Source organism: Bacillus sp. TH25, assembly GCF_016650935.1.
Lineage (GTDB): Bacteria > Bacillota > Bacilli > Bacillales > Bacillaceae_G > Bacillus_A > Bacillus_A mycoides.
In genome coordinates this window covers 921,749-979,419 of sequence record NZ_JAEKEU010000039.1, presented here as the reverse complement: position 1 = coordinate 979,419, position 57,671 = coordinate 921,749, and the positions used below count along the sequence as shown (strand labels likewise).

Sequence of the window (57,671 nt, the reverse complement as noted above, 5' to 3'; positions counted from 1 at the left end):
ACTTGTTGTCCAGGTGTCAAACTTTTCATTACATCTTGTCCGACAGCACGCTCAGACACACGCTTTATAAAATCTTTTACTACTTTAAAGTTAACATCCGCTTCTAAAAGAGCTAGACGAACTTCTCTCATCATTTCTTTTACATCGGCTTCAGAAACTTTTCCTTTGCCGCGGATTTTTTGCATTGTCTGTTGAAGTCGGTCGGCTAATCCTTCAAATGCCATATTGCCGCCCTCCTAATCTAATTTTTCGATAGCTTCAACAACTTGTTTCATTTCTTCATTCACATGCTCTTCTTCGCTGAGTAGCTGTTTTAGCTTTGCAACAAGTCGCTGTCGCTCTTGAAACTTTTGAAGTAATACTAATTTATCTTCATATTCTTCAAGCATCGCTTCAGTCCGTTTAATGTTATCATACACGGCTTGGCGACTTACATCAAATTCTTCCGCAATTTCACCAAGAGATAAATCATCTAGATAATAAAGCGACATATAACTTCTTTGTTTTTGCGTTAACAACGATTGATAAAAATCAAATAAATAGTTCATTCTCGTTGTTTTCTCGAGCATGTTGGATCATCCTTTGTTAAGTGATTTCCCTTTACATGACTTAGTTTACATGGAGTATAAAAGAGTGTCAAGTTTTTTTCTTAACATCACATATTTTTATAAAAAAGAAGTGGAAATACCGCTTCTTTCACTTACACTTCTTCCGTTTCTACTACGTTCGCAAACAAACCATAAACATATTGTTCTGGATCAAACTGTTGCAGATCATCCATTTGCTCTCCTAGCCCAACAAATTTCACCGGAACATCCATTTCGTTACGAATCGCTAAGACGATACCACCTTTAGCAGTTCCATCTAACTTCGTTAAAACAATACCAGTAACATTCGTTGCTTCACGGAATGTTTTCGCTTGGCTTAAACCATTTTGCCCTGTTGTTGCATCAATAACAAGTAATACTTCATGAGGAGCCCCTGGTACTTCACGCTCAATTACACGCTTCACTTTCTCTAACTCATTCATTAAGTTTACTTTATTTTGTAAGCGTCCCGCTGTATCACATAGCAATACATCCACTTTACGGGCCTTTGCCGCTTGTACAGCATCATACATAACAGCCGCTGGATCAGATCCTGACCCTTGCTTAATTACTTCTACACCAACACGATCGCCCCATACTTCTAATTGCTCAATCGCCCCAGCACGGAATGTATCTCCTGCCGCCAATAGGACAGACTTACCTTCTGATTTAAATTTATGTGCAAGCTTACCAATCGTCGTCGTTTTCCCCACACCATTCACACCAACAAATAAAACTACTGTTAATTGATCCTCTTGTATATTAACTTCATTACTAAAATCGCTGTCACCTTTGTAAATGCCCACTAGCTTTTCAGAAATAACAGCCTGTACTTCTTTCGGATCTTGAATGTTACGACGTTGCACTTCTTCTTTCAACTGATCAATTAATTCCATCACTGTCGAAACTCCGACATCCGCACTAATTAAAATTTCTTCTAATTCTTCAAAGAAATCTTCGTCTATTTTGCGGTAACGGTACACTAAATCATTTACTTTATCAGCAAATGAATTTCTCGTTTTTTCTAATCCTTGTTTAAACTTCTCTGTTACCGTATCCGTTTGTTTTGAAATTTTTTCTTTTAATTTTTTTAAAAAGCTCATACTTCCCATCCTTCCTATCTACTTGCAACAAGTTCTTCGCCATCATCTAAACGAACAGAAACAAGCTTCGACACCCCTGATTCTTGCATTGTTACACCGTACAATACATCAGACTCTTCCATTGTACCTTTTCGGTGTGTAATTACAATAAACTGCGTTTCATCACTAAATTTCTTTAAATACTGCGCAAAACGAGCAACGTTTGCCTCATCAAGAGCTGCTTCCACTTCATCTAGAACACAGAATGGAACTGGGCGTACTTTTAAAATACCAAATAAGAGCGCAATTGCCGTTAAAGCACGCTCTCCCCCTGAAAGTAAACCTAAATTTTGTAGTTTCTTCCCTGGTGGTTGCGCTACAATATCAATACCCGTATTTAGTAAATCTTCTGGGTTTGTCATTACTAAATCCGCTCTTCCACCTCCGAATAATTCAGAGAATACAGATTGAAACTCTGTTCGAATCCCTTCGAACGTAGTAGAAAAGCGTTTTTTCATCTCTTCATCCATTTCCGTAATAAGTTGATGCAATGTCGATTTCGCTTCTTCTAGGTCATCTCTTTGCTCTAATAAGAATGTATGGCGCTCTGCTACACGTTCATACTCATCAATTGCCCCTAAATTTACTGCACCTAACTCTTCAATGGATAGTTTAATTAGTTTCACCTTTTTACGTGCATCTTCTGCAGGCATCATCATTGTATACTTAAGTTTTGCTGCTTCAAATGAAATAGTATATGTTTCACGTAAATGTTGCAATCTATTTTCCAGCTCTACATCAAGTCGGTTAATTTTCACTTCTTGATCTTTCAGCATCTCAAGAATATATTTATGTTTACCTATCGTTTCTTTCACACCGCGCTCTAAATGCTCGACTCTTTCTTGCAATGATACGCGTTGTTCACGACGAGAACGAATTAACTCCGAAGTTTGATTACGATCATACGCTTTCTTCTCAATCATATTCGTAATTTGTTCTTCGCCACTTGAATTAGATGTCATCTCTTGCTTTAAGAACGCTAAATCTTCTTTCGTTTTTACAAGCGTCGCATCAGTCTCTTCTTTTTCCTTCGTCAATCGTTCGACTTTTTCTTTTTGATTAGACAATCGTTGTTGTTGTTCAGCAGCTTGTACTTTTAGCTCCGTCATTTCCTTCTGAACTTTTTCTTTTGAAGAATATTGTTCACTTTTTTGTTTCGTTAAAATGACGATTTTACTATCTAATTCCCCAATCTCAGCTTGAAGAGTCGCTAAAATCTTTTCTAACTCTTCTTTGCGCCCTTGCATTTTTACTTGATCTTGTAAAAATCCTTCAATCTCTAAATCGTAAATCGATAAACGATCATTAATACGATGTTCATCTAATTCTAAACGATTAATTTCTTCTCTTAGCTTCTGTTCATCTACACGTTCGGTCTCTACACCTTGGCGTAGCTCTCGTATTTGTACTTCTTTTTCTTGAATCTCTTGCTTTACTGCTTTAACAAAGTTTTCTAGCTTTGTTGTTTTTTCTTCCATGTCAGTTAGTTTTTTAGTCCACTCTTCAAGTTCACGTTGACGTCCCAATAAAGAGGATTTCGCCTGTTTTACAGCTCCACCCGTCATAGAACCACCCGGGTTCACTACGTCACCTTCGAGTGTTACAATACGATAGCGGTATTGCAGTTGTTTCGCTAACTCATTTGCTCCGCGTAAATCTTTCGCAACAACAACTGTACCTAATAAACTTGAAACTACATTCTCATATTTATTATTGTACTGCACAAGTTCTGCCGCTACACCGACAAACGCTGGATGCTGATTCACAATGCGTAATTGATCAAATGATAGCGATCGACTTTTAATAACAGCTTGAGGTAAAAACGTTGCACGGCCATGTTTATTTTGCTTTAAAAATGCAATTGCATTACGAGCATGCTCTTCTGTTTGTACTACGATATGTTGCATCGCTGCCCCAAGGGCGATTTCCATTGCGATTTCATATTCTTTCGGCACAGTCAGAAGTTCTGCAACAGCTCCCTCAATACCTTGTAGTCTATTTTCTCTAGCCTTTAATACTTCACGTACCCCTTGATAGAAGCCAGAGTAGTCCTCTTGCATCTCTTCTAACATTTCTTTCCGAGAGCGCGCCTGCTGCACAAATTGATACGCTTGATACAGTTTCGTTTCATTTTCACTATACTGTGACTTACATTTCCCAAGTGCCGTTTCTGTCTTCTGTATGTTAGAAATAATGCCAGCTATTTTCTCTCTCGCTTGCTCATAACTGTCTACAAGTTTCGTCTTTTTCGCTGTAATTTCCACACGCATCTGTACATACTTTTCATTTTCTTCATCAAGTCGTTCGTTTTTAGAGTTTTGCTGTTTTGATTGTTCTTCAATCATAGATAATTCATTACGAAGACTCGCTTGTTGATTTAAAAGTTCAATATAGTCACCTTTTAAATTCTCAATTTGTTCCTCTAAATTCTCAGCAAAAGTCGCAAGTAATTGCTCGTTATCATGCAATTTCTTCTCCAATTCTTTTACTTGATTCACAAATTGCATTAAAGCTTCTGTACTTGTTTCAATTTCGCCATCATAACTTGTAGTTTTCTCTGTTAACTCAACAATTAGCTTTTCAAGCTGCGCACAATGTGTCGTTGCATTTTGCTTTCTTTCCTTTAACAGCTCGCGTTGCCCTTCTAGTTTTTCTAGTTCTTTACTAGACAGAAGTAGAACTTCTTGTAAGGAATTTACAGATTCATCAACGGCTTGTAATTGCCCGCGTAATTCCTCAAGCTCTTCTTCACTTTTTTGTAAGTTCGCCGACATTTTAGCTTCTTCATCTTTATTATGCCCAAATTGATTTCGAAGCGCTTCCCACTTTTCATGTAATTCTTCAATTTCATGTACAATAAGCGCAGCTTCTACTTTCTCTAATTCTTCTTTTTTCTCAAGATAATCTTTCGCAATAGAAGCTTGTCTTTCTAGTGGTTCTACTTGACTACTTAATTCGTGAATAATATCTTGTACACGATTTAAGTTTTCTTGTGTTTCCGCCAATTTCCCTTCAGCTTTCTTTTTACGAAGTTTGTATTTCAGCACTCCCGCAGCTTCTTCAAATACACCACGACGTTCTTCTGATTTACTACTCAAAATCTCTTCGACTTTCCCCTGGCTAATAATCGAAAAAGCTTCCCTTCCCATACCAGAGTCCATAAATAAATCAATAATATCTTTTAATCTACAAGATTGTTTATTAATATAAAAATCACTATCGCCCGAACGAGATACACGACGCGTTACACACACCTCGTTATACTCAATCGGTAAGCGTTGGTCTTCATTATTTAAAGTTAATGTAACTTCAGCAACATTAACCGCTCTTCTCGTATCACTGCCGGCAAAAATAATATCCTCCATCTTTGCACCGCGTAATGACTTTGCAGATTGTTCACCAAGTACCCAGCGAATTGCATCAGTAATATTACTTTTCCCGCTCCCGTTAGGTCCTACTACAGAAGTTACACCTGGAACAAAATCGACAGATACACGCTCAGCAAAAGACTTAAATCCTGCTATTTCTAATCTTTTTAAAAACACGAAAGGCCTTCCTCCTATTCTCCGTTGTTGTAAACGTTGTCTGTACGAAAACAAACTACTATACGGATTTCCCACTCCTTTTATTTATAAATAAAAGGAAAGTTTCATTCTATGCATAAGGAATCCCCCTCATTCAAAGGGGGATTCCTCATGATTGTTCTTTTAATTTTTTCAATGCTTCTGCAGCAGCTTGTTGCTCTGCCTCTTTTTTTGACTTACCACTTCCAAGACCTAATGCCTCATTATTTAAAGTTACACGGGACACAAATTCTCGGTTGTGGGCCGGTCCTTTTTCTTGCAAAATTTGATACTCAATATTGCCACTACCATCACGCTGAATCAATTCTTGTAATTGACTCTTATAATCCATCACATGAGAAAAAGCACCTTCATTAATTTTTGGATATACAACTTCTTTTAAGTATCCCCAAACTGTTTCTAGCCCTTGATCAAGATAAAGGGCACCAATAAACGCTTCAAAGACATCCGCTAATAAAGCTGGTCGTTCACGTCCACCCGTCATTTCCTCACCTTTCCCTAATAAAACAAGGCTACCAAATGACATTTCGTTTGCAAAACGAACAAGAGATGGCTCACATACAATAGCTGCACGTAGTTTTGTTAACTCTCCTTCGCTCATTGTCGGATATTTTTGAAACAGATACTGTGATACAGTGAGTTCCAATACAGCATCGCCAAGAAACTCAAGACGCTCATTGTCCTCATGCGGTTTTTTTCGATGCTCATTCACATACGATGAATGCGTAAACGCTTGAATCAATAATTTTTCATCTGTAAACGTAATACCTATCTCTTCTTGAAATACTTTAAAAGCTTCACGATATTTTGCTTCGTATTTTTTTTCTCTATGTTTTCGGTACGGCATAGGTCCCTCCAGATATAAGCCGAGAAGCCCCGTTAAAAAACGGGACTTCACTTAAGCATTATAGATGACTCTCTATGTAAGTCACAGCATCGCCAACAGTAGCAATCTTTTCAGCATCTTCATCAGAAATTTCCATTTCGAATTCATCTTCTAATTGCATTACAAGTTCTACTACATCTAGGGAGTCTGCGCCTAAATCTTCTTTGAAGCTTGCAGCTGGTACTACTTCAGTTTCTTCTACTCCTAAACGATCAACGACAATTTTGGTTACACGCTCTAAAACATCTGCCATTCTATTCACCTCCCCTCAAATATTATATAAAATATTGTCCAAAAAAACTAGGTGAAATCGATTCTTTTATTACATTACCATACCGCCATCAACATTTAACGTTTGACCTGTAACATATTTACTTTGATCAGAAGCAAAAAACGTTACAGTATTTGCGATATCTTGTGCTTCTCCAAACTGAGCTGCAGGAATTAATTTTAACATTTCGGCTTTTATATTTTCATCTAATACATCCGTCATATCAGTCGCAATAAACCCTGGAGCAATTGCATTTACAGTAATATTTCGGCTCGCTAATTCTTTTGCTGATGTTTTTGTTAATCCAATTACACCAGCTTTAGCAGCAACATAATTTGCTTGTCCTGGGTTTCCTGTTACACCAACAACAGAAGCGATATTAATAATACGTCCATGACGTTGACGCATCATATAGCGCGATACTGCTTTCGTACATAAGAAAACACCTTTTAAGTTTGTATTAATAACTGTATCCCATTCTTCTTCTTTCATACGCATTAATAAATTATCTTTTGTTACACCAGCGTTATTTACAAGAATATCAACTTGTCCAAACGTATCTACAGTTTGTTTCACCATTGCAGTAACATCATCAGCATTTGCAACATCTGCTCTTACTGCAATGGCATCTGAACCTAATTTCTTTATTTCATCAACTACTTCATTCGCCTTTTGCTCATTACCAGCATAATTTACTACAACATTTGCCCCTTGTTTCGCTAAATCAATAGCAATCGCACGACCAATCCCACGTGAAGCACCAGTTACTAATGCTACTTTCCCTTTTAACATCAGCTTTCTCCTCTCAAATTTGAAATGGTATCTTTTAATGTCTCTTCATCATATACCGCATATGCTTTCACTGAAGAATCAATCGACTTCATAAGACCAGCAAGTACTTTTCCAGGTCCGATTTCAATAAATGTATCTACCCCTTGATTCACCATATACTCAATAGATGGGTACCATAATACAGGCGAATAGAGCTGTTCAATTAGCTTTGCTTGAATATCTGTACCACGCGTAATAACATCTGCCGTAACATTTGCAATAACAGGAATATTCGTGTCTTGAATTGTAATTTCATTTAAAACACTTTGGAATTTCTCAGCAGCTGGTTTCATAAGCGAGGAATGAAACGGTCCACTTACTTTGAGCGGAATTGCTCTTTTAGCACCATTTTCTTTCGCTCTTTGAGAAGCAAGTTCTACTCCTTGCTTTGTTCCAGAAATAACAATTTGCTTCGTACTATTCATATTAGCAATTTGTACTGCATATCCTTCACTTGTTACTTCTTCTGTAACTCGTTTCAGCATATCCGGATCCGCACCTAAAATAGCTGCCATTGCACCTTCCCCGCCTGGAACAGCTTCTTCCATATATTCCCCGCGTTTCCTTACAGCATATACAGCGTCTTCGAATGTTAATGCACCAGCAGCTACAAGAGCGCTATATTCACCTAAACTATGTCCTGCGACAAAATCAGGTGTAATATCATACTCCTTCAAAGCTGTTAAAATTGCAAAGCTCGTTGTTAATAGTGCCGGCTGCGCATTTGTTGTTAATGTTAACTTTTCTTGCGGTCCTTCAAAAATCACTTCTGAAAGAGAATCATGCAAAACCTCATCCGCTTTTGCAAACACTTTCGCAACCTCTTTATTATTCCCCGCTAACTGTCTACCCATTCCAACTGCCTGTGAACCTTGGCCCGGAAAAAGAAATGCTATTTTTCCCATTTCAAATCCTCCTCTTATTGAAGCGGCTCCTTCTCCATTACACTTGAAATTGTAGGAATTACTTCTTTCGCTACCATTTCTCTCGTTTGACGAATCGCACTAAATATCGATTGGTCATTAGAAGAACCATGAGCCTTAATGACAGGAGCTTTCAATCCAAACAACGCCGCTCCCCCATACTCCGAATAATCCATTTTATCTTTCAATACCATAAGTTTTGGTTTTAATACCGCTGCTGCTAATTTGCTCGTAAACGAACTCATTAATTGTTCTTTTAACATAGAGAATAACGCAAGTGCTGTTCCTTCTAATGATTTTAGCGCTACATTACCCGTAAAACCATCACATACAACAACGTCTGCTACACCTTGCAATAAATCTCTTGATTCAACGTTTCCAACGAAATTAATTGGTGCATCCTTGAGCATAGCAAAGACTTGTTTTGAAAGCTCGTTTCCTTTACCATCCTCTGTTCCAACGTTTAAAAGTCCAACGCGTGGATTTTTAATTCCTCTTACCTTCTCTGCGTAAACAGAGCCCATTACTGCATATTGATATAAATGAATTGGTTTTGCATCAACGTTGGCTCCAACATCTAACATAACAAAACCTTCTCCATCAACAGTTGGCATTGTAGGTGATAAAGCTGGTCGTTCAATTCCTTCCATACGACCAACAACAAACAATCCAGCTGCCATCAAAGCTCCTGTACTACCTGCTGATATACAAGCATCCGCTACGCCGTCTTTTACTTGCTGCGCCGCTAGTACCATTGAAGCTTGTTTTTTTCGACGAACCGCTCTTACTGGTTCGTCTGTCGATTCAATTTTTTCGTCCGTATGAAGTATAGTAATTCGCTCTTCACTCGTTAAATATTGACGAATTCCCTCTTCTTTCCCTACTAACGTAATATGTAAATCTGAGTATTCCTTAATAGCTTTCATTGCTCCTAATACTACAGCCTTTGGTGCATGATCGCCGCCCATTGCATCTATTGCGATTTTCATAAGTTGTTACCTTCCTCACTATAATTACTAGATCGATACATTTCAAAAGTGCCTGTAAAGACAAGTTCTTCTCCAACAAAACTACGCACTTTGACAACCGTCCGTCCTTTATCATTCTCTACATCTTCAACACGTACTTTTGCAACAACACGCTCTCCTAATTTTACAGGACGAATATATCGAATGGTGGACTTTGCAGTTAAAGCTAATTCTTCATCAATAACCGCAACAGCTAGTGAGTTTGCTTGTGCAAACAAATGATGCCCACGAGCAATTTGATTTCTTTTAAATACATGTTCTACCTTTACTTCAAAGATAGAAATCGCATGTCTATCTAATTCTATATCAATAATTTCTCCGACAACCTCTTCTAACGGTAAAGATTTCACATCTTCTTCATGTTGTTTTGTAGCCACATGCTTAATTCGTTCTCTTAATTCAGGAATAGATAATTCCATACGATCAAGACGAACAGTTTGTATGCTCACTTGAAATTTTTCCGCTAAATCTTCATCCGTTATAAAAGGATTCGTTTCTATTGTTTGTTGTAATAATTCTTGTCTTTCTTTTTTACTTCTTCTTTTTTTCATACCGCACCATCCATTTTTATGACTAGGTACTAAAAGTAGTATATAATCATTAAAAGTAGAATGCAACAAAAACTTTTGCAGACTACTTTTAATCGAGCTTCTCTCCCTGGAACACACCTGTCCCATCAAGATAAGTACGCAGCGAAGCATACTGATCATTATGCCAAAACGCTTCTGAATCAACTAGTATCGCTGCATCTTGTCTTGCTGTTTCTAACGCCCGATAATCATGTACCATATCAGCAACCTTAAATTCTGGTAGACCACTTTGCTTACTTCCAAAGAAATCCCCAGGACCTCGTAACTCTAAATCTTTTTCTGACAATACAAATCCATCATTTGTTTCAGTCATAATGCGCATTCTTTCTTTTCCCGTTTCTGATTTCGGGTCCGCAATTAATAAACAATATGATTGTTCACTACCACGCCCAACACGCCCCCTCAGCTGATGGAGCTGTGATAAACCGAAACGTTCCGCATCATAAATAACCATAACAGTCGCATTTGGTACATTCACGCCTACTTCAACAACTGTTGTCGACACAAGAATTTGCACTTTATTTTCACTAAACTGTCCCATTATCTCTTCTTTTTCTTGAGATGATAGTCTCCCATGCATTAATCCAACTTGGCATTTCCCTTGATAATGATGAGTCAGCATACTATGTAAGTCGATAGCATTTTGTACATCAAGCTTCTCAGACTCTTCAATAAGAGGGCAAATAACATATGCCTGTCTTCCTTTTTTTATCTCTTTCTCCACAAAGCCGAGGACACGATCTAACATATCATGTTTTGCCCAGTACGTTTCGATTACCTTTCTACCAGCTGGCATTTCGTCGATAATAGAAACGTCCATCTCTCCAAATGCAGTGATAGCTAACGTACGCGGGATTGGGGTCGCCGTCATAAACAATACATCTGGACTTTCACCTTTCTCACGTAAAACCCGGCGCTGCGCCACACCAAATCGATGCTGTTCATCGGTAATAACGAGACCTAACCTATGAAATATAACTTCGTCTTGAATTAAAGCGTGCGTTCCAACAAGGATGTCTACTTCTCCCTGTTCTAATCTCGACAAAATTTCTCGACGTCTCGCACCTTTAACAGAACTTGTTAGCAATTCAACCTTCATACCGAAATGTGAAAACGTCTCCGCGAGCGACTGATAATGTTGCTCGGCTAAAATTTCTGTAGGAACCATCAAAGCACCTTGATAATGAGCCAATTTCGCCGCATAAAGAGCAATCGCAGCAACAACTGTTTTCCCAGAACCTACATCCCCTTGCAATAATCGATTCATTCGGTACGGAGATATCATATCTTTCATTATTTCATCTACAACCCGGCGTTGTGCGCCAGTTAATGGAAACGGAAGCGCATCAGTAAACTCTTGCAATTCTACTAATGAAATTTCCTTTTTCGTCCCTTTCGAGTTCTCCCTTTCCATCTTCCGTAATGTTTGCATTTTCAACTGAAACAAGAAAAACTCCTCATATACAAAACGGCGACGCGCTTGCTTTAAGTCTTCCTGTCCCACTGGAAAATGTAACCCTCTGAGCGCTTCATAGCGTGATAATAATTTATATCGACTTAACAAACCATCTGGTAACACTTCGACTATAGAATCTCCATACTCCTTAAATGCTTGTGCAACAAACCGGCGCATCTGTTTTACTGTCAGTTTTCCTTTCACTGAATATACAGGTTCTACTTCTTGTTGTCGTACAACCGGTCCAAAATTCAGTTCTGATACAGCAATTGTTTGGCGATGCTGATCCCATTTACCAGTAATCGTTACCGTTTCATCTAAATTTAACTTTTGTTTATAGTATGGTCTATTAAAACATACAGCTGTAATTAAATAACGACCGACGAGAACACGAACTGTAAGACGTGACTTCTTCTTCCCATAATATTGCAGTAAAGGAGCACTATGAACTTTCCCCTCAACCGTTACACGCTCGTCATGCTTTACTTCAGCAAGATCTTTCATCGCATAGTCTTCATAGCGGTATGGAAAATGTTCTAATAGATGAGAAACTGTATAAATTCCCATCTCGTGTAACAACTCAGATGTTTCTCCTCCGATTCCCTTTACATCCGTAACAGGAACTTGTACAACTTCATTCAAGATTCTCACGCTCCGTCACATTATTTTCTTTGATTTATTCTATTGATTATCCATTATTATCATTGACATCTGTAATCGCTCTCTTTCACCTTATATATTCTATCATAGGCATTCTAAGAGAAACTACTCTAATCCCTCTATATAAAGTGAAACTATAATCAGTGGGCGTTTACGGGCAGTTAATCTCCCACTTAACTTTTTTGCTCCAGCCGAATATAAGGGGTGGAAGTTTTACTGCCCACAAATAGCGGGATAAAAAAAGTTGTACAATACGTAAGAAAAGAGCCTCACTATTAGCAGCAAGGCTCTTTTCTATCATCAATATGCTAGCCTTTTGAATAAAAACTAGTAATAAACTTCATATCACTATTTCTTATCCATTAGCAAGGAAGTAACCCATTTATTTTCAAATCGAATCTTTTCTTATTCTACAGAGAAGATGAAAGAATACACCGGTTGGTTCCCTGCATGTACTTCTACTTCTGCATCTTCAAAGTTCTCTTCTACAAACGCAACTAATTTAGCCACTTCTTCATCTGTTGCATCTTCACCTTGTAGAATCGTTACGATTTCAGAATCCTCATCAATTAGCGCTTCTAGTAATTGCTTTGCAGCTCCTACTTTCTCAGCATTTGTAGATACAATTTTCCCATCTGCAATACACATGAAATCATCTTTTTGAATCGCTACACCGTCAATTTCCGTATCACGAACAGCATACGTAATCTGACCTGTTTTCACATGAGCTAAAGCTTCTTTCATGTTTTCTTCATTCTCTTCTAGCGTTCCAACTGGATTAAATGCTAACATTGCAGCCATACCTTGAGGAACTGTTTTTGAACGAATAACAATAACTTCTTGTTCTACAACTGACGCTGCTTGTTCTGCTGCCATCACGATATTCCCGTTATTTGGTAAGATGATGATTTTTTCAGCATTCGCCTCTTCAATCGCCTTCACAATATCCTCCGTACTCGGATTCATCGTTTGACCACCTTCGATAACTTTCGTTGCACCAATGCTCTCAAATAGAGTTTTAATACCCGATCCCATAGCTACAGTTACAATACCATACGGTTGTTTCTCTATTGGCTGATTCGTTTGTTCAGGTACCATGGTAGGTTCATCTAATAAAGCAGTATGCTGTTCACGCATATTTTCTACTTTGATCTTAATTAGACTACCGTAACGTTGTCCATAGTTCATAGGATCTCCAGGATGTTCCGCATGAATATGAACCTTAACAACCTCATCATCCGATACAACAAGTAGTGAATCTCCGTACACACTAATATCTTCACGGAATTTTTGTTCCGAGAAATTATGTTCCTTCATTTTTCCAGGCTCTAATTTCACCATGAATTCCGTACAATATCCATACTTAATATCTTCTGTACTCAATTGGCTTTGTACACTACGGTGATGTTCTGCGCGTACCATGTCATTCATAGATGGTTGGGCAGGCATATTAGAAGAAATCGTTTCTCCTTTTAAGTCAGCTAAAAATCCTTCATACACAACAACAAGACCTTTACCACCGCTATCTACAACGCCAACTTGTTTTAATACAGGTAATAAATCTGGCGTACGATTTAACGATGCGTTTGCTTCTTTTACAACGTCTTCCATAAACAAAACAAAGTCGCGCTGTTTTTTCGCAACTGTCACTGCATATTTACCCGTTTCTCTTGCAACCGTTAAAATCGTTCCTTCAATTGGTTTCATAACCGCTTTGTAAGCTGCCTCTACTCCAGCTTCTAAAGCTGCAGCAAAATCAACTGTCGTTAATTCTTCTTTTTGTTCAATGGATTTAGAGAAACCACGGAATAACTGAGATAAAATAACCCCAGAGTTACCACGAGCTCCCATTAATAATCCTTTGGCTAAACTTACACCGACTTTACCAGCATGCTGTGAAGGATTTGCTTTCACTTCACGTGCGCCTGAAGTCATTGATAAGTTCATGTTTGTACCGGTATCGCCATCTGGAACTGGGAATACGTTTAATGCATCAACAAGCTGAACATTATTTGTTAAATTATTGGCTCCTTGAATGATCATTTGTGATAAACGTTTTCCATCAATTTTTTGAATTGACACAGATTTTCCTCCTTAATGCACATTACAAGTTTATTACTTTAACTCCTTGTACGTAGATGTTTACAGAATCTACTGCTAGTCCTACAGTTTGATCTAATGTATATTTCACTTTAGTCTGCACGTTATGTGCTACTTCTGAAATTTTCGTACCATAGCTCACAATAATATACATATCAATATGTACTTCATCTTCATTTTTACGAACAATAACGCCTCTAGTGAAGTTTTCTTTTCGTAAAATTTCTGTTAATCCATCTTTTAACTGATTTTTTGATGCCATACCTACGATACCGTAGCAATCTACTGCGGCACCTCCAGCAATTGTTGCAATTACATCTGTACTAATATCAATTTGACCGTACTTCGTTTTAATTTCAATTGACATCTCGTTTCCCCCTTCATAAATGGTGAAAGTGAGCTAGACTACTTTAGTTACTATCATATAATCTTTTTAAAGAAAATTCCATCGTTCTTTCTTTTTCACTCTCATATTTTATGTTTTAAATTACATTTTTTTATGATGAGCAAAATAGTCCATTGTTATTATACAACATGTACCACTATAATATGTCAAGCAATTTTTCTTGATTTCACCTTTTCTTCATTGACATATAGTGTCAAGTATTTTTTCTTGATTTCTTTTTCCTACGGTGTTGCATTCTCTTTTTAGTTGTGTTAAATTATAGTAGTGTTTTTAGCATCGCATAAAAGGCTAACATTGAAAAATTACGTATGTTACGGTAGTTAAGGGAGGGAAATATAAATGGCTCGTGTTTGTGCTATCACTGGAAGAAAAGCTCGTTCTGGTAACTCTCGTTCTCACGCAATGAACGCTACAAAACGTAAATGGGGCGCTAACCTTCAAAAAGTTCGCGTACGCATCGACGGAAAAGTTCAACGTGTTTACGTTTCTGCTAGAGCATTAAAATCTGGCAAAATCGAACGTGTTTAATAATAAAAAAAAGAGCCGCTAGGCTCTTTTTTTATTATACCATTGGAAAAAGCACCGTTAATAGGTGCTTTTTTTAGTCTTTTTTGAAGGTATTTAACATCGCACGAACAATTCCACCAAGAAATTTAGGTAACTTAATTGTATAAAATCTCATGGTTTCCCTCCTAATCCCCATTACTCCACTTGTTCACTATATGATGCAAGGAGCAAAATTGTTTCTTCAATCAGTGCTTCTTATCATCATTAATATGCCAGAAGTGAATGAAAAAGTACCTTTTTCCTCAACGAGTTCATTACTAATACAAAGTGTCGATCCCCACTCTATTGTTTTATTAGTAAGAGGATACTTAAAACCGTGAAGTGTAATGCCTTCTACCCTTTCAGTAACTGGTACAAATGATACGTATGGAAAATGTTCGTTTCCTTCAATTATATACATACCAAACTTTTTCACCATTATTTCATTTTTATTGTCCACAATACACATTTCTATATTTACTTCTAATCCCTTTAAAATCATCTGAATATTTGCTAAACCATGATCAAGTCTTCCACCAGTAGCACCAAAAATACGAATTAATTTTGGTTTCTGTTCTAAAGCCCAGCTAATTGCAATTTCTAAATCTGTTTGATCTTTTTCTCGCGGGACAATATGTAATTCATTTGTTTGCTGCCTCATCCATGCTAATTCCTCATCAGTAACTGAATCATAATCCCCAAACGCAACAGCCGGAGTGATTCCTCTTTTCAACAAACGGTACACTCCTCTATCAACAGCCGCCCAAACTACTTCTTCATTTTCATACCGAGAAAAATCTGCGCAGTATTCTGCAGGTCCTCCCGCTAAAATATGAATAATCATTTTTCCTTCCCCTTCTATTGTAAAAAGGCAATCTGCCATTCGGTAGATTGCCTTTCTCCTTATTTGCCACTCTAACATGTATAAATAGTGAAGTCTTAATGAACTAGAAGCTTCACTAGGATAAAGGTTCGTTCATTCTTTATCCGCGAATTACACGAATTGCTTCACCGCGGTCTTTTTGATTGTATACTGCTGATCCCGCTACAAGAACATTCGCTCCTGCTTCAATACAAAGTCTTGCCGTTTCAGCGTTGACACCACCATCAACTTCAATTTCCACTTCTAGATTTCGCTCTTTAACCATTTCTGCAACTTGTTTGATTTTCGGTAATACAGAATGAATAAACTTCTGCCCGCCAAATCCAGGATTTACTGTCATAAGTAATACCATGTCTATATCTTCTAATACATGCTCAATCGTTGAAACTGGAGTATGCGGATTTAATACAACCCCTGCTTTAATGTCATGAGATTTAATTAACTGAATTGTGCGATGTAAATGAGGACACGCTTCTACATGCACAGTAATAATATCCGCTCCCGCTTTTGCGAAAGTTGGGATATAGTTATCAGGATTTTCAATCATTAAATGTACATCTAACGGTAATGATGTAATCGGACGGATTGCTTCTACAATTAATGGTCCAATCGTAATATTTGGTACGAAATGCCCATCCATTACATCGACGTGAATGTAGTCAGCTCCGCCTTTTTCTACATCTTTAATCTCTTCCCCTAATCTTGAAAAATCTGCTGATAAAATCGATGGTGCAATTTTAATCATGACTAATACCTCGGCTTTCTCTCTCTAATTTCTTCTACGAATTGTTTGTAATTCTTATAACGATATTCGGTAATCTTTCCTTCTTCAACCGCAGCTTTCACCGCACATTTCGGTTCAGCAAGGTGTGTACACCCTCTAAATTTACAGTATTGGCTCGCTTCTTTCAACTCTGGAAAACAATATGTAAGATCTTCTACCTCTATATCTATGAAATCAAGCGAACTAAAACCAGGTGTATCCGCAACAAGTCCGCTTCCAACTGTAATTAATTCTACGTGTCTTGTCGTATGCTTTCCACGTCCTAAATGTGAAGAAATATCATTAGTTTTCAATTCTAAATCTGGACGTAATACGTTTAGCATTGAAGATTTCCCAACACCAGATTGGCCTGCAACGACGGAAATACAACCTTCTAAGAATGGTTTCAGAATATCAATACTTTCCGATGTATTTATAGAAGTAAACAACACATCATAACCCATTTCACGATAATCATTTGCATAAGATTCAACAGTTTCTCTCATTTTTTCATCTACTAAATCCATCTTACTAATACAAATAATTGGTTTAATGTTATGATATTCAATTAATACTAAAAATCGATCTAACAGTCCTGGATTAAAATCTGGTTCTACCGCAGAGAAAACAAGAATAGCTTGATCAACATTAGCAATAGGAGGTCTAACAAGTTCATTTTTCCGATCAAATACTTCTAACACATAACCTTCATTCGGATTATCCGCTTGAAAAACAACTTGGTCTCCTACAAGTGGCGTAATTTTATTCTTTCTAAATACACCACGCCCACGACATTGTGTAATCCCTTCCTCATTCTGCACATAATAAAACCCACTTAGAGCTTTTACAATTTTTCCTTCTGGCATATAATTCTCCTTTATTTTGTATAAAATGAAACTGCAATTAAATATGAATAGACTAGCGTTCTTTAAACAATTAATTCAAAGCCCACCAAATATATATCCAGGTTCATATATTTAATCTACCATCAAATTCGAAATATTATTTACAACAGTATCACTTTTACAGCTTTTTGAATCATATATTTTTGCCTGTTATACAGTCCACGATGTAGACAGCATAACAGGCAAGAGTAATAAATTCCATCTTCTATATAAGGACGATGGAATTCACTATTATTGAGCTGGATATGGTACTTCCTTGTCCATAATCGTTACTCCATCTCGGACAATTTTATAGTGTCCCTTTGCACCTTCTTGAATTACAAATTCTAAAGAAATAATCGCTGACTCAGTAATTGTTCTCGTTTCAACTGGTTTATCCATTTTTTGCTGCATATCTTCTTTATAAATTTCTATTGTTTGCGGCTTTTTCTCACCTGTTGCAGAAGCTTCATATGGGATAGAAATGTTATCCACTTTTACCGTTTTCGTCACTTTAGGCTTCGGACCATCGGAGATAACAATCGATACTTTATCTCCTTCTTTTAAAGGTGTCCCAGGCTTTGGTAACTGTGAAATAACAAGACCTTTATCAACCGTATCTGAATACTCTCTTTTTATATCAGAAACAAGCTTTCTTTCATTTAAATAACCTTTTACACTATTTTCAGTCCATCCTGAAAAATCACCTGGTCTTATTTGATAAGGTCCTTTACTTACCCAAATTTTCAGTTCTTGTTCTGTCTCTATAACCATTTGATCAGGCGTTGGTATTTGCTCTACAATTTCACCTTTCGGCTTATCATTTTCAATATAATTTATTGTAACTTGTTTATATTTTTCTTCTAACTCAGCTCTTATACTCTCGAAATCTTTTCCTGTCAAATCACGCATCTTACTTTTCTTTTTCCCACCTGATTGATAGATAGTAATTTTAGAGTTTTCTTTCACTACTCTTCCTGCTATAGGATCTGTTTTTATCACTTTTCCGGCTTCAACATCATCTGTATATACAAGATTAGGTTCAGTAACTTCAAAACCTTTTTCAACTAATGTATTTACAGCTGTCGTATATTTCATACCAGCCACATCAGGAACCTTCACATCTTTCGGAATAAAGAAGCCTGGAATAACAGTAAGTGCTAAGGTTATCCCTATCGCTAAAAGTAAAAAAGTTGTAATTAAAACTTTCAGCCATTTATTATTTCGCTTTTTCTTCTTACCTGATTTGGTCTCTTCTTTTCTTACTTGTTCATCCACTTTACTTCCTTTTAATACAATCGTTTCATCACTTACATTTTGAAATAGTTGTTCTTGTTGAATAATTGGAATCGCTTTCGTTGCTTCCATATCTTCTGGTATGTAAAATGGTTGTTCATTTATTCGTTCTGGGTATAGTGCTGTTTCAATATCTCGTTTCATCGCGTTAGCAGATTGATATCGATGGAACGGATCTTTCGCAGTTGCCTTTAATATAATATTTTCAACACTTTGTGGAATATTTTCATTCCATCTTTTTGGAGATGGCATTTCATTTTGTAAATGTTTTAACGCAATTGCAACAGCAGATTCACCAGAAAACGGTTGTCTTCCTGTTAACAATTCAAACATAACAATCCCAAGTGAATAAATATCTGATTGTTTATTCGCTATACCGCCGCGCGCTTGTTCTGGTGATAAATAATGCACCGAACCGAGCACCGAATTTGTATGTGTAATTGTTGCTGCACTTGTAGCTGTCGCAATTCCAAAGTCTGTTACTTTGACCACTCCGTCATCTCGAATCAAAATATTGTGCGGTTTAATATCACGATGTACAATCTCAAAATGATGGGCGTGTGCCATAGCGGACGTTAACTGCTCCATTATATCAAGAGCCTCTCCTATCGGTAACATCCCTCGATCAATTATGTATTGCTTCAATGTTCGTCCAGGTACATATTCCATTACAAGATAATATATATCATCCTCTTCCCCAACATCATACATATTCACAATATTTGGATGCGACAACGTTGTAACAGATTGCGCTTCTCGATGGAAACGTTTAATAAACTCTTCATTATTTGAATAGTCGAGTCTTAATATTTTTACCGCTACATCTCGACCAAGTATATCATCATGAGCTAAATATACATTGGCCATTCCTCCACCGCCAATCATTTTCAGCAGCTTATAACGGTCATTTAAGCGTTTTCCAATCAGCACGTTGCACTTCACCTACTTTCGTTTGTCGAATCCGTATAATCAATAATAACGAGGGTAATATTATCTTCTCCACCACGATCATTTGCTAATTGAATGAGATGCTCTCCCTTCGCCTCGAGCTGTTCATTCAATTGTAAAATTTGTTGCATATCAGCAATAGAAACTTTGTTAGACAATCCATCCGAGCAAAGAAGTAATTGATCATCTTCTTCAAGCACCAATGTTTTAACATCTAATCCAACTGTTTCTTCATTTCCTAATGCTCTTAACAAAACATTCTTTTTCGGGTGATATTCTGCATCTTCCTTTGAAATTTCGCCATGTCTTACAAGTTCATTTACAAGCGAATGATCTTCCGTTACAAGCGTCATTTTCCCCTCTGATACCATATAACAACGACTATCTCCTATATGACCTATCGTCACAAAATTCGATGTACAAATGGCTATTATAAGTGTTGTTCCCATGCCATTACATTCTGCATGCTGCTGAGAGTAAGCATATATGCGCTCATTAATAATTCCAACGTTAGTATGTAACCACTTTTCTACCTTTTTAGGCTCATTCATATTATGCGTTTGCTTCCAATAATCATGGAATAATTGAATAGCCATCGAGCTAGCTACATCGCCAGCTCGATGACCTCCCATTCCATCTGCTACTACCGCTAAAATATTTCCATCTAAATTGCGAAAAACTCCTGCACTATCTTCATTATGTTGACGAACTTTTCCTTTATCCGATAGAAACACGGCTTTCATCTAGTCACCTCGTCTCTTCTTTGCGCTCCTTTGCACGCAACTGACCGCAGGCTGCATCAATATCATGACCTTGTTCACGGCGAATGGTTACATTCACTCCACGATCTTTTAGCGTCTTTTCAAATAAGAAAATTTGCTCTCGTGGCGTACGTACATAATCACGTTCTGGCACGTAGTTTACCGGAATTAAGTTTACATGACATTTTACACCTTTTAAGAGCGCAGCAAGTTCTTCAGCGTGCTCAACTTGGTCATTTTCTCCTCCAAATAAGCCATATTCAAATGTAATACGACGCCCTGTTCTATTTACATAGTATTTAACAGCTTCCATTAAATCAGGTAGCTTATAAGCACGGTTGATCGGCATTAATTTTGAACGTATCTCTGTATTTGCAGCATGCAATGAAATCGCAAAATTAATTTGCATATCTTCTTCAGCGAACTTATAAATTTTTGGAACAATTCCACTTGTTGAAACTGTCATATGTCTTGCACCAATATGAATTCCTTTTTCATGATTTACAATGCGTAAGAATGACATTAAGTTATCATAATTATCAAACGGTTCTCCAATTCCCATAACAACAAGAGAACTTACACGTTCTTCTGTTTCATCAAGCGCACGCTGAACTTCTACTACTTGCGCTACAATTTCTCCAGCCTCTAAGTTTCGTTTTAACCCACCAAGTGTAGAAGCACAGAACGTACAGCCAATGCGGCAACCCACCTGTGTTGTTACACAAATGGAATTTCCATATTCATGTCGCATTAGTACAGTTTCAATAGAGTATCCATCGTATAACTGGAATAGGAATTTAATCGTTCCATCCGAAGACGTTTGTTTTACTAAAGTGTTTAAAGTAGTAATATCAAAGGAATTCGACAATTTATCGCGCAATCCTTTAGCAAGGTTTGACATATCCTCATAATTTTTTACACGTTTTTTATATAGCCAATCAAAAATTTGTCCTGCACGGAACTTAGGTTCCCCTTGTTCCTTTAACCAATCTTGCATTTCATGAAGTTGTAAAGAATAAATTGATGGTTTCTTTGTTTCTAGATTTTTCTTTTGTTTTTTTACAGTCGTTTCCATGATGCTACACCTTCTTTCTTAAACAAGCAATATAAAAGCCATCTGTTGCAAAATAATGCGGTAAAATTCGTACTTGACCTTCATCAATATACGGATTTAACTTTTCTGGCATGCGATCTTTTATCGTAGTATCCCATTCAAATTCAGGATGCTCTTGTAAAAATTGCTTTATTACTTGTTCATTTTCTATTTTTTCAATTGTGCACGTACTATAAACAAGGCGACCACCTTGTTTTAACAATGGTGCTATTTTTTCTAGTATCGCAAGTTGAATCGTTGATAACCTTTCACTATCGCCCTTATCTTTACCTAACTTAATATCAGGTTTACGTCTAATAACACCAAATCCAGAACATGGTGCATCTACTAATATTTTGTCAAAAGATTCATTTGCAAAATGCTCTTGAACTTTTCTAGCATCTAAAGCCATCGTTTCTACATTTTCTAAACCAAGTCTCTTCGCCTGTTGTTCAATTAAACGTACTTTATGTGCGTGTAAATCAAGCGACATTACCTTACCAGTTCCGTCCAAACGCTCTGCAATATGAGTTGTTTTTCCGCCAGGAGCAGCACAACTATCTAGAACTGTATCTCCTTTATTCGGTTCTAAAGCACGTGCTACAAGCATTGAGCTTTCATCTTGAATAGAAAGGAAACCTTTTTTGAACGCTTCTGTATGTGCGACATTTCCTCTTTCAATTTGAATTGCATCCTCTGACAATTCGCCACGTTTTGCTTCTATACCCTCATCAGCTAATAACGCAACCGCTTCTTCTACCGTTACTTTATCAACATTTACACGTGCTGTTGGTACAGGTGGCAACATATTTACTTCACACATTTTCTCTGCTGTCTCTAAACCATATTCGGATGCCCATTCTTGTACAAGCCACATTGGATGACTCGTTGCAATCGCAAGACGTTCTACTGGATTTTCGATTTCTTCTAACGAAGGTACACCTTCTCGCTGAATTGAACGCAATACTCCGTTCACCATGCCTGAAATCCCTTTATGCCCACGACGCTTTGCAATCTCAACTGCTTCATGAATAGCCGCTCTTTCTGGAACTCGGTCTAAATATAGCATTTGATATAGAGATAGGCGAAGCAACACTCTTACCCACGCTTCAACCTTTTTTCTTAAAAATGGTTGTAAATAATAATCTAGTGTGTCACGACGTTGAATTGTTCCATATACCATTTCAGTTAATAAACCAATATCTTTTCTGTCAATTGTATTTTTTTCAATCAAATTATTTAAAAGTAAGTTGCTATATGCACCACTTTTTTCTACTTGAATTAAGCCATCCAGAGCTAACTCACGAACATTTTGTCTCATGCATTTTCTCCTAACTTCGTACCAATTTCAGGTTTTGTTCCACGTAAAAATTGTGAACAACTCATACGCTTTTTACCAGATGGTTGCAATTCAGTGATTTTAACGCCTGTCTCGTTCCCTGTTGCAACAACAAATCCATCTTCTTCAAGAGCTACTATTGTACCTGGTTCAGCTTTCTCTGTAATAGAGACCTTCTCTCCCCACCATACTTTAATAACTTGTCCTGCCAAAGTCGTATAAGCAACTGGCCATGGATTCAATCCGCGAATGTGATTGTATACTTCTTCACCTGTTTTTGTCCAATCAATTATCTCTTGCTCACGTTTTATATTATATGCAAACGTCACTTCAGCTTCACTTTGTTTAATTGGTTCTAGTTTACCCTGAATTAGTAAAGGAACCGTTTTAGATAAAAGGTGTGCTCCTGCTTCGCTTAACTTATCAAATAATGAACCTGTTGTTTCACGCTCTTCAATTTCTACTTCTACTTGCGTTAATATATCGCCCGCATCTAATTTTTCTACCATATACATAATTGTAATACCTGTTTTCTCTTTACCTTCCATGATCGCATAATGAATTGGTGCACCACCGCGAAGTTCTGGAAGTAATGATGCGTGGACATTAATACATCCATACTTTGGCGCTTCTAAAATTTCATTCGGTACGATTTGTCCAAATGCTGCTGTTACAATTAAGTCTGGCTCTAGTGCTAATACTTTTTCATATTCGTCTTTTTCACGAATTTTTAACGGCTGTACTACTGGAATACCATGTTTCTCCGCTTCTACTTTAACAGGAGTAGGTGTTAAAACCTTTTTTCTACCAACTGGACGATCAGGTTGCGTTACAACACCAACTACGTCATATCCGTCCTCGATAAGACGACGAAGCACCGGCACAGAAAAGTCCGGTGTCCCCATAAATACTACTTTCATCATTCAAAAACCGCTCCTTTTAAACCTATTCTAATTCGCCTGCTTCATAATACCTTTTCACTTTAGATGTAAATAAAACACCGTGTAAATGATCGATTTCATGCTGAATTGCACGCGCTAAGAAGTCATCCGCTTCTAATAAAAATATTTTACCGCGACGATTTTGTGCACGTACTTTAATGTAATCTGCACGCTCCACTTCACCATAAAGTCCCGGAAAGCTTAAGCAGCCTTCGGGACCTACTTGTTCACCACGTTTTTCTAAAATAACAGGATTAATTAATTCAATTTTACCCGTATCATCACCTATATCAACAACAGCAACTTGTAAGCTTACACCCACTTGTGGCGCAGCTAGACCAACTCCGTCTGCAATTAACATTGTTTCATGCATATCTTTTAACAATTTCACTAACTTTTTATCAAAGTTAATTACTCTTTCGCATGGTGTTTCTAACACTTCATTTGGATGCTTTACAATTTCTAAAACTGCCATATTTCCCTCCGCTACATTAACATTGTTGGATTAAAATCAATTGAGATTTGTAGCTCTTTTTGCATTTCTGCTTGATAATGTTCATTTACCATTTTGAGCACGTTCTTTAAGTTTGGTTCCCGTTTGTATTTTATCATGCATTGGTAACGATATCTATCTTTTATCCTTGGAATTGCTGAAGCAACCGGCCCTAACACCATTGTTTGCCTTGAACAATGCGTTCGTAAATGACCGACAATTTTTTCCGTCACTTGGACTGCCTTTAATAACTCCGGATGAGATACAGTTACAAGTACAACGTAGTAATATGGCGGATATTGTCTCATTTGCCTCATTTGCATTTCGTGCTCATAAAATACATCATATTGTTGATTCTTTGCTAATTCTACACTGTAATGTTCCGGCGTATACGTTTGAATTACAACTTCACCTGGCAATTCATGTCTTCCTGCACGTCCACTCACTTGTGTCAATAGCTGATACGTCTTTTCACTCGCCCGAAAATCAGGTAGATGAAGCATCGTATCCGCCGTTAAAACGCCAACAAGCGTCACCTTCGGAAAATCAAGCCCTTTTGCAATCATTTGTGTTCCAAGTAATATATCTGCTTTCTCTTCACCAAACGCCTTTAATAATTTTTCATGCATTCCTTTACGGCTTGTTGTATCCACATCCATTCGAATGACCCGCGCCTCAGGGAATAGTTTTGTGATTTCTTCTTCAACCTTTTGCGTCCCTGTACCAAAGAAACGAATATACGTACTATTACAAGCAGGACACTCCGTTGGCATATTTTCCTCATGACTACAATAATGACATTTTAAACGATGGTTCATTTTGTGATATGTCAACGAAATATCACAATGCGGACATTGTACGACATACCCACAATCACGACACATCACAAACGTAGAATGACCCCTTCTATTTAAAAAGAGAACCATTTGTTCTTTCTTTTCTAATCGATCTGCTATTTTTTCATGCAGTGCCTTTGAAAACATTGAGCGATTTCCATCACGAAGCTCTTCACGCATATCAACAATTTCTACAGTCGGCAAAGCTTGTTTGTTCATACGTTTTTCCATTGTAAGCAACCCATAGACACCTTTTTTCGCTCTAGCAAACGATTCAAGTGTCGGCGTTGCACTTCCGAGAACGATTGGACACTTATGGTATTGTCCTCTCCACACTGCTACATCTCTTGCATGATACTTTGGGTTATCCTCTTGCTTATAACTTGATTCATGCTCTTCATCAATAATAATGATTCCTAAATTTTCGAATGGAGCAAAAATAGCTGAACGCGCACCAACTACAACTTTCACTTCTTTTCTTAATATCTTTCGCCATTCATCATATTTCTCGCCAACAGAAAGCGCACTGTGAAGAACTGCAACTTGCGAACCGAACCTACCTTTAAAGCGATCTACCATCTGGGGCGTTAGCGCAATTTCAGGAACAAGCACAATTGCTTCTTTTCCTTTCTCGAGCACCGCTGCTATAGATTGTAAATACACTTCAGTCTTACCACTTCCTGTAACACCATATAGTAAAAATGGATTGTAAGTTTCATTTGTAATTGATGACAAAATCGGTGTAATTACTTGTTTTTGTTCCTCAGTAAGCGGAAATGGTTTCGTTTGTTCAAAATCATCATCGTCATACGGACTCCGGTATACTTCTACATACTTTTCTGAGATTAGACCCTTTTTAACAAGTGCTTTTATTGGAGCATCTGTTATTTGTAATTCTTCTGTTAAATTTTTTAACGGTACACTTTTGTAGTTTTCTACAAAATAATAGAGTACATCTTGTTGTTTTTTACTTTTCAGTTCAAATGCTGCTAATTCCAATTTATCTGCCGGCAACTCCGGTTGAACTACTCTTTGTTTCTTCTTCTGCACTTTATCCTTTACTTGATAAACCACTTCAGTCGTACCATTTTTAATTTCTTGTTGAATAGTGCGATATAGGTGCGGCTGTGCTTCGATAGCTTCCCAATCTATCGTTTCCTTCCCTTGAAATAAAGAAAGAATTTCTGGTGCAACTTCTTCTCGGTTACGAAGTTGCAGACGCTTTTTATATGTTGCTTTGATCGCCGTCGGAAGCATCACCTGAAAAGCTGAAATCATATAACATAACGTTTCACTTGTAAGCCAATACCCAAGTTTTAATAATTCATCATTTAAAACCGGAGTGACATCTAATATTTCATACAACGCTTTTAACTTTTTACTTTCTAGTTCAACCGAATCCTTTATGCCAATAATAAAACCTTGCAATTTCCTCGGACCGAATGGGACTACTACACGCATTCCTGTTTGCACGATATCTTCCCATTTTTTAGGGATAATATAATCAAACGGTCGATCTGTTTGACGTGCAGGTACATCAACAATTACACTTGCAAACTTCATACATAATCATCTTCTAACATCATTTCTATTTGCTTTAATATTTCACGAGCCACTTCTTTCTTCGTTAAAAGTGGCAGCTCAATGATTTCTCCATCTTTTCTATACATTGTCACAATATTTGTATCCGTACCAAACCCAGCTCCTTGCGCTTTCACGTCATTCGCAACAATCATATTTGCATTTTTCTCACGTAATTTTCTCGTTGCGTATTCCTCTATGTTTGTCGTTTCAGCTGCAAAACCGATAAGTAACTGTCGGTCCTTCTTCTCACCTAACGTTTTTAAAATATCCACTGTTCTTTCTAATTCAATTACAGCATCGCCATTTTTCTTTTTCATTTTATTATCATGAACATATTTCGGACGGTAATCTGCAACGGCTGCTGTTTTGATGACAACATCCACACTCTGATAATGCTGAAGGACTGCCTCTAACATATCTTGTGCAGATTCTACTTGTATTGTTGTGACATGTAATGGTGACTCTAATGCTGTCGGTCCTGACACAAGTATGACATCAGCACCTAAGCCTGCTGCAACTTCTGCGATCGCATACCCCATCTTTCCAGAAGAAAAATTCGTCATAAAACGAACCGGATCAATCTTTTCACGTGTCGGTCCAGCTGTTATTAATATTCGTTTTCCTTGCAATGGTTGTTGTTCTGAGAAAGCCTCTTCTAATCGTCCAATAATTGCTTCAGGTTCTTCCAGTCTTCCTTTTGCTACATAACCACATGCTAAAAAACCTTCCCCAGGCTCAATAAATGTATATCCTAATGTTTTTAACGTCATCATGTTTTTTTGAACAATTTTATTTTCATACATATGCACATTCATAGCAGGTGCAATCCACACTGGAGCTGTAGTAGCTAACAAAGTAGTTGTAATCATATCATCAGCAATACCGCCAGCTAACTTTCCAATGCAATTAGCTGTAGCAGGTGCAACAAGTACAACATCTGCCCAATCCGCTAAATCAATATGAGCAATAACAGCCGAGTCTCTCTCATCAAACGTATCCGTATATACATCATGGCGAGAAAGTGCTTGAAATGTAAGAGGCGTAACAAACTTCATTGCCGACTCACTCATCATTACTTTTACAAGAGCGCCAGCTTGTGTCAATTTACTTGTTAACGCAGCCGCCTTAAAAACTGCAATGCCTCCTGTTACACATAGAAGTATCTTTTTCCCTTTTAGCATATGATTCGTCCTCTTTCTTTTTCAAACTTATTCTACTGAAATAGAATTTCCAGCTCGTCAGTACCAGTATTTCGTTCCGTCTTTTTCGATTCCTTTTCATCCCTATCGTAAAAAAATAACAACCTACTTGTAAATAGGTTGTTACCGTTACATAGAAAATTATAAAGTCTATGTTTTAATTTGTCGAAAAGAATGTCTTAATCAATTATTGTGTCATCGCTTGGTACATATTTTAATACTTCTAAATCGATTTCTTCTAACGCTTTACCTACACATTTATAAGAAACAGGCTTTTCAATAACACAATTGTCAGCAATTTGCATTTCACGTGCACGCTTTGCAGCTACTGTTACAAGTGTATATTTAGAATCGATTTTTGTTAATAATGAGTCAATTGATGGATTTAACATAATTATAGACCCTCCGTCATTTCTTTATAGTATTTTGCCACTCTTTCGCGGCGGCAATGTTCACCAACCACAATTGCTTTAATTCGGTCGCAAGCTAATTCAACTTGATCGTTTTCTACAACATAGTCATAAGCGTCCATCATTTCGATTTCTTCTTTCGCTACAGTTAAACGATTTTCAATAACATCTTCAGTTTCTGTACCACGGCCGACAATTCGGTTCTTTAGTTCAGATAAACTTGGAGGTGCTAAGAAAATAAATACACCTGCTGGGAAGGCTTTCTTAACTTGAATTGCTCCTTGCACTTCAATTTCTAAGAACACATCTTTTCCTTCTTGTAACGTTTTTTCAACATAATCAATCGGTGTTCCGTAATAATTACCAACGAACTCAGCCCATTCAAGTAACTTTTCATTACGAATCATTTCTTCAAATTCTTCTCTCTCTTTAAAGAAATAATCCACACCATCTACTTCACCTTCACGCGGTTTACGTGTCGTTACTGAAATAGAGTACTGAAAACGTGTGTCTTCATGGCTAAACAGCTCTTTTCGAACCGTTCCTTTCCCAACACCAGAAGGTCCCGAAAGAACGATGAGCAATCCTCTTCTACTTCTCATAAATATGTAAAACCTACCCTTCCTCACTTAAATCTTCTTTATTATTCAAACGATGTGCAATCGTCTCTGGCTGAATTGGACTTAATACTACATGCCCATCATCCATAACAATAACCGCCCTTGTTTTTCTCCCATACGTAGCATCAAGCAAAGCATTATGTTCACGCGCTTCCTGTACTGTCCGTTTAATAGGAGCTGACTCCGGACTTACAATAGCAATAATTCGATGAGCAGATACAATATTTCCGTATCCAATATTTAAAAACCGCATGGCCATAGTTTGCGCCTCCTAGTAAGTCTATCCGATTTCTCCACCACGTATAACTTTATATATTTTTTGAAAGCTACTCAATATTTTGTACTTGTTCACGAATTTTTTCAAGGTTATTTTTCATTTCTACGACATATTTTGAAATTGTTAAGTCATTTGCCTTAGAACCTATCGTATTAACTTCCCTATGCATCTCTTGCACGATGAAGTCCATTTTCCTTCCAACAGGCTCTGTAATTTGCAGTGCTTCACGAAATTGATCTAAATGACTTTGTAATCGAACTAATTCTTCGTGAATATCTGAACGCTCTGCAAATATTGCTACTTCTGTCAACAATCGTTGTTCATCTAAATCTTGGTTATGTAATTCTTTTAAGCGATTTTCTAATCGTTCACGATATTTTTGTGTAACAATTGGTGCATGTGGAATAATTGCATTTACACAATTATGAATCTCTTGCAAACGATATGCTATATCTTTATGTAATCGTTCTCCTTCGCCATCTCTCATCGTTTTCAACATATGAGCAGCTTGGCGAACAGCTTCATATAAACCGGTTTCAAATTGTTCATTTACATTTTCTATTTCTTCAACTGCCGTTACTTCTGGCATTCCCATTAGTTGCCCGAGTGTAATAGAATCTTGTAATTGAAATTCCCCTTTTATATCTTCCATAATGGATTGGTACTGCTTGAGAAGTTCCCAATTCACAGTTAATTTTCTTTCAACAAGCCCTTCGCCTGTTATACTAATAGACACTTCAATACGTCCACGGCGAACTTGCTTTGCAATTATTTTACGAATCTTGTCTTCAAACGCCATCATTTGCTTCGGAAGCCGAATACTCATTTCTAAAAAACGATGGTTCACCGACTTCATTTCTACTGTTATTTGAAAAGTATCGTTTTCTACCTTCGATCTTCCAAATCCTGTCATACTACAAATCATCTTTATCACATCCAAGCCATGAAATAACTCAATGAAAAAGGCAATAGAGACAAGGCTCTACTACCTTCTGTAAATTATATCATATTTTCATATCATTGACTATTTCAAGTTTAATCCCTTCTTATATAACAGCGGCTTTTTCTTTTTCTCCTTTTTTCTTGTTAATAAGGATCCTACTAATAAGAAGGTCGGAATAGATGATAATCCTCCAATTAACAACCAATCTCGTGCTTGTATCGGCATTGTGCTAAAAATCGGCTGTAATGGTGGATAATATATAACTACAAACATTAACAGTAAAGAAATAATAACCGCCCCTACTAAATATATATTTCCAAACGGGTTGCGGTGAAATATAGAATGTTCACTACGACAATCAAATACATGAATAAGCTGAGCCAGTACTAATGTTGCGAAGGCTACCGTTTGTGCATACTTCAATTCATTCGGATGCTGGTTAAATGCAATAATAAACGCTACTAATGTCACTGCTCCGATTAAAAAACCACGACTTATAATTTTCCACGCAAGCCCTCTAGCGAACACCCCTTCTTTCGGATGGCGTGGTGTTCTCTTCATCACATCTCCTTCAGCCTTATCCAAACCTAATGCCATCGCTGGTAAACCGTCAGTAACTAAGTTCACCCATAAAATTTGAATTGGAACCATCGGCAATGGCAGTGCAAGTAACATCGCAAATAACATAACTAAAATTTCACCAACGTTAGATGCTAACAAATACCGAATAAACTTCCGAATATTTTCATATATGTTTCTACCTTCTTTAATCGCCGATTTAATCGTAGCAAAGTTATCATCTAACAACACAAGTGAAGAAGCTTCTTTTGCAACATCTGTCCCTGTAATTCCCATCGCAATCCCTATATCAGCTGTTTTAATAGCTGGAGCATCGTTCACTCCATCACCTGTCATAGCTACTATATGTCCCTTATTTTGCAGCGCCTTAACGATTTTCAATTTATGCTCAGGAGACACACGAGCGAATACATACGTATCTTCTACAATATCTTCTAATGCCTCTACATCCATATTCGCAAGTTCTACACCTTCAACAACGCGTCCACCCGCCGGTAAAACCCCTAGCTGTTCCGCAATTGCCATTGCCGTCACTTTATGATCTCCCGTAATCATTACCGTTCTAATACCAGCTTCCTTACACTCTTTCACCGCTTGCGCCACTTCTAGTCTTGGCGGATCTATCATTCCTTGTATTCCAACAAGCATAAAATCCTGCTCGACTTCTCTTTCATGTTCAATTGAATCTGTAGCTTTTAACGGTTTAAATGCCACCGCAATCGTTCGTAAAGCTTGACTTCCTAAACTATGAATCGCTGCCTGCAATTCTTTTCGATACATTTCACTTAAAGGCTGCTGCTTATTTCCCCACAAAATTGTTTGACTCATTTGCAAAAGAACATCTGGTGCTCCTTTTGTAATAACAAATTTTTTACCTTCACGATCACGAACGATAACGCTCATCATTTTTCTAGTTGAATCAAAAGGAAATTCACGAATGACTTCAAACTTTCCTTTAAGAGCTTCACGTGATATTCCCGCCTTCATTGCAGCAGCAACGAGAGCTCCCTCTGTTGGATCTCCATCTAACACATACGTCTTTTTCTTTTGAATGACATTCGCATTATTACATAAACAGCCAAATGTAAGTAGTTGATACAGTGATTTCGTCTTAGTAGGGTCAATTACTTCTTCACCTTTCATAAACGAACCTGTTGGCTCATAGCCTTGACCTGTTACTTTCCACAATTCTCCGCCTGACCACATATGTGTTACCATCATTTTATTTTGTGTCATTGTTCCTGTTTTATCTGAGCAAATAACAGAAGCACAGCCTAACGTTTCTACAGCTGGCAACTTTCGCACAATTGCCCTCTTTTTAATCATACGCTGTACGCCAAGTGATAGCGCAACCGTAACGATAGCTGGCAATCCTTCTGGAATAGCTGCAACAGCAAGCGAAACCCCAGCCAAAAACATGTGATACACTTCATTCCCTTGATATACACCAGCTAGTACAACAAGAGCCGTCAAAATAAGAGCAACAATAATTAAAATTTTTCCAAGCTGTTCTAATCTTCTTTGTAATGGCGTTTCCATTTGCTCAGCATTTTGCAACATATTTGCAATTTGCCCCATAGCTGTATTCATTCCAGTTGCTACGACTACCCCTGTTCCAGCACCTCTCGTTATCATCGTCCCCATAAATGCCATGTTTTTTTGATCACCAATTGAAACATCTTGACCTTGTAACGCATCTACCTTCTTTTGTACAGGCAATGACTCTCCTGTAAGAGCCGATTCTTCAATATATAAACTTGAAGATTCCACAAGGCGAACATCCGCGCCAATACGGTCACCACTAGAAAATTTAATAATATCACCTAGTACAAGTGCTTTTGACGGCGCTTTTATCCACTTCCCATTTCTTAGTACAGTAACTTGAGGAGCTGCCAATTCTTTTAAAGCTTCCAACGATTTTTCAGCTTTCCTCTCTTGGAAGAAACCGAGGACACCATTAATAATAACAATTGCAACAATTGCAATCGAATCAATATACTCTCCTAAAAAAGCTGAAATAATTGTAGCACCAAATAAAACAAGTACCATAAAATCTTTAAATTGCGCTAAAAACACCATAAGCGCAGAAGGCCGCTTTGCTTCTTGCAATTCATTTGTACCAAATTTCTTTAATCGGCCCTCTGCTTCTTGCTCTGTAAGACCTACCTCCACATTCGTATTCGTTCTTTCCTCCACTTCATGTGCTCGCATTTCATACCAGTTCATCCTGCCATCGACCTCCTGATTCCAGACATACTCTAATGAAAGCTTATTCAGCCTCGTCCAAAAAAATGCTATAATTAACTTTTAGTTAGAAAGGAGTGTTCATTCATGGCATTCGATGGATTATTTACAAGAGCCATTACACATGAAATTGCAAATTCTCTTCAAACAGGAAGAATTTCAAAAATATATCAACCCTCAAAATATGAAGTTTTATTACATATTCGAGCAAACGGAAAAAACCAAAAGCTAATTCTTTCATCTCACCCTACATATGCGCGTATGCACTTAACAAATCAAAACTACAATTCACCAGCGCTACCGCCGATGTTTTGTATGCTTCTTCGCAAACATTTAGAAGGTGGATTTATTGAAAAAATTGAACAAATTGACTTAGAACGTATTATTCAAATTACAGTCCGCAGTCGCAATGAAATCGGTGACGAATCAGTAAAAACATTAGTAATCGAAATAATGGGACGACACAGTAATATTATCTTAGTAGATACGAAAACAAATGTTATTTTAGATAGCTTAAAACACGTTTCTTTAGCGGTAAACCGACATCGTACTGTATATGCTGGAGCTGAATATGTTGCCCCACCGGCACAACATAAAGTTAATCCGCTTCTTATCGAAACAGAAGATGATTTTATTAAACCGCTAGACTTTTTATCTGGCAACATGGACAAACAACTTGTCGGAGCATTCATGGGAATTTCCCCATTATTTGCAAAAGAAGTTGTGAAAAAAGCAGGTATGGCAAATGAAAAAGCATTATCTGAAGCTTTCTTCAGCTTGCAAAAACCTTTGCTAACACATCAGTACGTGCCTGCCATGATAACAGCAAATGGAAAAGAGTTCTTTTACCTATTCCCTCTTTCTCACTTACAAGGAAACGAAAAAACATTTTCATCTGTTAGTGAATTATTAGATCGTTTCTTCTTTGGTAAAGCAGAGCGCGATCGTGTAAAACAACAAGCTCACGATTTAGAACGCTTTATGCAAAATGAAAAAACAAAAAACGAAAAGAAGCTAATTAAACTAGAAAAAACATTACAAGATGCCGGAAAAGCAGATAAATATCAACTATTTGGAGAGCTACTTACAGCCAATATGTACGCTTTGAAAAAAGGTGATAAGGAGATAGAAGTCGTTAACTATTACGACGAAAATGGTGGGACTGTAAAAATCACATTAAATCCTTTAAAAACACCATCTGAAAATGCACAACGCTATTTCCAAAAGTACCAAAAAGCGAAAAATTCAGTCGCTATTGTAGAAGAACAAATCGTAAAAACAAATGAAGAAATTCTTTATTTCGATAGCTTACTTCAACAAATGGAGGTTGCTTCTTCAAAAGATATTGAAGAGATTCGTGAAGAACTGACCGAAGAAGGTTATGTACGTAATCGTAAGAAAAAAAACACAAAGAAAAAACCGACAAAACCAGTATTGGACAAATATTTAGCTAGTGATGGCACAGAAATTTTCGTCGGTAAAAACAATAAGCAAAATGATTATTTAACAACGAAATTCTCCCGTCGTGATGAAATTTGGTTACATACGAAAGACATACCTGGGTCCCACGTTGTCATTCGTTCTCTTGAACCTACGGAAGAGACTTTACAAGAGGCCGCTAAAATCGCTGCTTATTACAGTAAAGCAAAAGATTCTAGTTCTGTTCCTGTAGATTTCACAAAGGTACGCCATGTCAAAAAACCGAGCGGTGCAAAACTTGGATTTGTTACATATGACAATCAACAAACATTATATGTAACACCAGATGCTGATACAGTAATGAAATTAAAAGCATAAATTAAAAAATGCGTTGCTAGCTAGCAACGCATTCTTTAATTTAGTTCATATATCCATTAACTAATTCGTAACATCTTTCTTTTGTCATCTTATATTTCTCTTCCGAAGCCTCTATACGTCTCATCGTTCCATTATTTGGATCTGTACCAATCACTGTAACTTTACTTTCTTTTTCTTTAACCCATGCAATCTGTTTTGTTTTTAATGACTGAAATGCATCAGCTGACATCGTATTTTTTAATGTACTGTAAATTTCATTTAGTTTATTATCCCATAGTTGATAATTTCCTTCTATTTCATTTACTATGTCATTTGTTGACATAACATTTGTATGTTTTTCTTCGTTTTCTAGAGCAACTAACTCATTTAGAGCCTTAGTTTTACCTAATACTGAAGAAGATTCTTTTTTTGGCTGCTTCTCTTCTTTTGAACTAGTATACGTACTGGAATCATTTCCCTTAGCTGTTTCTTGCTCTTGAATAAAATCTTGTTTCGTTACCTTTTCTTGCTCTTCATCATCTACATTGTGAGTAATAACAGATGTTTGGGCATCCACAGCAACTACTCCGTTACTTTCTTTAAAAATATATTTCTTATTTCCACTATTCTCTTCTCTAACGAAAGAGACATTCTTGAAACCTTGAACTCTAAGAATTTCGTTAGCTTCTTCTTTAGTTAACTTTAAATCTACTGGCGTATTTGATGACCATTTATCCATTAACCATTTTCCATCGGTATAAACTAAAACAAATTCCCACGTCTCCGCTTCATTCCCCATATCATTTGCAAGGATAAGCGTCTCAATCTTTAAAACATCATTTTTCTGTGAACAAGTTATTCTCACGTCTGGCTCAATATGAATTGGGAATGGCAACATATCCGTCTCTCTAGACCTATTAAATGTGTCAAGCGACTTAGGTAGCTGATTTTCTACAAACTTATCTGTAACTAATCCCTTAACTCCTTTTTTCGCTGTCTCCATATCTCCAGGATTATTTCGGCTCCATCCATTTTCCTTTTCCATCTCACTAAAAGCGTTTGCTATCCTATCTACGCTCTTTCGTACAATCTTTTTCGCTTCTTTTCCTGTCACTTCTGGTGCTTCATCAAGCTGTTCAATCTTTTCATTTACTTGAACTTTGTTTTCACTTTTTTCACAACCTGCTAGAACAAACATACTAACTACCAAGCAAAATGACATTACTTTACTTAATTTTTTCATATACTCACATTCCTTAATCCTATTTATTCGTTACGTATCCCTATCTTCGAGAGAAACCCAACAATTACCTATTGTATCAATAATTTTTTTATTTATATATTAATTTTTATATTAAAATAAACAATAAATGTAATGTTATTTTCAAATATACACTCTAAACATCGCTTATCCTTTTCTTTCCTAACTTCGATATTCCAAAAAAATTTGACATTATTTTCTCGTATTTGTATAAATTTTTTTACAGTGTGTAAAAAAATCGATTCGATTTTCTTTTCATTTGCTCACTAATATTTTGAAGCAATCCGTAGTTTTCAAATAGTCCTTCCCACAAATAGCGGACAGAGCTTTACTTTACCTTCCCTTATATATATATTCCCCACTATCCTTTCTCTAAAGTTATCTTTTGGCACGCTATTTGCTTTATTCAATACTGTGAAAAGGGGGAAATTAACATGAATTTAAGAATTAATAAAATCCAAAATCAACTACAAAAATATGAAATTGACGGATTACTTATTACAAAAAAAGAAAATCGCCAATATGCAACAGGCTTTACAGGCAGCGCTGGCGTCGTCTTAATCTCTGCGAATAAAGCGGTTTTTATAACTGATTTTCGCTATGTAGATCAAGCGAAATCACAAATAAAAGAAGCTGAAATTATTATGCATAAAGGAAATCTAGAAAAAGAAATCGCAAATCAAGTATCGAAATTAAACATTAAAAAACTTGGAATTGAAGAAAATAACATGACATTACAACAATATAAAAACTTACAAAAATACATACATGCGGAAATGGTGCAAGTGTGCGAAATCATCGAAGATATTCGCATTATTAAAGACACACCTGAAATAGAAACAATGAAAATTGCGGCTAATATTGCTGACGAATCATTTCACCACATCCTTACGTTTCTAAAGCCAGGAATAAGTGAGACTGATGTCCGAGATGAATTAGAATTTTTCATGCGAAAGAAAGGGGCTACATCCTCATCATTTCAAATTATTGTAGCATCTGGCGTTCGTTCTTCCCTTCCTCATGGTGTTGCATCGAATAAAATAATCGAGCACGGCGATATCGTTACATTAGATTTCGGTGCACTTTATAACGGATATTGTTCCGATTTAACACGTACTGTAGCAATCGGCGAACCATCAGAAGAATTCAAAAAAATATATAATGTTGTATTAGAAGCATTAAAACGTGGAACTGCAGCCATTAAGCCTGGAGAAACTGCGAAAAGTATCGATGATATAACGAGAGATTACATTACTGAACATGGATACGGTCAATATTTCGGCCACTCTACTGGTCATGGGCTTGGGTTAGAAATTCATGAACCTCTCCGTCTATCCCAAGAAAGTAAGGCTACTTTAGAAGAAGGTATGGTTGTTACAGTTGAACCAGGTATTTATATACCAAACTGGGGCGGGTGTAGAATTGAAGATGATATTGTCATCACAAAAGAGGGCTATGAGGTTATTACAAAGGCAAATCGGGAACTAATTGTCATTCCCTGTTAAAAATCATGAACTTTTTAACAGGAGTTTTTTCTTTACACATAGAATTCCTTCTCTGGAGTAATTGTTTAAAGAGGGGGAATTTTAATTGAACTTTGTAATCGATAAGGTAGATGGTTTACAAGTTGAGTTTTCAAAACTTGTTTCCATGATGAATTACGCTCGCTATACAACAATGCAGGCTGTCGAAGGCTTAACAATTGAAGAACTTGATTATTTATATGATGATGAAGCAAATTCAATTGGCATGTTATTGTACCATATGGCCGCTATTGAATTTTACTACCAGATTCATACTTTTGAAGATCGTGAACCAACAGATGCTGAATTAGAACGCTGGTTACCTGCTGTTGAGTTAGGAAATCTTGGACGTGAGAAAATAAAAGGAAACTCAATAGAATTTTACATAAATACGTTACAAGAAGTGCGCTCTAAAACGATCGAAACATTTCAGTCTTTACCTGACGAATGGCTATTTAAAACAACCGACTTTTGGCATGACAAACCAGCAAATAACTACTTTAAATGGTTTCACGTATTTGAAGATGAAATCAATCATCGCGGACAAATTCGTTTAGTTAAAAAGATGCAAAAATCACATTCAGTAAAATAAGAAAGTGCCACCGAATAAGGTGGCACTTTCTTTTATTCATTAGCGAATAGCTTTTCGTTTACTTTTTTACCGACCACTGCTAGCGCTATTAGAATGCATATTAAATATAACAATTTCGCGATAAATAACCACCCTTGAAAAATTACAATTCCATCTATTATCTCATTTCCTTTCAATAACAAAAACGGAATCGTGCTAATTATAATGACAAACTCGATGCTGAAAACAATTTTCTTTTTTCGACTATATGCCTTCCATTCATCCCAGCGATACATAGGAGCAAAAATCAATACTCCTATACATAATATTACTGGTACCCATTCACTTTTAAGAAATTGCCCCGAAATAACTGATAATATTAAACAACCGAGCACACCATAATACCCTATTTTCTCTCTCATTCGTACTCCCACATTCTACTTCTCCTTTAATATGTAACTTGCTATTCTTATCATGACTCTTAGAAAAATAACGACTACAATTACAAGATAAAGACCTTTCGCAGAAGACATCCAATCTTGAAAAATAGACATTTTCTCCATTTGCTTTTGGCCCTCTATTAAAATAACCCCTACGACAAATGAACAAACAACAATGATACCTATCATAATTCCAATACTTTTCTTACCATGTTGTTTCATGTCATCCCAACGATATAACAGTATAAAAACAAACCCAAAAACAGGTATGATACTTATCCATTCATTGTTTGTAAGCAGATTTAAAATGATTAATAGACTACAAGATATGATAAATCCCCAAAATCCAATTTTTTTGCGCATAAGCCCTCCTTAAATTCCATTTTTAGGATTAATTGTATTGTATCATCCATTTTCAAGTATTACCATTACAGTACATGAAATTTCACTTTTTTTCTTTTTCCTATACTCACATACCTTCACCGCTTTCATACAATGAACTACACGAACGCCTAAAGGATGTGAATGCCATGGGAGTTGAATTAACGCTTTTACATGCTCTCTATGTTCTTTGTTTACTCACTATTATTACCTTTTTTATTTTTAGAAAAGATACGACGATCATTTGTATCGTTTTTATCTTTTTATTGGCATTAACCGCAACAGGTTCTATCCCTCTTGCCATTAGTGGTATTTTTCAAAGTTTCATTTACGCCATTACCGAACTATTACCAACTATATTGATCATCTCCATTATCGTATCAATGAGCAATCTACTCGTTCATACCGGCATAAATGATACGATGATTTCACCATTTACAAAAATGATTCGTACACCTGCACATGCCTACTGGATTATCGGTCTTTTAATGATGACAATTTCCTTTTTCTTTTGGCCTTCTCCAGCTGTCGCCTTAATGGGGGCCATTTTATTACCAGTCGCTGTACGCGTCGGCCTTCCGCCAATTGGAGTCGCAATCGCTATGAACTTATTCGGACACGGCATCGCCTTATCTGGTGACTTCGTTATTCAAGGTGCACCGAAATTAACTGCAGATGCTGCTGGTCTCCCTGTTTCCAGCGTTGTTTCTGCCAGTGTTCCCCTCGTTATCGTTATGGGTATTGTGACAACTTCTGTCGCATTTTTCTTCTTACGAAAAGAATTTCATACAGGCTTATCTATACAAGAATCTATCCCATCAACCGAGCCTTCTAAAACGCTCACTTCATTATCTCCTCGGGCAAAAAAATGGCTTGCTATTTGCATTCCAATCGTATATGCCATCGACATTCTTTGCATGATGCAATTTAAACTACAAGGAAGCGACGCAACTGCACTTATCGGCGGGACGACAGTTATTATGATTAGCATTATTTCTCTCATCGCCTACAAAGGAAATGGACTAAATAAAACGACTGATTATTTTATAGAAGGACTCCAATTTGGATTTAAAATTTTTGGTCCAGTTATTCCAATTGCTGCACTCTTTTATTTAGGAGATAGCGGCTTTGTGAAAATTATCGGGGACTATTTACCAAAAGGTTCACATGGAATCATTAACGACTTAGGAATCGCCTTATCTCAAACTGTTCCTTTAAACCAATATGTATCGGCAGGAACATTAACTATCGTTGGTGTCATAACAGGCTTAGATGGATCTGGCTTTTCCGGTATATCACTTGCTGGTTCGATTGCCAATCTTTTCGGAACAGCACTTGGGCATGGAACAGCTACATTAACAGCACTTGGGCAAATTGCAGCAATCTGGACCGGCGGTGGCACTTTAATTCCTTGGGCGCTTATTCCTGCCGCTGCCATATGCAAAGTAGATCCGTTTGAACTTGCACGCCGAAACTTTTTACCAGTTGTGATTGGCTTAATCGTCACCACGATCGTTGCGATGTTTATTCTATAGCGTAAGCGAGTATTCTCTTGCTTACATTTTTTAATGTGAAATCAATCATTTATTACTGACTTTCAAAAGGGATTATGTATATGTTAGCGAAGTTATATTAGGAGAGTATTTATTTCAAAACGTTTACGAGAAACAGATTACTTCAATTAGAAAAGGGGACATAACTATGAATGAATTGATTTTTGTCTTATTAATTTGTCCATTACTTATCTTTATCGTTTCTGTTATTGGAACACGTAGAACGAGAATGTACTATGTAATGCCAATTGTAACGTTTGCTAGTTTTTTAATAGTAGGTGCTATCGCCTTCCCTCCAAAGTTTTTCTTTTGGGTCGGTATGTATAGTATCTTCTCATTTATTATTTCTTATATGACTCTATTGTTTGTGAGAGGATATGAAGTTGCAGAAAATAATAAGTAGTTATTAGTGAGGAGATTGTAATATGATTTTCTTTGATATCGATGGAACTTTACATAAAATTTTAGCAATGATATAAAAAAGACGACAGCGTTCCCCCGCGGTCGTCTTTTTTCGTGTTACGCTGTGATCCAAGCTTCATTAGCTGGATTTTTACGCCACTCTTGTAATTTTTTCGTTTCAGCTTGTCCGATCATACCTTTTTCTGCTGCAACTTCAGTTAATGCACTGTAATCACTTAAAGAATACGATGCTACGTTTGCTGCTTCTAGTTTCTCTTTTCCTGACTCAAGCTCGTATGTGAAGATTGATACGATTCCTAATACTTCACAGCCAGCTTCGCGAAGTGCTTCTACACATGTAATTGCACTACCGCCAGTTGAAATTAAGTCTTCTACTACTACTACTTTTTGACCTTTTTCAGCTTTTCCCTCGATTTGGTTCCCTTTACCGTGACCTTTTGCTTTACTACGCACGTAGCACATTGGTAAATCCATACGATCGCTTACCCATGCAGCGTGCGCAATACCAGCAGTTGCTGTTCCTGCAATAACTTCTACAGTTGGGAAGTGCTCTTTAATTAACTCTTCTAATCCAGCTGCAATCGCTTGGCGTACTTTTGGATAAGATAAAGTTAAACGATTATCACAATAAATTGGTGATTTTATACCAGAAGACCAAGTAAATGGGTCATTCGGTTGTAAAAATACTGCTCCAATTTCTAATAAATGCGATGCGATTTCTTTTTTCATACTGTTACACCTTCCCACTGTTGTTTTACTGTTTTATACGCTTCAAGCGGATTTTCTGCTTTTGTAATACTACGTCCTACTACGATGTAGCTTGAACCAAGTTCCCTCGCACGTTTCGGTGTTGCTACGCGCACTTGGTCATTTACATCATCGCTTGCAAGACGAATCCCCGGTGTTACTGTTACAAATTCATTTCCGCATACTTCACGTAATTTTGGTACTTCAAGTGTTGAACAAACAACGCCATCAAGTCCACTTTCTTTCGTTAATTTTGCATAATGAGCAACCGCTTCTTCTAACGTTTTCTCAATGCCAATCTCTTTTTTCATCATAGCTTCCGAAGTGCTTGTTAATTGTGTAACGGCAATACAAATCGGTCTCTCTTTTCCTTCTTGCTTACCTTCCTCTAATCCCTCAATCGCAGCTTTCATCATACTGCTTCCCCCAGCAGCATGAACATTTACCATATCTACATCTAGACTAGCTAGGCTACGCATAGCGCTTTTTACCGTATTCGGAATATCATGAAGTTTTAAATCTAGGAAGATTTTATGTCCTTTTTCTTTTAAGTACGTAATAATTGCAGGACCTTCTTTGTAAAACAACTCCATACCAACTTTGACAAATAACTCTTCCCCTTCAAAGTGGTGTAAGAATTGTTCTACCTCTTGTTTCCCTGGAAAATCTAGTGCAACGATTAACGACTGTGACATGTTTGCTTCCAGCTCCTTCCTTGACATTCCGAAATATGATCAAATCCTAATTCATCTAGTAATGCTGGTAATTCTTCAATAATTGTCGGACATACGAACGGATCGATAAAGTTCGCCGTTCCAACTGCAACCGCGCTTGCGCCAGCATAGAAGAATTCAATTACATCTTCCGCTGTTTCAATACCACCCATTCCGATGATCGGAATGTTAACCGCTTGACTTACTTCATGTACCATACGAATTGCTACTGGCTTAATCGCAGGCCCTGATAGTCCGCCCGTACGGTTTGCTAAAATTGGTTTTGCAGTTTTTAAATCTAGACGCATACCAAGCAATGTATTAATCATCGTTAAACCGTCCGCACCCGCATTTTCAATTGCTTTTGCAATTTCCACAATGTTTGCCACGTTCGGTGACAATTTCACATATACCGGTACTTCAGAAACCTCTTTTACTCGCTTCGTTAAATCAGCAGCAATTTCAGGATTTGTACCAAAAGCGATACCACCCGTTTTTACGTTTGGACAAGAAATATTTAATTCTAGCGCATGAACATTAGGTGCCTTTGAAATCGCCTTCGCAACCGCTACGTAATCCTCAGCTTGTGAACCCGCAACGTTTGCAATAATCGGAAGATCAAATTGCTCGAGAAAAGGTAATTCAGAATTCATTACCTTTTCTAATCCAGGATTTTGAAGCCCGATTGCATTTAGCATTCCGCCTGGTGTTTCAGCAACACGAGGCGTTGGGTTTCCATAACGAGGTTGTTCTGTTGTCGCTTTAATCATAATTGATCCAAGTACACTTAAATCATAGAACTGTGCATACTCACGACCAAATCCGAAGCAACCAGATGCTGGGATGATTGGATTTTTTAATGATAACCCTGGTAATTCAACTTGCAATCTGTTCATAGTACAACCTCCCCGATTGGAAATACTGGTCCGTCGCTACACACCTTCTTGTAAGAATGTCCACTCGGATCTGCTTGCAAATGGCATACACATGCGAAACATGCTCCAATACCACAGCCCATACGTTCTTCTAATGAAATGTAGGCTTTTCTCTCCTTATAGCGTCCTTCTAATGCACGAAGCATCGCTAAAGGTCCACATGAGTAGAGAATGTCAAAGTCAATTCCATAGCTATCGATTACATCTGTTACAAACCCTTTTGTACCATGTGTACCATCAACTGTTGCAACATACGTATCACCAAGTTCTGCGAATTTCTCTTCATAGAAGACAACATCTTTCGTTTGGAAACCTAAGATGTGAATAACGCGTACTCCTTTTGCTACAAGACGCTGTGACAATTCATATAGTGGTGGTACACCAATTCCCCCACCAACTAATAGAGCCGTTTGTCCAGATTCCGCTTCTTCTACAGGAAATCCATGACCAAGTGGTCCTAAAACATCTACAAGTTCACCTTGTTTTCTTTTCGCTAATGTTTTTGTTCCTTGTCCTTCCGCACGATATAGCATTGTAAATTCGTTCTTGTCTTGATCGACATTACAAATACTAATTGGGCGGCGCAGAAGGGGCGTAATGCCCTCTGCTACCTTAATGTGTACAAACTGCCCTGGATCGTTCATTTGCTGCACTAAATCCCCTTGAAGCACTAATTCGTAAATGTTTTTTGCGATTTCTTTTTGGTTAACGACGATCATATTTTGCTTTTGCATCATGCATGTACCACCTCGTGACGCTTCGTTTGCGTAATTTCTTTCATTGAATGAGCTGAGAATGTCATAGATTCTAATACTCTCAAGATTGCTCTCGTTGTATCAAGTGATGTTAAGCAAGCCACACCATTTTCTACTGATTCACGGCGAATGCGGAAACCATCACGCGCTGGTTGTTTTCCTTTTGTTAATGTATTGATTACAAACTGAGCTTTCCCTTGACGGATAATATCAAGTAAGTTGTAGTCTTCAGAATCAATTTTGTTTACAACTTGCACCGGAATGTTTTGTTCTGTTAGCGATTGTGCTGTTCCTGCTGTTGCTAATAAGTTATAGCCGATTTCATGGAAGCGTTTTGCGATTTCCATCGCTTCTTCTTTATCTTTATCCGCTACAGTGATGATTACTGATCCGTGCGTTGGAATGTTAATTCCTGAAGCAACAAGTCCTTTATATAATGCTTTTTCAAGCGTTAAATCTTTACCCATTACTTCCCCTGTTGATTTCATTTCAGGCCCTAATGTTGTATCAACTGAGCGTAGTTTCGCAAATGAGAATACCGGTGCTTTTACATACACTTCCTTCTCTTCTGGGTGATAGCCAGTTCCATATCCTTGTTCTACAAGGTTTTGACCTAAAATAACTTTCGTTGCGATATTTGCCATCGGTACGCCTGTAATTTTACTTAAGAATGGTACTGTACGGCTCGCACGTGGATTTACTTCAATTACATACACTTCATCTTTGAAAACTACAAACTGAATGTTTAGTAATCCAACAATGTTTAAACCTTTTCCAAGCCCAATTGTATGTTCAATAATTTGTTCTTTTAGTTTTTCAGATAAGCTCTGTGGTGGATATACTCCAATTGAATCCCCAGAGTGAACTCCAGCGCGTTCGATATGTTCCATAATACCTGGAATGAATACATTCTCACCGTCTGAAATTGCATCTACTTCAATTTCTTTACCAACCATATAACGGTCGATTAATACTGGGTGATCTGCGTGAACTTTAACCGCATTTTTCATGTAGTGCAGTAATTCTTCTTGACGATATACGATTTCCATCGCACGTCCACCTAGTACGTAAGATGGTCTTACTAATACTGGGTAACCAATTTTGTCAGCGATCGCTACTGCTTGCTCTACAGTCGTTGCTGTTTTACCAACTGGTTGTGGGATACCAAGCTTTGTTAAAGCTGCTTCAAACTTATCACGATCTTCTGCACGGTCTAAATCTTCAAGTGATGTTCCTAAGATTTTCACACCGTGTGCTTCTAATTTAGCCGCTAAGTTAATTGCCGTTTGTCCACCGAATTGGACGATAACACCTTCTGGCTTTTCTAAATCGATAATATGCATTACATCTTCGATTGTTAATGGTTCAAAGTATAATTTGTCAGAAATACTGAAGTCTGTTGAAACTGTTTCTGGGTTGTTATTAACAATGATTGCCTCATACCCAGCTTCTTTTATTGCCCATACAGAGTGAACTGTTGCATAATCAAACTCAACACCTTGACCAATACGGATTGGACCAGATCCTAGTACAACTACACTCTTACGATCTGTTACAATCGATTCATTCTCGTCACCATATGTGCTGTAGTAGTATGGTGTTGCAGATTCAAACTCTGCCGCACAAGTATCTACCATCTTATAAACAGGAGTCATATTGCTTTCTTTACGCATATCGTAAATTTCACGCTCTGTTTTGTTCCAAGCATTGGCGATGTAATGGTCACTGAAGCCCATTTCTTTCGCAGATTGTAACACTTCCATATTTCCTACATTCGCTTTTACTTCGCGTTCCATGTTTACGATATTTTCAACTTTTTGTAAGAAGAAGAAGTCCATTTCACACCATTCGTTGATTTCTTCTTTCGTTACACCTTGACGGATCGCTTCTGCTACAACGAACAGACGCTCGTCATCAGCTTTTATAATACGCTTTTTCATCGTTTCTTTATCAAGCTCTTTTAAGTGGTCTAACTCTAGGTGATAAACGCCAAGCTCTAAAGAACGGATCGCTTTTAATAATGATTGTTCTAAGTTACGTCCAATTGACATAACTTCACCAGTTGCCTTCATTTGTGTACCAAGTGTTCTGTTTGCTGATTCAAACTTATCAAATGGCCAACGTGGAATTTTTGAAACAACATAGTCTAATGCTGGCTCGAAGCAAGCGTATGTTTTTTGTGTTACTGGGTTTATAATTTCATCTAATGTTAAACCGACTGCAATTTTCGCCGCTAGCTTCGCAATTGGATATCCGGTTGCTTTAGATGCTAGTGCAGACGAACGACTCACACGCGGGTTTACTTCGATTACATAGTATTGGAAGCTATGTGGATCAAGTGCAAGCTGAACGTTACATCCACCTTCAATTCCTAATGCACGAATAATTCTTAATGAAGTGTTTCGTAACATTTGATACTCACGGTCACTTAATGTTTGGCTCGGTGCTACAACGATAGAATCACCTGTGTGAACCCCAACCGGATCGATATTTTCCATGTTACATACTACAATCGCGTTATCATTCGAATCGCGCATTACTTCATATTCAATTTCCTTACAACCAGCAATACTCTTTTCTAATAGACATTGTGTTACTGGACTATGTTTTAATCCACCTGATACGATTTCAATTAGTTCTTCTTCATTATTACAGATTCCGCCACCTGTTCCCCCCATTGTAAATGCTGGGCGAACAATAACTGGATAACCAATTTCTTTTACAAATTCATGTGCTTCTTCCAGCGTATGAATAATCGTGCTAGATGGAATTGGTTCATTTAATTCCTGCATTAATGTACGGAATAAGTCACGATCCTCGGCTTGCTCGATTGCTGATAATTTTGTTCCTAAAATTTCAACTCCGCACTCTTCAAGTATGCCTGATTTCGCAAGTTCAACAGCCATGTTTAGGCCTGTTTGACCACCTAATGTTGGTAGGAGTGCATCTGGACGTTCTTTACGAATGATACGGCTTACGAATTCTAATGTTAATGGTTCTATATATACTTTATCTGCTGTTGCAGTATCTGTCATAATTGTTGCTGGGTTAGAGTTAACAAGGATTACTTTGTAACCTTCTTCTCTAAGAGATTGACAAGCTTGTGTACCAGAGTAATCAAACTCTGCTGCTTGCCCAATTACAATTGGTCCTGATCCGATTACTAAAATTGTGTTAATGTCTAGGCGTTTTGGCATAACTCTTCCCCTTCTTTCTTGAAGTTTTCAATCATTGCTAAGAAATCTTCGAATAAATCATTTGCATCTTCTGGTCCTGCAGAAGCTTCTGGATGGTATTGCACTGTAAATGCTGGGAACTTCGTATGACGAAGACCTTCTACTGTTCCATCATTTAAAGCAACATGTGTAATTTCCAGTTCTGTATTTCCAACTGATTCTTCTTCTACTGCGTAACCATGGTTTTGAGATGTAATTGCTACTTTTCCAGTTGCAAGATTTTTTACTGGATGATTTAAACCACGGTGACCGAATTTTAACTTACTTGTATTCGCACCAGATGCTAGGGCGAACAATTGATGTCCTAGGCAAATCCCGAATAAAGGAACTTTACCAATAATTTCTTTTAACATTTCAATTGCTTCTGGTACATCTTTTGGGTCCCCAGGTCCATTACTTAACATAATTCCATCTGGGCTAAGGCGTAGAATTTCTTCTGCTGTTGTATTGTAAGGTACAACAATTACATCACAATCACGCTTATTTAATTCTCGTAAAATACCATGTTTCATTCCGAAGTCTACAAGTACAACTCGGTATCCACGGCCTGGACTTGGATATGGATCTTTTGTTGATACGCGTTTCACATGATCTGTAAAGACAGTTGCTTTCAATTGACTAACGATATCCTCTACATCCACATCCATATTGCAAAGACGTCCGCGTAAAGTTCCATATTGACGAATTTTTCTTGTTAATTTTCTCGTATCAATTCCTGCTAATCCTGGGATATTTCTTTCTTTCAAGTAATCATTTAACGAAATTTCATTACGGAAGTTTGATGGATGATCACAAATTTCGTTTACGATTAAACCATTTACAGATGGGTGAATTGATTCAAAATCATCACGGTTAATGCCGTAGTTTCCGATTAATGGATACGTAAATGTTACGATTTGACCGCAGTATGATGGATCAGATAAAGTTTCTTGATATCCAGTCATCCCAGTTGTAAATACAACCTCACCTGACTTTTCTATTTCTCCTCCGAAACCTTTTCCAATTAATACTGTTCCATCTTCTAAGATAAGTTGTCTTTTCATACTAATGCACTCTCCTTTTGCCATGCGATCTTACCACCAACGATTGTCATAACCGGCCAACCTTGGCATTTCCAACCTGCGAATGGTGTGTTTTTTCCTTTTGATAAGAATGTTGTTGGATCAATTTCTTCTTCTTGTTCTAAATCGATAATTGTAATATCAGCTGTTCTACCTTCTGTTAGGCGCCCTGCTTCTAAACCGAATGTGTCAGCCGGTTTTTCTGTTAAGAATTGAATCAGTTGCTCTAATGTAATGATTCCTTTTTTCACAAGGTTTGTATATAAAAGCGGGAATGCTGTTTCAAAACCAGTAATTCCGAACGGTGCTCTTTCAATCCCTTGCGCTTTCTCTTCTGCAGTATGCGGTGCATGGTCAGTTGCGATCATATCAATTGTTCCATCTAATAGTCCTTCAATTAACGCTGCATGATCTTCTTTTCCTCGAAGCGGTGGATTCATTTTAAAGTTAGGATCAGCCGATGGGATATCATCTTCACATAATACTAAGTGATGCGGTGTTACTTCTGCTGTCACCTTAATTCCAGCACGTTTCGCGTCACGGATTACACGTACAGATCCTTTTGTACTTACGTGACATACGTGGTAGTGACAATTTGCAGCTTCCGCAAGTAAGATGTCCCGGGCAATATGTACGGATTCACATACTGATGGGATACCGTTTAATCCGTGTTTCTCAGAAAACTTCCCTTCATGTACACATCCTTTATTAATAAGTGTGTTCTCTTCACAGTGTGCAACAACTGCCATATTTAATTTCGATGCACGCTTCATTGCAGCTAACATCATGCTTGCATCTTGCACGCCTACGCCATCATCAGTGAAAGCAAACGCTCCAAGTTCTTTTAACGTTTCAAAATCGGTCATTTCAGAACCTGCTTGACGTACTGTAATTGCTCCATATGGTAATACATTTACATGTGCTTTTTCTTTAATACGCTTTTGCAGGTCTTCCATATGTTCTTTACAATCTGGTACTGGGCGTGTGTTTGGCATTGCGCAAATTGTAGTAAATCCACCTTTTGCTGCTGCAAGTGTTCCTGTTTCAATTGTTTCTTTATGTTCACCACCTGGTTCACGAAGATGAACGTGTACATCTACTAATCCAGGTGCGATTAACTTTCCATTTACATCGATTACTTCAGCATTATCTGCCGTAATATTTTCTGCTACCTTCGCAATTTTACCGTCTTGTACGAGAAGATCTGTTGCTACAATTGTTCCTTCTGCATTCATATAACGACCATTTTTAAACAAATAATTCATGTTTCATTCCTCCTAATACATTTGGTAATGCGCGTTTTAGTACAGCCATTCTTACGTAGACCCCGTTTTCCATTTGCTTGAATATGCGTGAGCGTTCACACTCGACAAGTTCACTCGCAATTTCAACATCACGGTTTACAGGGGCTGGATGCATAATAATGCTTCCTTCTTTCATACGTTTTTCTCTTTCAACTGTTAACCCATGTTGCTCGTGATACTCTTTCATAATGTCTGTTTCATAATGGTCATGACGCTCATGTTGTACACGAAGTAACATCATCACATCCACTTCTGGAACAAGTTCATCTAAACTCTTGTACGTTCCAAATGTGTTCTCTTCATCTTTCCACTCTTCTGGGCTTGCAAAGTAAATTGTCGCGCCCAGTTTCGTTAATGCTTCTGCATTAGAACGTGCTACTCGGCTATGACGAACATCCCCAACTATTGCAATCTTCAAACCTTCAAATCTTCCAAACTCTTGTTTAATTGTTAGAAGATCGAGTAGACATTGCGTTGGATGATTTCCACATCCATCTCCAGCGTTCAAGATTGGGATATTCACCTGATCTTTTAATTCATCGAAGTAACGATCTTGCTCATGGCGGATGACTACCGCTTTTGTTCCGATTGATTCTAGTGTTCTTATCGTATCGTATAAAGTTTCACCTTTTTGTACGCTAGATGCATCTGCGGAAAAGTCTAATACTTCAAGTCCTAATCTCTTCTCAGCAACTTCAAAGCTAAATCTCGTCCTCGTACTATTCTCAAAGAACAAGTTCGCAACAAATGTTTGCTCTGTCGTTTTTCTCTCTTTTCCATTCGCGAAATCTTCTGCGTCTTTTAGGATTTCTGAAATTTCTTGTTCCGATAATTCACTCATCGTTAACAAATGGCTCATCGTCATCCCTCATCTTTCTGTTTTTTATGATAACACCATTGAATTTATATAACAATAACTGTATAAAAATACCCTAGTCTTTGAGACTAGGGTGCGTTAAAGTAGCCACCCTTTTCTATCTCACAGGACTGAATTAAAAGGTTATTTTTATGAAGCAATCTGCTTAGATTGTTTTGTTTTATTTGTTTGTTTTGTCTCTGGTAGTAGTAGATTTAATAGTACACCTACAATTGCTGCTAGCGCCATTCCTTCTACTTGGAACGATTCACCTACGTGCAGTACCGCTCCGCCAATACCGATTACTAGTATAACTGATGCAATCATTAGGTTTCGTTTGTCACCTAAGTCTGTTTTATCGTCTACCATCATACGTAAACCACTTGATGCGATTACTCCGAAGAGTAAGATTGATACACCACCCATAACTGGTGTTGGAATCGAATGAATCAGTGCTGAAATCTTCCCGATAAATCCAAACATGATTGCGAACACTGCTGAACCGATGAATAAGTATACACTGTATGCTCTCGTAATTGCTAGCACACCGATGTTTTCACCGTACGTTGTATTCGGTGGTCCTCCTATTAGTGATGCGATCAATGTTGCTATCCCATCACCGAAGATTGAACGATGTAAACCTGGTTTTTCAATTAAATCTCTTTTAATAACATTTCCAAGTACAATTTGATGTCCGATATGTTCTGAAATTGTTACAAGTGCAACTGGCACCATTAAGAGTACAATTTTCCATGAAAACTCCGGAGTATATGTTACAAACGGTACTGTGAAGTCTGGTATGACAAACCATTTTGCCTCAGCTACTGGCTTTAAATCTACTAGCCCTTGGAAGTAAGCGAATATATACCCGCCGATGATTCCAAGTAGCACTGGTATGATACTGAAAAATCCTCTCCCGAATATGGAGCAAATGATTGTAATTGCTAATGTTACTAATGCTACTGAAAAGTGTGTAATGCTATACTTACCATCCGCACCGTTCATCGCCATGTTCACTGCTGTATGTGCTAAAGATAAACCGATTACCATTACGACTGGCCCAACTACGATTGGCGGAAGTAATTTCATAATCCATTCTGACCCAGATTTCTTAATTCCGAGTGAGATTAAGATGTAAACAAGTCCCGCAAGCATTCCTCCAAGCATCGCAGCTCCAGGTCCACCTGCTGTTTTTGCTGTAATAATTGGTGCAATAAAGGCGAATGATGATCCTAAATATGCTGGTACTTGACCTTTCGTTATTAGAAGAAACGCTAGCGTTCCTAATCCACTTGATATTAAAGCTACTGATGGATTCAGTCCTGTTAAAAACGGAACAAGCACTGTTGATCCAAACATCGCGAACAAATGTTGTATACTTAATAATAACCATTTTCCCGGTTTCGGTACTTCATGAATGTCTAACACTGGCTTTTGCTCCATTGTTACATCCTCCTTCAGTTTTAATTTTTGCAATAAAAAAACTCTTTGTGCCTGTGCACAAAGAGTCCTACACTTTCGTATGCCAAATTTGACATATGAAAGCCAAGACCCTTTGGCAGCCTCACAGGACTACATTTAAAAGGGCTTTACTTATCGTATATGCTTACTCGATCTTGTTGATCTGTCTCTTGCAAATCAACTTCGATACGCTCTTCACTAGATGTTGGAATGTTCTTTCCTACATAATCAGCGCGAATTGGTAATTCACGATGACCTCTATCAACAAGAACAGCCAATTGGATTTGTGATGGTCTACCTAAATCCATAAGAGCATCCATTGCTGCTCGAACTGTTCTTCCTGTATATAACACATCATCCACAAGGATAACTTTTTTCTTCGTAATATCTACAGGAATATCAGAACCTTTTACAAGTGGTTCTTTATGTTTCGATTGTAGTGTTAAATCATCACGATACAACGTAATATCTAACTCTCCTACTTCCATCTCTTTTCCTTCAATTTGACCAATTCGTTCTGCCAAACGTTGTGCAATAAAAATTCCACGTGTTTTTATTCCGACAAGAACACAATTATCGACACCTTTATTTCGTTCCACGATTTCATGACTAATTCGTGTTAAAGCGCGGCGAATCATTTGGTCATCTAAAACGACAGCTTTCTCTTGCATGCTCTACACCTCCAAGTTTTTTTCTTGCGTGAGAGTAATGGTATAAAAAAAGTCCTCTCAGCGTGTGCGAGAGGACTTTTGAAAAAAGGGTACAACATACCCTAAGTATTTCAAACCGTTACCTTCTCAACCTCACGGGGCTGTGTTAAAGGATCATTATTTAACTGTTGTCAGTATCTCAGTTTTCTTATGATTTGTCAATACTATTTCCGTAAAATATTTAGCGCTTCTTCAAACACTTCTGGAATCGGTGCCTCAAACTCAATATATTCACCAGTACGAGGGTGATCGAAACCTAAAATCCCTGCATGAAGTGCTTGTCCATTCATATCTAATGTTTTCTTCGGACCATACTTTGGATCCCCTGCAAGTGGATAACCAATATACTTCATATGAACACGAATTTGGTGTGTACGTCCCGTTTCTAAGCGGCATTCTACAAGTGTGAAATCCTTAAATCGCTCTAACACTTGGAAATGTGTAACTGCATTCTTACCATTTTCATCAACAGTCATACTTTGACGTTCTTTTTTATCACGACCAATTGGAGCGTCAATTGTTCCTTTATCATGTGGAATTACACCATGTACAATCGCTTTATAACGTCTTGTTACCGTTTTTGCTACAAGTTGATTTACAAGTGATTCATGCGCCATATCATTTTTAGCAACCATTAATAATCCAGATGTATCCTTATCAATACGGTGTACTATACCAGGACGCATTACACCGTTAATACCTGATAAGTCTGTACAATGATGCATAAGTCCGTTTACAAGCGTACCCTTCGTATGCCCTGGTGCTGGATGTACTACCATGCCACGCGGCTTATTTACAACTAGTACATCGGCATCTTCATAATAAACTTCTAAATTCATATCTTCCGGTTGAATATCTAACTCTTCTGGCTCGGGAATTGTTACTGTAATTTCATCATTTCCTTTTACTTTATAATTCCCTTTAACTGATTTTCCATTTACTGTCACAACAGCATCTTTAATCCATTGCTGCACTTGTGAACGTGACCATTCACTGTTTATTTCTGCAACGAATTTATCAATTCGCTCGCTTTTTTGTTCTTCTGCAACTGTTACTTGTACTACTTCACTCATTCAATTACTCCTTCGCTTTCTTTCCTTCTAATACTGTTTGAATAATAATTAATACAACTCCAATACATAATGCTGAGTCAGCTATATTGAATACCGGATAGTTGTACGAGAAAATATACACGTGAATGAAATCCACTACTTCTTGTCTAAATACACGATCAATAAAATTGCCAATTGCTCCACCTAAAATTAGACCTAATGAAATACCTAGAAGCTTGTCCGTTTTCGCATATTTTTTCATATAAAATACGATAAATGCTACGAAAATGACTGTAATAATGTAGAAAAACCACATTTTATTTTCTAAAATACCCCAGGCAGCTCCTCTATTTCGATGAGATGTTATGTATAATACATTATCGATAATCGGAATGCTCGTACCCAATTCCATGTTCTTTACAATTAGCCACTTCGATATTTGATCGATGGCAATGACAAATAACGCTATTACATAATATATCATTTTCATTTCCCCCACAAAGACAGTGTACCTCAAAATTTTAGCATAGCTGCTACCTTTTCACAATGAACCTTTGTAGAAGAATAAAATAAATTAAAAAAAGGTAACATAATATCGTTGTGCGTATTCATACATTTACCTTTTCATAGAAAAATTCATGAATAGTACGAGCAGTCGGCATTGTTTTCATTTGTTTTGTAGAAATCGCTCTTCCAGTTTCTTCACAAATACCGTACATATCTATTTCCATTTTAAACAATGCACGTTCTACATCTTTTAAATCCTCTTTTATATCATGTAATAGCAATTTTTTCTTTGTCTCTTCCTTTATTTCGTATCCAAGTTCTTGCCCAAATTCCATATAGTATGTGTGCATTACTTCTTTCGCCAATCTATCTTGCAACTCTTTTCTCATCAATTGCAATTCTTCTTTTATTTCCATATAAATTTCATTCACGTGTACATTCCTCCCAGCTGCAATGTACAATTAGTGTGTCCGAAATTTCCACGCTTACCTCACACACATTTTTCCTTCATAGGAAAGAGAGTGAAAGTTATTTCGATATATCATCAACAAAAAACTGACTGCTATTATGAGCAGTCAGCTTTTTTTCATTATTTCACATAATTTTCTTTAACAACCGTTGCACAACGCTCACATAATGTTTCATGTTCCGCATCTTTACCAATTGTTTCTGAAACAACCCAACAACGTTCACACGTCTCACCTGTCGCCTGTGCTACAACTACAGCTGTATGCTCATACTTTGGTGCTTCTGTTGGCGCTTCTTCAATTGTACCACCAAGTTTATACTCAGAGACGATGAATAATTGCTTTAAGTCTTCGCTAATAGACTCTAACATAGCCTTCATTTCTGCAGTCGGATATAGCGTAATGCTCGCATTTAATGACTTACCAATTACTTTCTCATTACGAGCTACTTCTAACGCTTTTAAAACGTCATCACGTAATGTCATAAATGCATCCCATTTTGCTCTTAACGCTTCTGAACCCTCTACTTCTGTAGCTTCTGGCATATTAGTTAACTGTACGCTTTCTTCTTCTGCACCAGGAACATATGGCCATACTTCATCAGCTGTATGAGGTAAGATTGGCGTTACAAGTTTCGTTAATGCAACAAGAACATCATATAATACAGTTTGAATTGCACGACGATCCGCGTGATCTGCACCTTCAATGTATAAAATGTCTTTTGCAAAGTCTAAGTAGAATGAACTTAGATCAATTGTACAGAAGTTGTGAATTGCATGATATACAGCAGCAAAGTCATATGTTTCATATGCATCTTTTACTTTTGTAATTAAGTCATTTAACTTCACTAACATGTAACGATCTACTTCACGAAGTTCAGCTACCGCTACTGTATTTTCACTTGGATTAAAATCATCTAAGTTTCCTAATAAGAAGCGGAATGTGTTACGGATTTTACGATACACTTCTGCTACTTGTTTTAAAATATCATCTGAAATACGTACATCAGATTGATAGTCAACAGAAGATACCCATAAGCGTAAAATGTCTCCGCCTAATTGATCCATAATTTTCTTCGGTACGACGATGTTTCCAATCGACTTACTCATTTTACGTCCGTCACCATCTAGTACGAAACCATGGCTTAGTACGCCTTTATATGGAGCTTTACCAGTTACAGCAACTGCTGTTGATAATGAAGAGTTAAACCAACCACGATACTGGTCAGATCCTTCTAAATATAAATCAGCTGGACGTTGTAAGTCTTCGCGCTCTTCTAATACCGCTTGGTGAGAAGAACCTGAATCGAACCATACATCCATGATGTCTGTTTCTTTACGGAATTCACCATTTGGACTACCTGTATGTGTAAATCCTTCTGGTAATAAATCTTTCGCTTCACGCTCGAACCATACGTTAGAACCGTGCTCACGGAATAAATCTGCTACATGATTAATTGTTTCATCTGTAATAATTGGATCACCATTTTCTGCATAGAATACAGGAATTGGCACACCCCATGCACGCTGACGAGAAATACACCAGTCACCACGGTCACGAACCATATTATGAAGACGAGTTTCTCCCCATGCTGGTACCCATTTTGTTTCCGCAACAGCTTCTAATAATTCTTTACGGAACGCTTCAATAGATGCAAACCACTGCGCTGTCGCACGGAAAATAATTGGTTTTTTCGTTCTCCAATCATGTGGGTATGAATGCGTAATGAATGTTAGTTTCAGTAACGCGCCTACTTCTTCTAATTTTTCTGTAATTGGCTTGTTAGCTTTATCATAGAATAAGCCTTCAAATCCAGGTGCTTCATTTGTTAATACACCTTTATCATCAACTGGGCAAAGTACTTCTAAGCCATACTTTTTACCAACAACGAAGTCATCTTCCCCGTGTCCTGGTGCTGTATGAACACAACCTGTACCTGCATCTGTTGTTACGTGCTCTCCTAGCATAACTAATGAGTCACGATCGTAGAATGGATGTTTTGCAACTGTATACTCAAGTTCGCTACCTTTTACCGTTTTCACAACTTCAGCATTTTCCCACTCTAACGTTTTTGCAACTGTCTCAAATAGTTCAGAAGCAATAATATATTTCTCATCATTTACTTTCACAATAGCATATTCAAGTTCTGGATGAACAGAAATACCTAGGTTAGCAGGTAATGTCCAAGGTGTTGTTGTCCAAATAATGTATTTCTCATCACCTTCTAATACGTTCTTTCCATCTTTTACAGGGAATGCTACGTAAATAGATGCTGATTTTTTATCTTGATATTCAATTTCAGCTTCTGCTAAAGCTGATTCACTTGTTGGAGACCAGTAAACTGGTTTTTGTCCTTTATAGATATAACCTTTTTTCGCCATGTCACCAAACACTTTAATTTGTTGTGCTTCATAAGCTGGCTCTAAAGTAATATATGGATTATCCCAATCTGCACGTACACCTAAACGCTTAAATTGTTCACGTTGACGTTCCACTTGCTCATATGCATACTCTGCACATAACTTACGGAACTCAGCAACTGTCATTTCTTTACGCTTTACACCTTTATTTGTTAAAGCTTGTTCAATCGGTAAACCGTGTGTATCCCAACCTGGTACATATGGTGCGCAATAACCCGTCATTGATTTAAAACGAACAATAAAGTCTTTTAACACTTTATTTAGTGCGTGTCCCATATGGATGTCACCATTTGCATATGGAGGTCCATCATGTAGTACAAATAAAGGACGACCTTTCGTATGTTCTTGTACCTTTTCATAAATATTCATTTCAGCCCATTTTTCTTGCATTGCAGGCTCACGTTTCGGTAAATTCC

The 57,671-nt window shown here is 37.4% G+C and carries 53 protein-coding genes (2 of these 53 running past the window's edge); 6 read left to right on the top strand and 47 right to left on the bottom strand.

The features are described from left to right. The 13 genes from ffh to JFT89_RS28980 all read right to left on the bottom strand — a co-directional run. A protein-coding gene (gene ffh / locus JFT89_RS29040; RefSeq protein ID WP_002014519.1) for a signal recognition particle protein crosses the window boundary here: on the bottom strand, positions 1–224 show its 5' end (the start). Its footprint begins 1,126 nt before the window's first position; only the first 224 of its 1,350 coding nucleotides appear in the window; its start codon is at positions 222–224; its stop codon lies beyond the left edge, outside the window. Positions 225–236: 12 nt separating this feature from the next. After that, entirely contained in the window at positions 237–569 is a 333-nt protein-coding gene (locus tag JFT89_RS29035) for a putative DNA-binding protein (protein ID WP_002033794.1), read from the bottom strand. A 131-nt stretch (positions 570–700) separates the two neighbouring features. Then, positions 701–1,690: a signal recognition particle-docking protein FtsY gene (ftsY, locus tag JFT89_RS29030; RefSeq protein WP_002088200.1), complete on the bottom strand. Its 990-nt coding sequence runs from the start codon at positions 1,688–1,690 to the stop codon at positions 701–703. A 14-nt stretch (positions 1,691–1,704) separates the two neighbouring features. Next, entirely contained in the window at positions 1,705–5,274 is a 3,570-nt protein-coding gene (gene smc / locus JFT89_RS29025) for a chromosome segregation protein SMC (RefSeq protein ID WP_201040948.1), read from the bottom strand. A 148-nt stretch (positions 5,275–5,422) separates the two neighbouring features. Further along, on the bottom strand, positions 5,423–6,160 hold the full coding sequence (rncS, locus tag JFT89_RS29020) for a ribonuclease III (protein WP_002066788.1): 738 nt from the start codon (positions 6,158–6,160) through the stop codon (positions 5,423–5,425). Between the two features lie 58 nt (positions 6,161–6,218). Then, on the bottom strand, positions 6,219–6,452 hold the full coding sequence (gene acpP, locus JFT89_RS29015; protein WP_002014515.1) for an acyl carrier protein: 234 nt from the start codon (positions 6,450–6,452) through the stop codon (positions 6,219–6,221). A 69-nt stretch (positions 6,453–6,521) separates the two neighbouring features. After that, positions 6,522–7,262: a 3-oxoacyl-[acyl-carrier-protein] reductase gene (fabG, locus tag JFT89_RS29010; RefSeq protein WP_002014514.1), complete on the bottom strand. Its 741-nt coding sequence runs from the start codon at positions 7,260–7,262 to the stop codon at positions 6,522–6,524. Next, a complete protein-coding gene (gene fabD / locus JFT89_RS29005; protein WP_002066787.1) occupies positions 7,262–8,206 on the bottom strand; it encodes an ACP S-malonyltransferase in 945 nt (314 codons plus the stop codon). Before fabD ends, fabG begins: the two co-directional genes overlap by 1 nt. 14 nt (positions 8,207–8,220) lie before the next feature. Next, positions 8,221–9,213 carry a phosphate acyltransferase PlsX gene (gene plsX, locus JFT89_RS29000; protein ID WP_002128828.1) on the bottom strand — a complete coding sequence of 331 codons (993 nt, stop codon included), beginning with the start codon at positions 9,211–9,213 and terminating at the stop codon, positions 8,221–8,223. Continuing rightward, positions 9,210–9,803 (bottom strand): transcription factor FapR, encoded by a 594-nt coding sequence (gene fapR, locus JFT89_RS28995; protein ID WP_000747354.1) that lies wholly within the window; start codon positions 9,801–9,803, stop codon positions 9,210–9,212. Before fapR ends, plsX begins: the two co-directional genes overlap by 4 nt. Before the next feature lie 88 nt (positions 9,804–9,891). Next, positions 9,892–11,940 (bottom strand): ATP-dependent DNA helicase RecG, encoded by a 2,049-nt coding sequence (gene recG, locus JFT89_RS28990; RefSeq protein ID WP_002014510.1) that lies wholly within the window; start codon positions 11,938–11,940, stop codon positions 9,892–9,894. A gap of 423 nt (positions 11,941–12,363) precedes the next feature. Next, positions 12,364–14,040, bottom strand: a complete 1,677-nt coding sequence (locus JFT89_RS28985; protein WP_002066784.1) for a DAK2 domain-containing protein — start codon at positions 14,038–14,040, stop codon at positions 12,364–12,366. Between the two features lie 22 nt (positions 14,041–14,062). Further along, positions 14,063–14,425, bottom strand: a complete 363-nt coding sequence (locus JFT89_RS28980) for an Asp23/Gls24 family envelope stress response protein (RefSeq protein ID WP_002014507.1) — start codon at positions 14,423–14,425, stop codon at positions 14,063–14,065. Positions 14,426–14,803: 378 nt separating this feature from the next. Between JFT89_RS28980 and rpmB the strand changes: the two genes are divergently transcribed. Beyond that, on the top strand, positions 14,804–14,992 hold the full coding sequence (gene rpmB, locus JFT89_RS28975; RefSeq protein WP_000124776.1) for a 50S ribosomal protein L28: 189 nt from the start codon (positions 14,804–14,806) through the stop codon (positions 14,990–14,992). Between the two features lie 73 nt (positions 14,993–15,065). On the opposite strand, the gene spoVM is transcribed toward rpmB, so the two are convergent. The 17 genes from spoVM to JFT89_RS28890 form a co-directional block, all read right to left on the bottom strand. Further along, positions 15,066–15,146, bottom strand: coding sequence for a stage V sporulation protein SpoVM (gene spoVM, locus JFT89_RS28970; RefSeq protein ID WP_001213599.1), 81 nt, complete (start codon positions 15,144–15,146; stop codon positions 15,066–15,068). Positions 15,147–15,212: 66 nt separating this feature from the next. Continuing rightward, a complete protein-coding gene (locus JFT89_RS28965) occupies positions 15,213–15,893 on the bottom strand; it encodes a thiamine diphosphokinase (RefSeq protein ID WP_002066782.1) in 681 nt (226 codons plus the stop codon). A gap of 100 nt (positions 15,894–15,993) precedes the next feature. Beyond that, positions 15,994–16,638 (bottom strand): ribulose-phosphate 3-epimerase, encoded by a 645-nt coding sequence (rpe, locus tag JFT89_RS28960; protein ID WP_002014505.1) that lies wholly within the window; start codon positions 16,636–16,638, stop codon positions 15,994–15,996. A gap of 2 nt (positions 16,639–16,640) precedes the next feature. Then, positions 16,641–17,522 carry a ribosome small subunit-dependent GTPase A gene (gene rsgA / locus JFT89_RS28955; protein ID WP_002014503.1) on the bottom strand — a complete coding sequence of 294 codons (882 nt, stop codon included), beginning with the start codon at positions 17,520–17,522 and terminating at the stop codon, positions 16,641–16,643. A gap of 270 nt (positions 17,523–17,792) precedes the next feature. Beyond that, on the bottom strand, positions 17,793–19,766 hold the full coding sequence (gene pknB, locus JFT89_RS28950; protein WP_016096225.1) for a Stk1 family PASTA domain-containing Ser/Thr kinase: 1,974 nt from the start codon (positions 19,764–19,766) through the stop codon (positions 17,793–17,795). Positions 19,767–19,774: 8 nt separating this feature from the next. After that, a complete protein-coding gene (locus JFT89_RS28945; protein WP_002066780.1) occupies positions 19,775–20,527 on the bottom strand; it encodes a Stp1/IreP family PP2C-type Ser/Thr phosphatase in 753 nt (250 codons plus the stop codon). A 4-nt stretch (positions 20,528–20,531) separates the two neighbouring features. After that, on the bottom strand, positions 20,532–21,620 hold the full coding sequence (rlmN, locus tag JFT89_RS28940) for a dual-specificity RNA methyltransferase RlmN (protein ID WP_002014500.1): 1,089 nt from the start codon (positions 21,618–21,620) through the stop codon (positions 20,532–20,534). Between the two features lie 4 nt (positions 21,621–21,624). Further along, a complete protein-coding gene (gene rsmB / locus JFT89_RS28935; protein WP_002128834.1) occupies positions 21,625–22,959 on the bottom strand; it encodes a 16S rRNA (cytosine(967)-C(5))-methyltransferase RsmB in 1,335 nt (444 codons plus the stop codon). Next, positions 22,956–23,900 carry a methionyl-tRNA formyltransferase gene (fmt, locus tag JFT89_RS28930; protein ID WP_002014498.1) on the bottom strand — a complete coding sequence of 315 codons (945 nt, stop codon included), beginning with the start codon at positions 23,898–23,900 and terminating at the stop codon, positions 22,956–22,958. The genes rsmB and fmt overlap by 4 nt, the downstream gene beginning before the upstream one ends. 22 nt (positions 23,901–23,922) lie before the next feature. After that, a complete protein-coding gene (gene def / locus JFT89_RS28925) occupies positions 23,923–24,393 on the bottom strand; it encodes a peptide deformylase (protein WP_002014496.1) in 471 nt (156 codons plus the stop codon). Positions 24,394–24,404: 11 nt separating this feature from the next. Then, positions 24,405–26,810, bottom strand: coding sequence for a primosomal protein N' (gene priA / locus JFT89_RS28920; RefSeq protein WP_002137952.1), 2,406 nt, complete (start codon positions 26,808–26,810; stop codon positions 24,405–24,407). Further along, positions 26,807–28,012: a bifunctional phosphopantothenoylcysteine decarboxylase/phosphopantothenate--cysteine ligase CoaBC gene (gene coaBC, locus JFT89_RS28915; protein WP_002014494.1), complete on the bottom strand. Its 1,206-nt coding sequence runs from the start codon at positions 28,010–28,012 to the stop codon at positions 26,807–26,809. The genes priA and coaBC overlap by 4 nt, the downstream gene beginning before the upstream one ends. A gap of 197 nt (positions 28,013–28,209) precedes the next feature. Beyond that, on the bottom strand, positions 28,210–28,422 hold the full coding sequence (rpoZ, locus tag JFT89_RS28910; RefSeq protein WP_002014493.1) for a DNA-directed RNA polymerase subunit omega: 213 nt from the start codon (positions 28,420–28,422) through the stop codon (positions 28,210–28,212). A 2-nt stretch (positions 28,423–28,424) separates the two neighbouring features. After that, positions 28,425–29,042, bottom strand: coding sequence for a guanylate kinase (gene gmk, locus JFT89_RS28905; RefSeq protein WP_002014492.1), 618 nt, complete (start codon positions 29,040–29,042; stop codon positions 28,425–28,427). A gap of 13 nt (positions 29,043–29,055) precedes the next feature. Further along, positions 29,056–29,319, bottom strand: coding sequence for an extracellular matrix/biofilm regulator RemA (gene remA / locus JFT89_RS28900; RefSeq protein ID WP_001251456.1), 264 nt, complete (start codon positions 29,317–29,319; stop codon positions 29,056–29,058). A 67-nt stretch (positions 29,320–29,386) separates the two neighbouring features. Further along, entirely contained in the window at positions 29,387–30,262 is an 876-nt protein-coding gene (locus JFT89_RS28895; protein ID WP_016096224.1) for a YicC/YloC family endoribonuclease, read from the bottom strand. A 99-nt stretch (positions 30,263–30,361) separates the two neighbouring features. Beyond that, positions 30,362–33,085 carry a calcium-translocating P-type ATPase, SERCA-type gene (locus tag JFT89_RS28890; protein WP_016096223.1) on the bottom strand — a complete coding sequence of 908 codons (2,724 nt, stop codon included), beginning with the start codon at positions 33,083–33,085 and terminating at the stop codon, positions 30,362–30,364. A gap of 105 nt (positions 33,086–33,190) precedes the next feature. Here JFT89_RS28890 and JFT89_RS28885 point away from each other — a divergent pair, with 105 nt between their 5' ends. Further along, positions 33,191–34,900: an Rqc2 family fibronectin-binding protein gene (locus tag JFT89_RS28885; protein ID WP_002014489.1), complete on the top strand. Its 1,710-nt coding sequence runs from the start codon at positions 33,191–33,193 to the stop codon at positions 34,898–34,900. Between the two features lie 40 nt (positions 34,901–34,940). Here the strand turns inward: JFT89_RS28885 and JFT89_RS28880 are convergent, their stop codons facing one another. Next, positions 34,941–36,122 carry a lysozyme inhibitor LprI family protein gene (locus JFT89_RS28880; RefSeq protein ID WP_016096222.1) on the bottom strand — a complete coding sequence of 394 codons (1,182 nt, stop codon included), beginning with the start codon at positions 36,120–36,122 and terminating at the stop codon, positions 34,941–34,943. 452 nt (positions 36,123–36,574) lie between these two features. Here JFT89_RS28880 and JFT89_RS28875 point away from each other — a divergent pair, with 452 nt between their 5' ends. Both JFT89_RS28875 and JFT89_RS28870 read left to right on the top strand, forming a co-directional pair. Further along, positions 36,575–37,645, top strand: coding sequence for a M24 family metallopeptidase (locus JFT89_RS28875; RefSeq protein ID WP_016096221.1), 1,071 nt, complete (start codon positions 36,575–36,577; stop codon positions 37,643–37,645). Between the two features lie 85 nt (positions 37,646–37,730). Then, complete coding sequence (locus JFT89_RS28870) at positions 37,731–38,255, top strand: DinB family protein (RefSeq protein WP_002137963.1); 525 nt, start codon at positions 37,731–37,733, stop codon at positions 38,253–38,255. Between the two features lie 32 nt (positions 38,256–38,287). On the opposite strand, the gene JFT89_RS28865 is transcribed toward JFT89_RS28870, so the two are convergent. After that, positions 38,288–38,656, bottom strand: coding sequence for a YoqO family protein (locus tag JFT89_RS28865; protein WP_016096220.1), 369 nt, complete (start codon positions 38,654–38,656; stop codon positions 38,288–38,290). A 15-nt stretch (positions 38,657–38,671) separates the two neighbouring features. Next, positions 38,672–39,037: a YoqO family protein gene (locus JFT89_RS28860; RefSeq protein ID WP_016096219.1), complete on the bottom strand. Its 366-nt coding sequence runs from the start codon at positions 39,035–39,037 to the stop codon at positions 38,672–38,674. A gap of 167 nt (positions 39,038–39,204) precedes the next feature. Between JFT89_RS28860 and JFT89_RS28855 the strand changes: the two genes are divergently transcribed. Next, positions 39,205–40,590, top strand: a complete 1,386-nt coding sequence (locus JFT89_RS28855; RefSeq protein WP_016096218.1) for a hypothetical protein — start codon at positions 39,205–39,207, stop codon at positions 40,588–40,590. Between the two features lie 166 nt (positions 40,591–40,756). Further along, positions 40,757–41,011, top strand: a complete 255-nt coding sequence (locus JFT89_RS28850) for a YbeF family protein (RefSeq protein WP_016096217.1) — start codon at positions 40,757–40,759, stop codon at positions 41,009–41,011. 116 nt (positions 41,012–41,127) lie between these two features. Here JFT89_RS28850 and pyrE read toward each other — a convergent pair whose 3' ends face one another. The 14 genes from pyrE to ileS2 all read right to left on the bottom strand — a co-directional run. Continuing rightward, positions 41,128–41,760 (bottom strand): orotate phosphoribosyltransferase, encoded by a 633-nt coding sequence (pyrE, locus tag JFT89_RS28845; protein WP_002137968.1) that lies wholly within the window; start codon positions 41,758–41,760, stop codon positions 41,128–41,130. Next, positions 41,757–42,473, bottom strand: a complete 717-nt coding sequence (pyrF, locus tag JFT89_RS28840) for an orotidine-5'-phosphate decarboxylase (RefSeq protein WP_000083510.1) — start codon at positions 42,471–42,473, stop codon at positions 41,757–41,759. Before pyrF ends, pyrE begins: the two co-directional genes overlap by 4 nt. Then, positions 42,458–43,387, bottom strand: a complete 930-nt coding sequence (gene pyrD, locus JFT89_RS28835) for a dihydroorotate oxidase B catalytic subunit (RefSeq protein WP_002088238.1) — start codon at positions 43,385–43,387, stop codon at positions 42,458–42,460. Before pyrD ends, pyrF begins: the two co-directional genes overlap by 16 nt. Next, a complete protein-coding gene (pyrK, locus tag JFT89_RS28830) occupies positions 43,384–44,163 on the bottom strand; it encodes a dihydroorotate oxidase B electron transfer subunit (RefSeq protein WP_002088239.1) in 780 nt (259 codons plus the stop codon). Before pyrK ends, pyrD begins: the two co-directional genes overlap by 4 nt. After that, on the bottom strand, positions 44,160–47,378 hold the full coding sequence (gene carB, locus JFT89_RS28825; protein ID WP_201040946.1) for a carbamoyl-phosphate synthase large subunit: 3,219 nt from the start codon (positions 47,376–47,378) through the stop codon (positions 44,160–44,162). The genes pyrK and carB overlap by 4 nt, the downstream gene beginning before the upstream one ends. Continuing rightward, positions 47,363–48,460 (bottom strand): carbamoyl phosphate synthase small subunit, encoded by a 1,098-nt coding sequence (locus tag JFT89_RS28820; RefSeq protein WP_201040944.1) that lies wholly within the window; start codon positions 48,458–48,460, stop codon positions 47,363–47,365. Before JFT89_RS28820 ends, carB begins: the two co-directional genes overlap by 16 nt. Beyond that, positions 48,457–49,743, bottom strand: a complete 1,287-nt coding sequence (gene pyrC / locus JFT89_RS28815) for a dihydroorotase (protein WP_002088243.1) — start codon at positions 49,741–49,743, stop codon at positions 48,457–48,459. Before pyrC ends, JFT89_RS28820 begins: the two co-directional genes overlap by 4 nt. After that, entirely contained in the window at positions 49,727–50,641 is a 915-nt protein-coding gene (gene pyrB / locus JFT89_RS28810) for an aspartate carbamoyltransferase (protein WP_002128846.1), read from the bottom strand. Before pyrB ends, pyrC begins: the two co-directional genes overlap by 17 nt. Positions 50,642–50,788: 147 nt before the next feature. After that, the gene (gene uraA, locus JFT89_RS28805; protein WP_002014712.1) at positions 50,789–52,081 is read right to left on the bottom strand and encodes a uracil permease; all 1,293 of its coding nucleotides are present in this window, start codon (positions 52,079–52,081) and stop codon (positions 50,789–50,791) included. A gap of 146 nt (positions 52,082–52,227) precedes the next feature. Then, positions 52,228–52,770 (bottom strand): bifunctional pyrimidine operon transcriptional regulator/uracil phosphoribosyltransferase, encoded by a 543-nt coding sequence (gene pyrR, locus JFT89_RS28800; RefSeq protein WP_001156489.1) that lies wholly within the window; start codon positions 52,768–52,770, stop codon positions 52,228–52,230. 203 nt (positions 52,771–52,973) lie between these two features. Next, complete coding sequence (locus JFT89_RS28795) at positions 52,974–53,882, bottom strand: RluA family pseudouridine synthase (protein ID WP_002137978.1); 909 nt, start codon at positions 53,880–53,882, stop codon at positions 52,974–52,976. 4 nt (positions 53,883–53,886) lie between these two features. Then, complete coding sequence (gene lspA / locus JFT89_RS28790) at positions 53,887–54,345, bottom strand: lipoprotein signal peptidase LspA (protein ID WP_002128849.1); 459 nt, start codon at positions 54,343–54,345, stop codon at positions 53,887–53,889. A 124-nt stretch (positions 54,346–54,469) separates the two neighbouring features. Continuing rightward, a complete protein-coding gene (locus JFT89_RS28785) occupies positions 54,470–54,799 on the bottom strand; it encodes a TraR/DksA C4-type zinc finger protein (protein WP_002014715.1) in 330 nt (109 codons plus the stop codon). A 158-nt stretch (positions 54,800–54,957) separates the two neighbouring features. Next, a protein-coding gene (ileS2, locus tag JFT89_RS28780) for an isoleucine--tRNA ligase (RefSeq protein ID WP_002066877.1) crosses the window boundary here: on the bottom strand, positions 54,958–57,671 show its 3' portion. Its footprint extends 52 nt past the window's final position; the window shows 2,714 of its 2,766 coding nt (coding positions 53–2,766); its start codon lies beyond the right edge, outside the window; its stop codon occupies positions 54,958–54,960.

Excerpts from the sequence above, each read along its gene's own strand:
- JFT89_RS29035 (WP_002033794.1), bottom strand. The coding sequence starts at position 569 with ATGCTCGAGAAAACAACGAGAATGAACTATTTATTTGATTTTTATCAA.
- ftsY (WP_002088200.1), bottom strand. The coding sequence starts at position 1,690 with ATGAGCTTTTTAAAAAAATTAAAAGAAAAAATTTCAAAACAAACGGAT.
- rncS (WP_002066788.1), bottom strand. The coding sequence starts at position 6,160 with ATGCCGTACCGAAAACATAGAGAAAAAAAATACGAAGCAAAATATCGT.
- acpP (WP_002014515.1), bottom strand. The coding sequence starts at position 6,452 with ATGGCAGATGTTTTAGAGCGTGTAACCAAAATTGTCGTTGATCGTTTA.
- fabG (WP_002014514.1), bottom strand. The coding sequence starts at position 7,262 with ATGTTAAAAGGGAAAGTAGCATTAGTAACTGGTGCTTCACGTGGGATT.
- fabD (WP_002066787.1), bottom strand. The coding sequence starts at position 8,206 with ATGGGAAAAATAGCATTTCTTTTTCCGGGCCAAGGTTCACAGGCAGTT.
- plsX (WP_002128828.1), bottom strand. The coding sequence starts at position 9,213 with ATGAAAATCGCAATAGATGCAATGGGCGGCGATCATGCACCAAAGGCT.
- fapR (WP_000747354.1), bottom strand. The coding sequence starts at position 9,803 with ATGAAAAAAAGAAGAAGTAAAAAAGAAAGACAAGAATTATTACAACAA.
- JFT89_RS28980 (WP_002014507.1), bottom strand. The coding sequence starts at position 14,425 with ATGTCAATTGAAATTAAAACGAAGTACGGTCAAATTGATATTAGTACA.
- rpmB (WP_000124776.1), top strand. The coding sequence starts at position 14,804 with ATGGCTCGTGTTTGTGCTATCACTGGAAGAAAAGCTCGTTCTGGTAAC.
- spoVM (WP_001213599.1), bottom strand. The coding sequence starts at position 15,146 with ATGAGATTTTATACAATTAAGTTACCTAAATTTCTTGGTGGAATTGTT.
- JFT89_RS28965 (WP_002066782.1), bottom strand. The coding sequence starts at position 15,893 with ATGGCAGATTGCCTTTTTACAATAGAAGGGGAAGGAAAAATGATTATT.
- rpe (WP_002014505.1), bottom strand. The coding sequence starts at position 16,638 with ATGATTAAAATTGCACCATCGATTTTATCAGCAGATTTTTCAAGATTA.
- rsgA (WP_002014503.1), bottom strand. The coding sequence starts at position 17,522 with ATGCCAGAAGGAAAAATTGTAAAAGCTCTAAGTGGGTTTTATTATGTG.
- JFT89_RS28945 (WP_002066780.1), bottom strand. The coding sequence starts at position 20,527 with ATGAAAGCCGTGTTTCTATCGGATAAAGGAAAAGTTCGTCAACATAAT.
- rlmN (WP_002014500.1), bottom strand. The coding sequence starts at position 21,620 with ATGGAAACGACTGTAAAAAAACAAAAGAAAAATCTAGAAACAAAGAAA.
- rsmB (WP_002128834.1), bottom strand. The coding sequence starts at position 22,959 with ATGAGACAAAATGTTCGTGAGTTAGCTCTGGATGGCTTAATTCAAGTA.
- fmt (WP_002014498.1), bottom strand. The coding sequence starts at position 23,900 with ATGATGAAAGTAGTATTTATGGGGACACCGGACTTTTCTGTGCCGGTG.
- def (WP_002014496.1), bottom strand. The coding sequence starts at position 24,393 with ATGGCAGTTTTAGAAATTGTAAAGCATCCAAATGAAGTGTTAGAAACA.
- priA (WP_002137952.1), bottom strand. The coding sequence starts at position 26,810 with ATGAAGTTTGCAAGTGTAATTGTTGATGTACCTGCACGTCAAACAGAT.
- coaBC (WP_002014494.1), bottom strand. The coding sequence starts at position 28,012 with ATGCTAAAAGGGAAAAAGATACTTCTATGTGTAACAGGAGGCATTGCA.
- rpoZ (WP_002014493.1), bottom strand. The coding sequence starts at position 28,422 with ATGTTAAATCCATCAATTGACTCATTATTAACAAAAATCGATTCTAAA.
- gmk (WP_002014492.1), bottom strand. The coding sequence starts at position 29,042 with ATGAGAAGTAGAAGAGGATTGCTCATCGTTCTTTCGGGACCTTCTGGT.
- remA (WP_001251456.1), bottom strand. The coding sequence starts at position 29,319 with ATGGCCATGCGGTTTTTAAATATTGGATACGGAAATATTGTATCTGCT.
- JFT89_RS28895 (WP_016096224.1), bottom strand. The coding sequence starts at position 30,262 with ATGATTTGTAGTATGACAGGATTTGGAAGATCGAAGGTAGAAAACGAT.
- JFT89_RS28890 (WP_016096223.1), bottom strand. The coding sequence starts at position 33,085 with ATGAACTGGTATGAAATGCGAGCACATGAAGTGGAGGAAAGAACGAAT.
- JFT89_RS28885 (WP_002014489.1), top strand. The coding sequence starts at position 33,191 with ATGGCATTCGATGGATTATTTACAAGAGCCATTACACATGAAATTGCA.
- JFT89_RS28880 (WP_016096222.1), bottom strand. The coding sequence starts at position 36,122 with ATGAAAAAATTAAGTAAAGTAATGTCATTTTGCTTGGTAGTTAGTATG.
- JFT89_RS28875 (WP_016096221.1), top strand. The coding sequence starts at position 36,575 with ATGAATTTAAGAATTAATAAAATCCAAAATCAACTACAAAAATATGAA.
- JFT89_RS28865 (WP_016096220.1), bottom strand. The coding sequence starts at position 38,656 with ATGAGAGAGAAAATAGGGTATTATGGTGTGCTCGGTTGTTTAATATTA.
- JFT89_RS28860 (WP_016096219.1), bottom strand. The coding sequence starts at position 39,037 with ATGCGCAAAAAAATTGGATTTTGGGGATTTATCATATCTTGTAGTCTA.
- JFT89_RS28855 (WP_016096218.1), top strand. The coding sequence starts at position 39,205 with ATGGGAGTTGAATTAACGCTTTTACATGCTCTCTATGTTCTTTGTTTA.
- JFT89_RS28850 (WP_016096217.1), top strand. The coding sequence starts at position 40,757 with ATGAATGAATTGATTTTTGTCTTATTAATTTGTCCATTACTTATCTTT.
- pyrE (WP_002137968.1), bottom strand. The coding sequence starts at position 41,760 with ATGAAAAAAGAAATCGCATCGCATTTATTAGAAATTGGAGCAGTATTT.
- pyrF (WP_000083510.1), bottom strand. The coding sequence starts at position 42,473 with ATGTCACAGTCGTTAATCGTTGCACTAGATTTTCCAGGGAAACAAGAG.
- pyrD (WP_002088238.1), bottom strand. The coding sequence starts at position 43,387 with ATGAACAGATTGCAAGTTGAATTACCAGGGTTATCATTAAAAAATCCA.
- pyrK (WP_002088239.1), bottom strand. The coding sequence starts at position 44,163 with ATGATGCAAAAGCAAAATATGATCGTCGTTAACCAAAAAGAAATCGCA.
- carB (WP_201040946.1), bottom strand. The coding sequence starts at position 47,378 with ATGCCAAAACGCCTAGACATTAACACAATTTTAGTAATCGGATCAGGA.
- JFT89_RS28820 (WP_201040944.1), bottom strand. The coding sequence starts at position 48,460 with ATGAAAAGACAACTTATCTTAGAAGATGGAACAGTATTAATTGGAAAA.
- pyrC (WP_002088243.1), bottom strand. The coding sequence starts at position 49,743 with ATGAATTATTTGTTTAAAAATGGTCGTTATATGAATGCAGAAGGAACA.
- pyrB (WP_002128846.1), bottom strand. The coding sequence starts at position 50,641 with ATGAGCCATTTGTTAACGATGAGTGAATTATCGGAACAAGAAATTTCA.
- uraA (WP_002014712.1), bottom strand. The coding sequence starts at position 52,081 with ATGGAGCAAAAGCCAGTGTTAGACATTCATGAAGTACCGAAACCGGGA.
- pyrR (WP_001156489.1), bottom strand. The coding sequence starts at position 52,770 with ATGCAAGAGAAAGCTGTCGTTTTAGATGACCAAATGATTCGCCGCGCT.
- JFT89_RS28795 (WP_002137978.1), bottom strand. The coding sequence starts at position 53,882 with ATGAGTGAAGTAGTACAAGTAACAGTTGCAGAAGAACAAAAAAGCGAG.
- lspA (WP_002128849.1), bottom strand. The coding sequence starts at position 54,345 with ATGATATATTATGTAATAGCGTTATTTGTCATTGCCATCGATCAAATA.